The following is a 57,671-nucleotide window of genomic DNA, read 5'->3' on the forward strand; positions in this document are numbered from 1 at the left end:
ACTGCCAATATCCCTTTAAATCCAATGTATCCGTGCCGGCAATCAGGCAATAGGGTTTATCAGGAACAAATCCGCCCTTTCCAAAAAAATTCTGCACCTTGATCACAAAAAGATTTTTGCCTGCCCTGAGTAAGTCTCTGGGAACGGCATACCTTCTTTGTGGATATTCATAAGTGGTACTGCCTACTTTTTGTCCGTTAATATATAATTCATCTGCGTTCACGATTCTGCCTAAAAAGACCTTTGCTTCTTTTTCGGTCATTCGCCCAGGTACATCAATGATTTTTCTGTACCAGACCACGCCATTCAAATCCTTCACGCCCTGATCCTCCCAGTAACCGGGAATGCCAATTTGCCGCCAGCCTTTCGGTGTGTATGCCGTTGAATACCATGGCTGGGAGCCATCCACCCCTTTATCCATTACAGCTGTTTTTTTAAAGCCAGATGTTTTGTTTTTTATACCGTCTAAAAAGCCCGGGGCTTTGTGGTCTTGTATCTGACTTTCGATTGCGGGAAATCCCTTGAAGCCATCATCGCTTATCCATGCTTCAATGGGGGTACCGCCTACACTGGCATTTATAATACCAATGGGAACATGATATTTTTCGTAAATAGCTTTAGCAAAAAAATAGGCCACAGCAGAAAAACTACCCACGAATGCCGGGGTCGCAGGCTTCCAGGCACCGCCATTCAAACTGTCAGCCGGTCCTTTTAAAACAGGTATATTAGGCACCCAAAACTGCCGTATTTCCGGATAATGAGCGTTTTTGATTGCATTTGGGTAATATACAGAATGTAGGAAAAGCTGGTGAACCATATTTGACTGACCCGAACAGAGCCAGACATCTCCGATCAGAATATCCTTTAACTTAATTGTATTTTTGCCTTTTATGGTCATGGTATAAGGGCCTCCGGCCGGCATAGCTGGCAGCTGTACCGACCATTTGAGGTCATTACCGGCTTTGGCGGCGAATTCCCGGCCGTTAAATCTCACTTTTATTTTCTCACCTTTGGAGGCCCAGCCCCAAATCTTGATTGAATGACCTCTTTGTAATACCATACTATCCTTAACCAGGCTTGGTAATTTCACCTGGGCTGCGGCCGGAATAGTCGTCGTTACAACTATCAAAACGCATATTAACCACAAGACTAGCTTTTTTTGCATCACTTCCGTTTTTTTTATAAAAATCATCTCGCTTAGGTATAATGGTTTCTTAAACATCATTTTAAAAATGATCGCCACATCAAATTATGACCGGCGCAGGATAATTATTTACTCGTGGTAAACCGCAAAACCCACTAGCCGCCTTTGCGGACAGTAATTTCTACCACTATTGCAATTTGTAGGCATCATCGCTTCCTTTATACTCAAACCAATTATAGGCAGCACCAAGATGGCTGTCTTCTCCCAGGGAGGTTGCGTACAAAGCATATAAACAGCCCACAAATCCGCCGGCATCCTTTGTGCTCAGCAATTTGCCGTCTACACCAGATTTTAAAGTAACCCACTGATTCGGCTTTTGAGCATACTGAAATCCGTAATGGGCACCATTGGCTACTATTCTCAATTGTAAAGACCGGCTTTTAGATAACGGTGCCTGCGCCAACAAAGCCATATCCTGGTCCGAAACTGATCCCGCTTTATACAGCGAGACTACCGGTTTTCCATCTTTGACGGATTTACAGAGATAATAGAATGCGTGTTCACTTTGAAAAATCATGATGCCTGCTTTTTCATTTTCTTTATTGGCGGAGAAATCCATACTCACCGTTGCGGTGCCTTTTAAATGAGCTTGCCGGAATCCTATAAAAGCCGGGTTACCGTCGCCTGAAGCAGTTATCTTTTTCAAAGGCAGATGCAATTGACCGTCCTTAATTGTATATAGTCCCGCAGTCGGATTTCTCAACATCAAAAACCGGTTATCTAAAACAGCCTTATCAAAATCATCCCTGAAAGTGTAGTTACCGCTGAAGGGGTTATACACCTTTTTTATTGTATCTGAAGGCACCGGGAACGTATAGGGCAGGGCAAGATCAGAATCCAGGATAACCGGCCAGCCTTCTTTCCACTTAACAGGTGCGAGAAAAGTCTCTCTACCTGTATTGTAATAATCGCTCTCATACGGACGGCACCCCAAAAATACCGCATACCACTTACCGTCCGGAGTCTCCACCAGATCTGCATGACCGGTGGAGGTGACCGGGTCTTTTCTGTTTTTATCCAATGTAAGCTGTGACAAAATCGGGTTCCCTTTATAGGAAAGATATGGACCATCAACCTTTTTACTCCTAAAGATAACTTCGGTATGATTAAATCCTGTACCGCCTTGTGCACACATCAAGTAATACCAGCCATTTATTTTATATAAATGTGGCCCTTCTATCCAAATCGGCTTTTCGTCAAGATTCGTCCCTCCATTAACCAGTATCTTATTCGTCCCTATTGCTTTCATTTGCCGGATATCATATTCAATCAATCGAATTGTCCGATGACCATCATAGAGCGGCTTATTATCCGGCGCTTCGCTGTTGTAGGTGATGTACACTTTGCCATCGTCATCAAAAAATAAAGATGGATCAATCCCGCTGGCATCCGGTGTAAATATAGGGTCGCTCCAAGGCCCGGCCGGATTTTTGGCAGTAATAATAAAATTACCCCCCTGTGACACATTTGTGCACATGATATAATACACCCCATTATGATAACGTAGTGTAGGTGCGAATAGACCTCTGGAAACCCCTCCGTTCCCGAGTTGTAACTGGCTATTGCGGTCCATCGCATTGCCAATCTGACGCCAATTTACCAGATCCCTGCTATGAAATATCGGCAGTCCGGGAAAATATGAAAAGCTGGAATTCACCAGATAATAATCATCTCCCACCCTGCAAATACTGGGATCGGGGTAAAATCCGGCAAGTACCGGATTGGTATACCTTAACTGACTATATGCCTGAGAACAGACGAGCAACAAAATTAAAATAATTCGGGTTTTACGGTACATTATCATTTCTTTTAATAATTAATTTTTAAATTGTCTACGCCGCTACCTTATTTTGAAGGTACATTCTGGTTGTAACTGGAAGCCACAACAAAAAAAAATTACTTTATCCTTACCCGGAACTCATTCGCCTGAATGGTACGCAGGGACTCAGCGGGCTTTTCAACATCCGAAGGAAGCGCCATTTGGCTATAAGTCTGGAAATACTGAATGCAGGCATCCTTCCAAAGCCTGGCTCCCTGGTATTGTTTTTCCAGCTTCTTTTTGACAGCAATAAATCTGTCGCGGTCCACAAAACCACGCGCTCTACTCCAGATCTGCTGAAATTCACGAACTTGCTTAACACCTTTATCATAATGACGACAAAGGCCTTCCCAAAGGGTTTGCCCATCCTTCAACTTATAGGTCCAGGGAACATGATGGAACCATAATAATAAATTTTCGGGACAGGTGGCCAGGTTATTATAAATTGAGTCCAACGGTGTATGGTATTGCGTCACAGCATCACTGCCCGTTTTTGTTCGATCAAAGCCGATGCCCGTTTTTGATGCCTGATGATAATAAGGCGGTGTCCAGTCCGGCCGCACCCCTTTGGGGGCCCACCAAGGTCCGGGACCATAATGTCCATTGGCAGACATAATATGGTGCAATCCTAAAGGTGTCATGGTGTTGACGGTGGTTTCCCTGCTCTGTAACATGAGCCGCCGCACCGGCACAAGGAATTGGTTTTCCCAGGTCCTGGCAAAGGAAGCGCCTTTGCTACGCATGCTATCCGTCAAAAATGTCTGTATCAACCATTCATTGGCAATCTTCCGACTGCTTAACCGGTTGTTCCAGGACAGGCGACCGAACGCATACCAATTGGCCTGCGCAAAAATATGACCACACCAGTTGGTATCCAGGCCAATATTGGCTACCCCTGCAATGGCTGTATGCGGTCGATCTGATAATGTTCCGTCTGTACACCTCGCAACGGTGCTTCCTTTTCCGTATTGATACGTATCGCTATTGAGTACCTCTTCCCAGAGCGTGGAAAGAAAAACCAGATAATTAGAATGCCCCAAATACTCCTGCGTTATCTGAAATTCAGGCATCACTGAGCTATGCTTCATTGCACCAAATAAAGGGCTGAACGGCTCTCTGGGCTGGAAGTCAACCGGACCATTTTTGACCTGAATAATTACATTGTCCCTGAATTTGCCATCAAACGGTAAGAATTCAGTATAAGCTTGTTTGGCCCGGTCTGTTTCATTAGCGCTATAAACAAAAGCCCGCCACATAATAATCCCTCCATGAGGCTTTATTGCGTCTGCCAACATGTTGGCTCCGTCGACGTGTGTTCGCCCAAAATCCTGTGGCCCAGGCTGCCCCTCACTGCTTGCCTTCACCAAAAATCCTCCAAAGTCAGGTACATACCGATAAATTTCATCTATTTTTTGGGTCCACCATGCAATTACTTCTTTATTTAACGGATCGGCACTCTGCAAATGCCCTAGCAACTCCGGCGAGGCAAAATTCACCGACAAGTATACCTTTATTCCATATGGACGTAAAATATCTGCGATTGACTTTACTCTTCGCAGGTACCTGCCGGTCAGTATTTCAGCAGAGGCATTGACATTGTTAAGCACGCTGCCGTTAATACCGACTGAAGCATTTGCCCTGCCATACTGCTTCCAAGTCTTTATATCTCTTTTTGTTACCGTGAAAGGTTCCTCCTTCTTCCAGAATATTGAATTGCCCGCATAACCCCGCTCAACGGACCCATCTAAATTATCCCAGTGGTTCAATATTCTTCTCTCATAAGAAGGATTACTGCGTTTCATTTCAACCCTCGAACCTGTCCTTTGTAATCTCAAAAGAGCAAAGACGCCATACAGAACACCAATATCTGAATTCGCTGACACCGTATCACCGTCAAGCTTAAAGCCATTATTTTTTAATAAGCTATCCCTTGCCACCTGTAAATACACGGTTTTACCACCATTGCCCAACCAGGCACTTTCTAATTCCGCGGTTGCAAGATCGATGGTGGCAGAATGTACGTTGCTGACTACTGAAACTTTTCGGGGCGCCTCTGAATTTAACCATAATTGACGAGCCAACTGCCCCCGGGCCAGTTGAAGGACGAAAAAAAAGACTGCAATTATTGTTAAACGCTTCATCTCTTGGTATTTTTTATAAGGATAAATAGAAATGTTCTATGGATGGGTAAGCCATCCATAGAACATTTCACAATTGAGCAATTCCTTTTTGGGTGCAGGTCAAATATTCAATCCTAATTTACATAACCAGGGTTCTGATATTGATCTTTTAGCTCATCACTAACCTGCATCGCATCCAACTGTCCTTGCGGGATGGGCCTTAAATATAAATAAGGCTGAATATTTCTGACGGTTTTTACAGGGGTATGGTCTCCGTAGCCACTTCCACATATTTCATAAGAGGAAGCAAGTTTTGCCCACTGCTGCGTGCGGATCAGGTCATACCACCGGTACCCTTCTCCAAAATATTCTCTGGAACGCTCTGCCAAAATATAATCTATCGTGATGACAGATGGGGTTGCCGCAACCATCTCTGCACTATTGTCTTCAACTTTGGCTACGTTACCACTATTACTCCATTGCCATTTTCCGGCCCTTGCACGGATAATATTTATTAAACCTCTGGCTGATCCGTCATTAGCATAGGTGCCGGAAACCGCCTTGGTCGCAGCACCTTCAACTGCCGCTTCGGCCGCTATGAAAAACAATTCGGAGAATTTGGTGATATTGTAAGGCCTTGTGCTGCCCGCATTGGGATTCCCCAGTCCTGAGCCATTATCAGTACGGTAGGGCCCAAGCTTCCAGAGGCCGGGGTATACCACTCTGCTGATGCCGGACGGGCTGATGACAAAATCTGCACGCCCCGGCAAGACACCGGCACCAATACCACTGTTGTATACACTGTTCGAATAGTCTATGGCCTGACCAGGATCTTCAGGTAAAAAGGTCAGAACAGCACTGTTCTGGTAAATCGGAAGACCATTTGCATTGTATAATTTGTCATAGTTAGCGCTCAATCCCGATTCATCCATATTACATCTGTAAACAGTAGTAAATGTACCATCGTACCTTGAATCATTCGTTTTATCTGCAAACGTATTGGTAAAAACATTAATTGTGGGCGCCATCCGCACCCAAGGGCGTCCAAGAGGCTGTACAGATGCCCGCTGTACGGCATTAACCGGGGTCCAGGAAGTTGCAGACGAACTACTTGTCATTGCCGGATAGTTCCAGGTCATCATCCAGCCTGCAAAATTGTCCGGCGCGCCGCCACTACCATAGCTTAAGCTGCCTCCGTTATATTGTTGGCTGGTTTCTGTATGATCCGCATACAGCATTATTTCTTTATTGCGATCATTGCTGGCCACATTTACATCATAAAACGTAGGCTGAAGCGCATAAGGTCCGGGATTCTCAATGGCGGTTACAGAAATATTATAGGCTTGTTGAAAATACCAGGCAGCGTCATGGCCATCAGGATCCGTCCTTGTTGTTTCAGGAAAGGTCGGAATATTATTCGGGTTTTTTAGCCACCAGGCATAGGTCAGATAGGCTTTTGATAAATAGAGCTGCGCCAGGGCTTTTGTAGCAGCTCCTGTTAACCGGGGGTTGTCCGGTAAATTATCCACCGCATATTTTAAGTCTGGGAATATACATTTTGTATATACTTCGGGAACCGTATTACGAACAGAAGCCGCGATAGGGTTGGTATTAAATTTCAAATCTCCGGCGCCCAGATCCAGTGGCACACCACCAAAGGTTTGTGTCAGCAGAAAATAATCAAAAGCTCTGAAGAAATTAGCCTCCGCCAGCAAACCCGCATCAACGCCAGCATCTTGGCCATACTCTATTACTCCATTTGCAGTGTTGATATTGGTGAAGCAGGTTCCCCAAATGACATCGGCTCTACTGGTGCTGGAGGTAATATCCCCCTGACCGGAAAGATCCATGACCTTAAAATTCTGATCTGCGCTCTGACCATAGGTCATCTCATCAGTACCTGTTTCACAGGTGTTATAATAATAAGCCTGACCATAAATATTTCTCAAATGCGCATACATCTCTGTCAGACCGCCCTGCACCCCTTTTTCGGTTTTAAAATATTCGGGAGTAAAGATGCTCCTGGGCTCTTCTTTCAGGAATTTTGAGCATCCGCCGACAAGAATCATTATCAATAACGTTCCTGATATGCGTTTTATATACTTCGTATTCATTATTAATAATTTTAGAATGTTAAATTAAGTCCCAGTAAAAAATTTCTGGTGGAGGGGGTGTTAGTCCCCTGTGTCAATAAACGGTGGGCAAAAGAAGAAACTGCAGCGTTCTGATCTCCGTAGGAGTTGGTCTCTGGATCCAAACCCGTGTCACTATGATAAGGAGAAAACATTACAAATGGGTTCTGTACACTGAAATAAACGCGCATCTGGCTTATACTGGATGATTTAAGCCATCTGCTCTTTGCAAAATTATACCCTAATGTAATCGTTCTGATTTTCAAATATGAGGCGTCAAAATAACCCAATGTTGATCCATAAATAGGATTATCTCCGCTCATCTGCCCACCTGGTTTGGGATATCTTGCCTGTGTATTGGTCGGCGTCCAATAATCAATATCGACATTATTGGACCGGCCGGTCATCAGGTTAAGATATCCGCTTGAACCATACAACGTGCTTATCAGGACGCCTCCGTGCTGGAAAACGCCAACCACACCCAAATCGAATCCTTTATAAGCAACACTTGTATTGAAGCCCCCTGTAAATGAAGGATCTGTATTGATGATTTGTCTGTCATCATCGCCAATCGGCCTTTTTGCCGTACCATCTTCATTAAAGCCCCCGGTGTATTTTACACGTATGCCGCCCACATTTCCACCAGGCTGCAACTGCTTCAACAATCCACTCGCGCTGTCAGCTGCGGTCCAAAGGCCGATACGTTCGTAATCATAGATCACATTGATCGGATGGCCGACAAACCAGCTGTTTCCAACATCTGCCATTACACCTGAGGCAAGGTGCGTAATTTTATTCCTGTTAAAGGACAGGTTCACACCAGCGTTCCAGGTCCAGCCATTATTATCCTGTAAAATGGTTCCGTTCAAAGATAGTTCTAAGCCTTTGTTCTCAGTGTTTCCTACGTTAGCGGTATAACTGCCTACCCCTGAAGTGGCCGGCAGGCCCACACTCTGTAAAAGCCCGTTTGTTTTTGTTATATAATATTCAATCGTACCGGATAAACGGTCATTAAATAATCCGAAATCTAATCCGTAGTTCCATGTTTTTGAATACTCCCACCCTAAGTTGGGATTAGGCAGCGTTGAAACATAATATCCCGTGGCATAGGTATCGCCAAAATTATAATAATTAGTGCCAAGGCGCCCCATTGTCGAATAAGGGCTTACCGCCTGATTAGAGGTTTGGCCGACACCGACTCTTAATTTAAGTTCATTTATAAAGGAAAGGTTCTTCATAAATGACTCTCTTGAAATATTCCAGCCCACTGAAACCGCAGGGTAGGTATGCCACTGATGGCCGGGGGCCAATACTGACGCACCATCTGAACGCAGGGTAGCAGAAATCATATATTTATTATCATAAGCATACATTACACGGCCCATCCAGGAAACCAGGCCTCTTTCCCAATAGTTCTGGTTCTCAGGCAAAACGTCAATTTCATCACTGGCCGTCCCGATATTAAAATATTGCAATTGATCTTCTGGTATCCCGATACCCGAGATATATGTACTGTGATATCTATTCTGTTCAGAAGAAAATAAACCTACGGCATTGATCCGATGTTTATTAAAAGTCCTGTCGTAAGTTAACAGGTTTTCAAGGGTCCAGTCAGTTCCTACGGAATTACCAATGGAAGCAGTCGATGGATCTAACGGATTTGTACTATTAATGCCTTCCCCTTTATAACTGCCACTGTTGCCATAGTTAATATTTAAGCCTACATTTACACGGTAGGCCAATCCCTGTATCCAGGGTATCTTAACCTCTGCATATAATGAGTTATAAGAAGCAAAATTATTGTTATTGCTGGCCCATTTATCCTTTAAGCTGTCTATCACCTCTTTTGTATAGACCCAGCTTGCACTTAATGGCATCTGAAAAGAGTATTTTATGGAACCATCTGGGTTATAGGGGTCGGCAAGTGGTGAGTTACTCAGTGCGCCGTAAATACCCACTTGTGAACCATGGGTAATATTGTAATTGTTATTGGTGGTAAAGCCAATTCTCACATATTTCCCGATATTCTGGTCAATGGATCCGTGAATTGCATACCGCTGGTAATTCTGCGTTGGTATCACTGCCTGATTACGATAATAAGAAGCACCAAAATTATAACTGCCATTCTTAGTCCCTGCTGATACATTGACATTCTCGTTAGTGACATTTCCTGTCTGATACAGTAAGTCCTGCCAGTTCGTATTGACACTATCGCTTTCTCCTGCACCCAACTGTACACTTCCATCCTGATTTACGAACTGTCCGGCAGCTTTACGCAATGCCAGTAATTTAGGCCCATCCATCATCGGAAACTGAGCAAATACTTTGCTCAAACCATAATAGCTGCTGGCTGTTACCCGCGCATCCTGCCCTTTCTTTCCTTTAAAAGTTGTAATGAGGATGACGCCATTGGCACCCCTTGAGCCATAAATGGCCGTAGCGGAAGCGTCTTTCAGGATATCGACACTCTTTACGGAGTTCATATCAATATCCCCGATACTTCCAGGGAACGGTATGCCGTCCAGAACAATTAAAGGATCATTATTCGCTGTCAATGATCTGGTACCCCTTATACGGATTTGCATCGTTGCACCAGGTTTTGAAGAAGTCTGGGAAATAGCAACACCAGGCAAACGCCCTTGCATGGCATCCGAGATATTTGCCGCCGGTACTTCCTTTAAACTTTCACCTGAAATAGAGGCAACGGAACCTGTAACCGCTTCTTTCATTTGTGTACCATAACCAATGACTACAACATCCCCCAAATTAGCGTCTGAGGCTACCAGGGTCACACTAATGTTCTTTTGGCCAGAATACACAATTACCTTTTTTAGATAACCGATAAAAGTAACCTGCAACGAATCATTAGGCGACACATTAATTGAGAAACCACCGTCCTGGCCCGAAGTTACCCCTTTATTACTGTTGAGGTTTAGAATGGAGGCGCCTGCAATTGGCTTTCCCGTGGCGTCCGTCACCTGCCCGGGAACAGAATTGCCTGCCTGAGCATACAAATCTGTCCCGGCAAACAAGCCAAGACCAACCATTAATAGTAAGGAAACAAATATGTTCCGTTTTACGAAGTTTTGCATAAACTGAATAAATTTAAAAACTTTAAAAAGTAAAATATCACTAATTGCAATCGATGGCAATTTTAGAGTCGATCAAATTCAATTTCTTTTTTTTCCCCAATGCCACTAGATTTATGGATTTATATTATTAATTACTTTAATGCCACTTTTGAAACAGAATGCTAAAGTATATAAAAATTTAAACATGACAATCGATTGCAATTCAAATACTGTTAATTAAAACAAAATATTTAGGTCATAGAAAACTAACAAACCGCACAATTTCATACAAGTTGTTAATAAACAATTCATCTAAATGGCTGGGAAAATAACAGAACCGCTATGGGCAGCATCAATTTGGATTTGGCACAAAACACATTGGAATTTTCACTCATAACAGGTTCCCGGCAATTATTTGAATAGCTTACCGGTAGCCGTCAGCAACCCAGAAATATGACTATCCAGTAATCTAAATGATGAAAGGTACGCTAGTGAATAAATCAAGGTCACCTGGTTGCTTACAGGAATTCAAATATTGAATTTGTAATAGGTTCTCACGCATGAGTTGAACGTCGCCTCCTTAAAAATTAACAGCTACAGTCATTGATCCCTCACTATTAGGGCGGATAACAACTGTAGCTGTTTCAAGTATTGCAATCTGAGTAACAATCATGTCAGCCGTCTACTTAAAGGATACAACTCCCTATTAAAATTGCAACAACATCAATACATTCATAAATCAGGCTTATGAACACTTTAAAATTTATAACAATTAATATCTTGGTAATTAACCTAATGAAAAACGGCTGTAAAGCCATCATTGCCATGTAAGGTCACCTCTACCATCCCGTTTGCAGGAATATTCAACACCTTTTGCTTGAAACTATTAGGTTCATTATTATCCGGCGTATATATCATCTCAGCTTTCTTGCCTTTTAAAAAAGACAGATCCAGATGCAAAACAGTATCTTCTTTACCCGCATTCAGACCAGCGACATACCATGAATTGCCTTTTTTCCTTGCGACTACATAAGACTTACCTGGATATCCACTGATAAACTTTACATCATCCCAATAGCCAGGTAATTTGCGCAAGAAGTCTTTGACAAATGAAGGTACATGGGTCATTCCTTCCGGGCTTTCGGCATAGTGTTGTATACCAGATAAGAAAACAACGGCTGTGGCTAGTTCGAAAGCAGAAGTCGTTGCCCGCTTAATATTCGGAATCTTATATAAATTCATCGGTGTGAAATCCATCGGATCAAAAGCATTCCGAGCAAAAGCACTCATAATCATATGCGAAGGAGCTACATCCGCATTATACTGACTGAAAGTAATCATTTCATACCCCAGTACCGCTTCTGCAGTTATAAAATTTGGGTAGGTTCTCTGGAGTCCTCTGGGAAGTGTCGCTCCATGGAAATTTACTAATAAATGCCATTTGGCCGCGTCAATCAGAATGTCTTGATAATAAGCGATCATCGATTGGCCATCTCCACCAAAAAAATCAACCTTAATACCCTTGATACCCATTTTTGAAATGCGAGCGAATTCCGCCATCCTGCTTTCATGAGTAAGTAATTTGTCCCTGGGTGTAAACTTGACCGTATTCCAGTTACCTGCAGAATTATACCATAAAAGAATACCCACATTTTTTTCCCTGGCATAATCCGCTAAAATCTTAACCGAATCATAGCCAATACTTTTATCCCAGCCTGCATCAATCAGACAGTAATTCCAATTCATATTAGCCGCATAATCAATATACTGCTTTTGAACAGGGAATACAGTGCCATTATCCTTTTCCAATATCCAACTCCAGGATGCCTTCCCTGGTTGAACAAATTTCGAATCATTTAATACAGAAGGGGCTGCCAGGTCAGTACCTAATGTAGACTCAGCTATCTCTTTCAGACTCCCAATAGCAATTATTCTCCAGGGCGTTTTCCAGGGCAATTCAGATTCAGGAAATAACGCACCTCCAGGAATCTTTTCAGCCGCTTCGGGAAAATTTATATTGAAATCATTTTTTGTGTCCCCTTGTTGAAGGGAAGTGCCGCAATAAGTTCTGCCTAAATCTGCTTCAGTAATTAACATCCACGTGCCCTTCACCTTAAACATAGCCGGATACACCCATCCATTCTTGTTGTACCGGATTGAATCTAATGGCTTATCCATTATATAATGCGCTTCATAAGAAGGATTAGTATGTTCAAACCCAGTTTGCGATTCTGCTTTGGGTTGAAGCCAGACGTGGGTGTCTGGATAAAAATGAAAAGAGGTAGCTTCAGAAGTTATGTAATGAATTTTGTCTGAACGTTCTGGGAATTCGTATCGAAATCCCACACCATCATTAGACAGCTGAAACACTATATTCATTTTTTTACCCTCATCCGTCTCTGTCTCAATGACCGTCTTTAATGCTTTGTATACAATATGATGCTTCTTCGCATTTTTCATATTATAAGCATCATTAACAAAAACGGCGGGACGAACTTTAATAACTTTCAGATTCCTGGAAAAGTCGGCGTCAGATCGGATGACACCTAATTTTGACAAACCAAGTACAGGCTGACGATGAGACCTTACTTCAAAGGAAACTTTTTCCGGATAATAAATGGCTTCAATTGCCTTGTCCGGACTCGTCATAACCACCTTCTTTTGTCCAAAAACCGGATATGAAACTATAAATAACCCAATGACAACGAAAAATGATCTCATAATTTATATTTCTCTATTTAAACAATATTGGTAAGAATTTGTATAAATCCATTCTCCATACCGGCCAGGTGTGGCCGCCCGGATACTCAAAATAAGTATGTTTTATGTGTAATTCATCCAATTTTCTCAACATAGCCTGGCAATTTTTATAGGCGATATCTTCTTTGCTGCCATCAGAAATCCAAAAAGCCTTCAAATCCTTGTTGACTTTATCCGCATTCTTTTCTAAAAAAGAATACTGTGCACCTGCAAAAGGTTGTAACATCGGCAATATCCATCCTGAGCTGAACACACCTAAGTAAGAAAATTTATGATCCTTCTGAAGGCCAGTATAAAGCGTATGTAACCCGCCAAATGACAATCCAGCAAGCGCTCTGTTATCAGGACCCTTCAGTGCTTTGTAATTATTTTCAATAAATGGAATAACAGCATCTGTCATCTCCGCCTGAAACATTTTTAAAGCCGTTCCAACTGACTTCTCATTAAATCCTCCTGCCCCTAAATTAGCATCGGGCATAACAATCAACATCGGCTTTGCCTGCTGCTCTGCAATCAGATTATCTAAAATCAAGCTGGCTTTTCCTTGCGCCGCCCAACCAGTTTCATCTTCTCCACCACCGTGTAACAAATACAATACTGGGAATTTAGCCGCACTGGCTTCATATCCAGGTGGTGTATAAATATACATTTGCCTCCAGGAATGTGTTACGGAAGAAAAGTATTTTTGTATGCGAATAACGCCGTGTGGCACTTCTTTCAACTCGTAATATCTATCCCCATCAAATGGGATCTCAATTCCGCTCGCCATCCGGCCCATTCCGTAAAAAGTCTGGCTAGAAGGATCAGCGACCGCCACCCCGTCAATCAACAACGAATAATAATGAAATCCTTCACTGATTGAATCCGTAGTCACCGTCCATACGCCATCATCCTTTTTCACCATATCATATTTTCTACCCAGGTCTATTTGAACCGATGAAGCCTCAGGCGCCCTAACCTGAAATATTACACGGCTATCAGGCAGTATCTGCGGATACTTTGCACCACGAATATTCGTACTTGCCGGCAAACCGACCACACTATATTTATCAAAAGTAGACTGGTCAACAGGTTTAAACAATAGTTGAGAAAATAAATAAAGGGACGTTTTCCATACATGAAAATCATGCACACCATGCATTAAATAAAAAATATGGGGTACATTCTTTGCCGTAAGGTATTTATGGGTCCGTTCACTAAAACTTAATAAGCCATCATTATCTCCCACTGAAATCCATAACAACTTCAATTCATTATTGGCTTTTTGAGGATCTGGCACCAAGACTTGTGGTAATTTAGTATTGGGTGCGGCCGAGAAAGCGCCCACCCATGCAAATTTGTCCATATTGCCTAATCCAAAATTTAAAGACTGACCGCCCCCCATAGACAAACCAGCAATTGCGCGATGATTTGCATCTTTCAAAACGGGAAAATGCTTTTCCACATACGGAATAAGGTCATTTAAAAGATCCTGTTCAAAATTGGCAAACGCCTCAACTTTATCTTTAGCCATTATATTGCCTGTCGGCCTGTCATCTTTCATCGCCCGGCCATTTGGCAACACAACGATCATGGGAGTCAGCTTTCCCTTGGCATACAAATTGTCCAATATAACTTCCGGATGGCCCCCATGCAACCACTCAAATTCATCCCCACCAATTCCATGTAATAAATAAAGTACCGGATATTTCGTCTTCTTCGAATAGCCAGGCGGTGTATATACCAGTGCTTTTCGTAAATTACCAACAGTCTTCGATTGGTAACTGATCGTATCAATATTTCCGTGAAGGATACCTTGCTGCGGAACATCATATCCTTTAGGAGCCGCATTTACGACTTGCTGGCCATTCGTGCCCAATACAAATAAAAATGCACTCACCAAAAGTGCCAATAAATGTTTTTTCCACATGATAAATATGATTAAAAATTATTAATTAAACGCAATGAGACCGATTTGGGAATCCAGAAAATTGGGCCAATTATACACTCAATGAATTCTTTCAAATAAATTACCGGTATAGCATCATTTAAATTCATTGTATATTATCGATGTAATATCAAATAATTACAATCGATTGCATACAAGCAGCCATAAATCAACTTTCAGGCATCAAACTTAATATTTAATTGTTATTTCAACAAATATTTTTAAACCTCGAGCATCTTTATCTACAGACAAATCCCAAAGACCAATTCAGATTTTTATATAACAATTGCTACTATTCAGGAATTTAATGATTCCAGGATAGTAGCAATTGACACTTGGCATTCTCCAGGGACACCTCTTTTACATCTAATAGTGTCCCGTTAATCTGATAACAATATTTTTATATTCGACTCATTTCCCCAAATTTTCTTTAACTGCATTAGCAACATATTCATATGCCAACTTACGAACATAGGCTTCTGACCAAATGCCAATGGGTTCCCCAGCACGCCAACCAGAATTAGCCGGACTGTCTAATGGGCTCCAAATCGTAATGCCGTATCGCTGCTTTGCCGGTATGTTTTTAAAGTATTGATCGATGACAAACTTATACATGGCGGCCTGCTTCAGATATTGATCCGGAGTCGCATCCGCCGTTTGGGTGCTATTGCCAAGACCTATGTCTAATTCTGAGACTTTAATCAATTTCCCGGTAGCGGCCAATAATTGAAACATCTGAACAATTTTACCAGAATCGGCATTTATGTCGATATGCATCTGAGTCCCAATACCGTCAACTTTGACACCCTTGCTTTCAACGTAACTGACATATTGAATCAACCCCTTACACTTATTTAGATCGTACTCTAAATTGTAATCATTAATAAATAACTTATCATTCGCATTGCCATATTTTCTTTCCAGTTTTATAGCAGTTACTGCATAGTCCTTGCCGAGGTAATCCTGCCAATAAAACTCATCGGATTTAAGGGTTTTCCCAATACCTGATTTTAGATTATACGGATTCCCATCATCCATAGGTTCATTTACTATATCCCACGAAGTAACGTAGCTCTTACTATTTGTGACCATGCCTGATATCCATTTATCCAGCGCCGTCGTAATAATCGCTTTTTTCTCTTCTGACGTTTTCTCAATAAGTCGAGTACCCAAATCAGGATTTTCTCTTTGAAGGCTAATATTATCAATAAGCAGGGTGCCTGCATAATTACCAAAACTAAAAAGGAATCTGGTTCTGTCTCCAGCTGATACAGTTGCTTCAAGCTCTATCTTCTTCCATTCAGTAGTAACGTTAAATGATGGAAAATTATCACTCGCATAGCTAGTCGTCTCTTGCAATGATGCAGACATACTCCCTTCGACCGAACCTTTTACATAAAAACTCAATTTATAGGTTGATCCATCTTGAAACGGAGTCGTGAAATCATAGGCAGTTTGGGCTTCCCATGAATTGACAACAGATGGATTAACCATTTTTAATCCATAACTGCCATTATAACCTTGTGCAGCAACTACTCCACGGGTTGAATTATTGCCCCAGCCATTCCATCCGGATAATATACCAGATTCAAAATCTTCATTCGCAAATAAATTTGCGTCAAGACCCGCACTGACGTCTTTATCTTCGACTGACAAGCTTGATAAATCAATGTAATAGCTGACTCCAGAAAGATACCCTAAATCAAAATTAAAGCTAAAAGTACTGGCTGAACCATTAAATCCACTGACTAAAAATTTAACCTGCTTCCAGTCGCCATTTGTTTCAAAATATTCAGATGCAGTTCCAGTCCCCATCCAATCCATCCATGGGTACTGATTGCTCAGATCCCCGCTAAATGAAATCCGGCCCCTACCCGCTTTATCAGATTTAATATAAAAACTCACAACATACTGCTGACCTTGATCAATTGAAATCAATGGCGTCTTCATACTCAGGTCCCAGGCATTTTTAGCTGAAGAAGAAGAAACCAGCTTAATCGCCTTACCCCCATTCTGCCCCATCGCCTCTTCAACTGACTTGGATGACGCCCCATTAACTGTCCAATTATCAAAAGAACCGTCCTTTAAACCAGTTAGGTCTAATAAATTATTATTAGATTCCACGACCTCAGGAGCAATAAGACTATTAAGATATGCCGCATTCTGGTTTGCATGCCAGCATAAGGTATGTCCATAAACCGTAATACCCGCCTCCTCAGCATTTTTAAGTAGTAAATTTACATTATCCAGGTTCAAGCTGCCATCACTTTGAACCACGGCACCATGCTTCATTTCATAACCAACTGCAATCTCCTGGAAATTTCTATTAATCAGCCGGTATAAGACTCCTTTCTTATTATACTCAGATAAGGAGACTGCCGCCCCTAACCTAAATGAGCCATATTTAGTACTATCAATAAGAGACTTAAGTGCCGGATAAGAATCAATATCTTCTTGTGCTGCTACTTCTTCCGGCTTATTAAATGAAAAATCAAGCGGTTTATACTTATAACATGCTGAAAAAATCAGTATTCCAATTAAAACCATTGGAAGCCCAGCATAATATTTGAAGCTCTTCATAATAAAATAATTTTAAATATTGGAACAGTTTAGAAGGTTTCCATTTTCACACCTCTGTTTCTCATAACCAGTGTATCTTTTGTGACTATATGCATATCAGGAAAATCTATCTCGTATTCCAGATACAATCCGTCCCGGTCCACATTTCCCCAACTGTTCTTTTCCCCCCTCTTTACGAACTTTCCAGTTCCGGTAGCGGTGACACCCTGTGTACCAGAACGAACGGTACAATTATGCTGATCATCAAAATCAAGCAACAAACTGCAATTTATATTAGTTCCATCTTTATCTTTGAATACTAAAGGAAAAGTAATGGTATGTAATGCCTTTGTAGTCAATAACTCAATATCATCCTTTTCAACATATTGCTGATGGCGGATATTAGTCGAATTCAATGCCGTATTGCCGTTTTTCCCGGTTATGTTATCAACTCCTCTACGCAGGTAATATCCATGCCACGGATTTATATACTTTACTGCATAAAGAATATAATTCTTATCACTGATAATTGAATCCGCATTAGTCACATCTGTCAGTTTCAGTGGAATCACATATGTATTCTTAATTGCATCCGGATCTTTAAAAAAGTCATCGGTTAATTGAACATCTACGCCACCAGAGAGGCTATCTTTATGAATCACTATTGTATTAGCGCCTAATGTGTAATAGCTTGATGGCATCGCCTTAACTGCGGATCCATCTTTAAAGGTAACACCCGAAATGAGACTATTATCTACGCTGAAATTCACACTGACATTCTTTCTATTGACATAAACACCTCCTAAAGTTGCATAGATCATACATCTATGTGCATTATCAAGGTCAGTATTTACAATATCCTCTCCCAGAGTAATCGTCCTCACGGGATGTTGGTAAGAAAAGTAAACCGTTTGATATTCATAATCTGGGAATATTTGCTCCTTATTATGACAGCTGGTAAATAAAATTACCGCCAATATTATCAATAATCTTCTGTTGTTCATTTTTATACAATTTTACAATTTTCTATCCTGACCGATTTCAATAACTACCATCCTTTATTTTGTAATAGATTACTAAACTTCAATGTTTCACCATATGGAATAGGCCCATACTCCATATAACTTTTATATAAACGGTTCTCAACACTAATTACAGAAAACTTATTATTCTTTATATTAATGCCCTTTGCAGTTTCAGTTAAATTCTCATGCCACCTTCGTAAGTCCCAAAAACGAAATCCTTCAAAACACAATTCAATTCTACGGGCATTTCGGATCAATTGACGCATTTTCTCTTTATCACTCCTAATGGATTCAAGATAAGCGTCTCCATTCGTGGCACCTATTCCTGCCCTGTTTCTTATGGCCTTAATAACATCATAAGCAGAAAAGCCAAAAGCGCCCTTGCCTTGAGGCCCCCAGGCTTCATTAGCCGCCTCAGCATATATTAAATAAATTTCCGTATATCTTATTAAAGGTTTGTAATGACGTTGAGTTGTCGTCGAACTACTGCTTAAATTAACATCCTGACGAAGCAGTTTCTTTAAATAATAGCCAGTTCTTGTAGACGTTTCGGTAATATTTATTCCATCATTTGTACCTCCATCCTCTGAAGTATGAATAATTGAATTACTTACACCGGCAGAGGACCCATCAAAAATAATAAATGAATTGAGGCGTTTATCTCTGCCTGAATACGGGTTCCCGCTATCGTACCCACTTGATGACAATGAAATTGGATATCCATTTGCCATTGGAAAAGCATCTACCAGATTCTGCGTTGGGTTCACACGGCCCCTGCCATTTAGAGTAGGAGGAAAATTGTCAGCTTCAAGATTATTGCTCTCTCCGTAATTAGAACGCCATAGAATTTCCGGGGGGTTCTGACCTTCCGCCAAGCCGGCAATTTCACTGGCATTAGCATACCAAGTCAATCCATTTGCAGCAAGCCCTCCTACACCACCATTTATTTTAATGATGTCACCTGCATCATTAGCGGCATCAGCCCATGTATTGGCTGCCGCAGCGCTGAAGGCTGGACTGGCAGCCAATAAGGCAGTCTTTGCTTTTATCGCCATAGCAATTCGACCAGATAGCAATCCACTCATATCCTTTCCCATCGCCCTGTTAAACTGTTCTTTAGTTATACCCCCATATTTTGCAGGTACCTGAGAATTATCTATTAAATCCTTATAATCAACAGGAAGCAAATCAATTGCCTGCTTTAAATCTATGTTAATCTGATCCACACATTCTTTAAAAGTAGCACGAGGCAAATTAAAATCGTCTCCCACTGCCTGAGAATGTAAGATAATGGGTACCCCTAATAATTCACCATTCTCTCCAATACCTGCATGCGCCTGAAGCAAATAAAAGTAAAACAAAGCTCTTAAACCATAAGCCTCTCCTTTGACACGCATGGAGAATAACTTTGCAACGGCAGAGTCTTCTGTCCACGTGATCTTATCAATCTGTTCTAATATCAAATTCATATACTGAATAGCCGAATAGCACCTGGACCATTCATCGACAGGATTATTGTTAGCCGCCCATTGGCCGGTTGCCATTTTCAGGTAACCGCTATTCTTATCATTGGTCACTGCATCGTCAGTCGCAACATCGTTAAAGGACCATGAGTTTACCGGAATTCGGTCATATCCATTCAATATAAGACCATAGGGAAATTTGGCATCGCTTGCATTATAAGAATCCTCAAGTTGTCTGTTATTTTCAATTTGAGGAACAATTAAATCTTTACAACTTATCATTCCTATAGTGACAGCGACCGCAAAAATCAATAATTTACTTTTCATACCATTAATTTTTTACTAATTAAAATTGTGCAGTCACACCAATATTATAAAATCTTGTTTGCGGTTCAGACCCGACACTCAACTCAAGGACCTCACGCTCTTTCGAAACTTTCAGCAGGTTTGCCCCACTTATATAAACATTTAAAGCCTTCACAAACTTTTTTGCCTTCAACAGATCACTCATATCATAGCTGAGTTGAACCTTTGCAAGATCAAACCTATCCGTCTTATACATCCAAAAGTCGGATGTTCTAAAATTATTATCACTGCTATTTGTTGTAAGCCTTGGATAAGTAGCCGTCGTTTTTGTAGCTTCTGTCCACCTATTACGGACAATCTCAGAATACTTGCCGTCTCCGGACACCCAGTAATAACTATTATTTTTTAATCCGTATGCTCCATAGCGACCAATTCCGTACAAGAATAAGGTTAATTTTTTCCATTTTGCCGTAAGATTGATTCCAAACGTAAATGGTGAGCCGCTCCAACCGGCCTTGCCTAAAAACACCTCATCTTGTGCATTAATTTCTCCGTCACCATTTTGATCTTTATATTTAATATCCCCAGGATGTACTTCTCCAAAAGACTGGACTGGAGATTTTGCAATGTCATCCAGGCTTTCGAAAAATCCAACACTTTGTAGTCCCCAAATTCCATCGATCGGCGTCCCCTGGCGATATTGATAACCATCAGCATAAACCTCAGCCCTCTTAGCAGCCACGGTTTTATAGTAAGTTCCATTAACGCCCAAATTCAAATTTAGCTGGCCAACCGTCTCTTTTAAGCTAACGCCAAAGTCAAATCCGACTCTTTTGTCATCCTCATAGTTAACATATGGAATAAAGGACGATACCGGATAACCTGTAGTAAAATAAGAAGGGAAAAGCACAGAGGCCTGAATAAGGTTTCCTTCAATTTTATTGACAAAAAAGTGTGCATTCACATCTAAGATTCTTTTAAAAAAGGTGCCATTAAACCCTAAATTGATTTCTTTTCTCTTTGGGAATCTCATTTCTGGGTTACCTCCCCGTCTTGATTCCGTTGCCTGGAAACCTGAACCATCTTTCCAGCCGAACCAGGAACCACTGACTGTATAATACCCCTGATACATATAATAATCGGAGATATCAAGATCCGTATTCAATATACCGGCAGATGCGGTTAACTTCAGGTCATTCACTACCTCAGAATTTTTATTCATAAAATCTTCCTTGGAAATTCTCCATCCCAGTGAGACCGTAGGAGAAATAGCTTCCCGATGATTTTCTGGCAGTTTGGCAGAATGGATATAAGCCCCGTCAAAATCGACATAATATTTCTCCTCAAAATTGTACCCTAAATGCAGCCCCAAATTTGCATTACTCGTCCTATGGTAGATCTCAGATTCCGATTGCTGATAACCGTTGGCCAGCAACTCAGCTGAAATATTATTCTTTGCCGCAAACGTCCGATCATAGCTGAATAGTCCATAAAATGCAATCGTCTGTCTATACCAGCTATTACTTACATTCTGCCTTCCGGAAGTGGCATCATTTCCATACTTGGTTAAATTACTGATCAGGTCCTTTCCCGAATAACGATTCCAGGTAGGTTCATAAATGGCATAATCATAATTATAGGATAAGGAATAAGCAGTTGCATAATCAACAGCAAACTTCGATTTAAACTTTAAACCAGGCAATATATCTTTCAAATCAGCATCTATACCAGAGCTGAACTGAAATTGCCGGGAAATATATTTATTATAACCTCCTGCGTAAATACTGGCAATCGTATTGGTTTGGTCTAATTGGGTTCCTCCAAGAATATACTGTCCATCAATGAGGTGATTGCTATTCTGAACATACAAAAGCGAAGCCTGATCCTCCTGTTCAATCATGCTTATCGGTATTAATGGAGTAAAACGATTTGGGCGCATTGTTGCTGCAGCAGACCAAAAATCAGCATTCACACCTCTTCCATTATAAAAAGTTGCTGATGCGTCAATCTTACCAGTGATAAAATCATTAATCTTAATGTCAACATTACCTCTTAAATTAAAACGACTTGTGGCATTTTCCTTCGCCAACCCAAAATCGAGAAGAGATCCGACCGTATAAAAACCCATATTGGTATAATAACGAGCTTTATCATTCCCCCCCGAAATCTCGGTAGTTACATCATATCTATTATAAGAATTCTTTAAATAGTCAGAAGAGTAATAGTCAACATTTGGGTACCTGTAAGGGTTTTTCCCGGAAGCATAATTATATATAGTCGAAGCAGTGTACAGATCAGACAATCCATCATTATTTCTCGCTTCATTATATAAAGTCATATATTCCGCTGAACCTAAGTATTTTGGATAGACAATGGGCACGTAAGCACCCATGTTTGCACGAACATCAATTTTTCTGTTAAATACCTGACCTCTTTTGGTAGTAATGTTAATAACTCCCTTAGCCCCTCTGCTGCCATATAAAGCAATCGCCCCGACACCCTTTAAAAAAGAAATTTGGTCGATTTCAGTTGGCAATACATTATTAGCATCACGAGGAATTCCATCTACAAGCATCAAATAACTACCCATGCCCCAAATACTGTTCCCATTATAGCCCGGTACAAATGCCTCCATTCCATCCAGACTGTAAGTAATATAGTTCTTCTTCAATAACGCTTTCATATCCACAACAGAAACATCATCGTACAAATCATTTACATTTCCGTTCTTAAATGGGGATATAACCACAACAGTATCCTCAATCAATAAATGTAAATCTATCAATTTCAGTTCTTTAGAAACTTCCAAAAACTTGGAACTGTATCCTTCCGCGGATACTTCAATGCGTTCACCTGGCAACATATCTAAAGAGAAATACCCATCCTTATCTGTTGTCGTCTGAACATTACTCCGTTCTTTGCTTTCAACAAGCGCACGGTCAATTGGATTTTGATTAGCATCACACACTTTTGCATGAACTTTTATCAGTATCTGGGCTTGTCCAAATACGACTCCAAGTGAGCATATATATAATAAAGAAAAGAAAACTAATATTCTAAAATATTTCATCGTTAGTAAAGTTTATATTTCTATCAATTAATGTAAATTTTATAAGACATTACCAACCAGGATTCTGATTAAATGCCGCATAAAGTGTCACATCACTTGTTTTTAATGGGAACCAATAATGCTTCTCAGAAAAATTCCGCTCTAAAATGATTTTCTCGTTAAGGTTTTTAACCATATTCAGCGAAGGATCAGTAGTATTAAATGTTCCCGCGCGATCAAAATATACAGCCTTCTTCAATGTATATGGTCTTTTAATCAGGAGTAGCCACCTTCTTAAATCATTGAAACGATGCCCTTCGAAAGACAGCTCAACTGCCCTTTCACGTCTTAATTCCGGCATAAAGGCGGCTAAAGATCCGGTAAACTGCGGAGCCACAAATCCGACTCCAGCTCTTTCCCTAATTTTATTGACGGCATCCACTGCTGTCTTTCCATAGGAGGAAACAGATGCGGTAGGTGACCCATAGCCTTCAGCTACGGCCTCCGCATACATAAGATAAACACCGGCAAGTCTCATATAAGGAATATGGATATTAAGACTATGAGAATAACCATATCCATCATCATACTTATTACATGTTATCGGAATAAATTTTCTTAGCAAATAGCCGGTCCTGCTTCCCGTACTCGGATCACGATAGCTTCCCCTATCACTAATATTGCCATCCCCATATAGGTTTGCATAGCGATTGGCCTCATCAGTGGTAGAACCCTGAATGAATTTTACACCATCAAAAACAATATCATTATAAAATCTGGGATCTCTGCCTTTCCAAGGATGCTCAGGATCATAACCTGATAAAGCATCAGGTTTTGTAATATCTGGTATAGGCAATCCATTTGCCATCCCATAATAATCTACATAATTGGCAGTAGGTGCAAAACAAATATCACCTTCAGAAATCACTAGTGGCGTGTATTGCTTACTTGTTCCCCAGTTGGATGAATTCCCGTTATAATAAGGTGACCTAAAGATGGCCTCTGTTCCTCCAGGTATCAGCCAGTTTTGCCCGGTAGTGTAAAAGTTATCGGAATACTTATCAAACGGCAGCAGGCTATATGGAGCTTTTCCAGATTCACATAAGCTCAGTAATTCTGCAAATGCATCTGCAGCTTTTCTACAATACTCTTTATTATAATCAGTTGATCCGGTGGATACTTTATTCATCAATGGACTACCCGCCCAGAGGTAATTCTTTCCTAAATAGGCCAAAGCCATTATTTTATTAATACGCAACGTATTTTTGCCAAGCGTATTCTTACCAATCGTTGTATTATCCCAGTTAATTGGTAACAGGTCGGCAGCGGCTCTAAAATCTGCTGCAGCCTTATCTGCGCACTCGCTGTAACTCAACCTGGGTAGAGTCAATTTTTGATCACTCGGCAATAACGTATCAATATAAGGTAATCCTCCAAAATATTGAATCAATTGAAAATGGAACCAGCCTCTAAAAAAGAGCAATTGCCCTTTAATTAAATTCCTCTCTTCAGTTGTCGCATCTGTCAATTTATCGAGGTTTGCAAGTCCCAGATTGGCTTTGTTTATACCATACCAGCTAAGTGGCCAAAGTGATTTATGAAACCTATCATTATCTGTAGAATTGGACGACCGGTCCATCCAACCGGCCTGCCATCCGTCAAATTCAGACTGCCACCCCCAGAAATTCCCCAAATCAATTTTATTCACCATATGGAAGTCATGGGAACTCGACATAATTTCATCCTCACCCCAATTCCAGGAGTTCGTCCAATACCCATTAGAAAAGTCAGGTATGCAATGATATAACTCTTCAGTAAATCCCTGAAAATTGGTAAAATTCTTGTAGGCATCATCCTCCTTAATTGTAGAATCAGCACTTTTATCCAAATACTTTTCACATGAAAACATCCCCATCAAGCCTAATGAGATCAACGTGAAAAATGTCAAAACTCTAAAATATCTTTTCATGATTATCAATTAAAATGTGATATTAAAGCCCAGATTATACCTTTTTGCCGTAGGGTAAGCACCCTGACTTGCCCAACCAGTTCCCGCAAAATTTGATTCGCGGTCATCAGGCATCTTGGTCCATAACAAAAGATTATCTCCATTTAAATAAACTCTGATATTCTCAAGGCGCGCTTTGCGTATAAAACCCCAACTTTTCCCAAAAGTATAGGCGATCTCAGCATTCTTTAATCTCAAATAGGATCCATCATACATATACTGATTTGCTCTATAGTAGTCTGGAGGCGTTGATAGCCACCTGGGGTAAGGAATGGTATTTGCAGTCTGATTTTTACTCCAATAATCTCCCTCTCCATAAGCGATGTCCACCTGACCGCTAAATGTTGTAAATACAACCTGTCTGGTAACATTTGTTACTCCATAAAACTGAACGAATGCACTAAACCCTTTCCAATTAAATCCGACGGTAGCATTAAATGTATTTTGTGGCCACCCCGAATATCCATATGGAATATTATCATTTTGGTCAATAATTCCATCTCCGTTGAAATCTACAATATTGACATTACCTGGAAGTTTATTATTATCATTTGTACTATACATTGTGCTCCCATAAAGCTGATCCCAGGTGTTATAATATCCTGCACCATAATAGGAATAAGCCTGTCCTACTGACTTACCGGCATTCTTTTGATATTCAGGCATCAACTCCCCATCATCCTGTTCAATGACCGTATTTTGAGTGTGTGTCATGTTAAAATCAGCAAATAAGGAAAAAGACTCGCTTAAAGATTTATTCAGATGCAATTCAAACTCATAACCTTTGGCTTTGACTTTTCCCAGATTGGCAGCAGGTGCAGAAAAGCCAAAATAAGAAGGAACCGACCTGGCAGGACCAGCGATAAATATCTTTGTTCTGTCATCCTGAAAATAATCGAACTTGCCTTTAATCACACCTCTAAAAAGCTCAAAATCAACACCCAAATTCGATTTAAATGATTCTTCCCATTGTATTTTCGGGTTTCCCAAGGAAGATAAAGTATACCAGGTATAAGTACTTGACTCAGCATCCACCCCAGTAGTACCTAACAGTGCTCTTCCGGAATGAGACCATTGATTCATATATAACCATCTTAACCCATTGATATTATCATTACCTGTTTGTCCAACAGAAGCCCTGATCTTAAACATATCTATAAAATCAAGCGATTTCATGAAATCCTCTTTACTCACAACCCAGTTAACGCCACCAGAAGAGAAGTAGGCAAATCTATTTCCTGCCGCAAATTGTTCCGATCCATTGTAGGCACCGTTATACTCAATCGTGTACTTATTCTTATAACTATAGGTTGTTCTGAATACCCAGTCCTCTCTGAAATGAGGCACTTCGCTACCGGTTGCATACTGATTGCGGTTTAAAAGTGCCATTGCCGTTACAAAATGATCCTTAGCAATCGTAGTAGAATAGTTAAGCTGTAATTGATAAAAGAGCCTCCTATAATTAGCCCCGATCTGACCTGCGCTGGTCGTCCAATTTATCCCTTCCTGGAAATCAAGACCAGTGACATCATCATAAGCATTCTTATATTTTATTGCTCCTGTTTCCGGGTCAACATACTTTTGCTGGACATCATGATATAAATCATTGACACCACGGTTGCCTTCCATGAAGGTGTTATCCAGAGAGAGCGTTCCAGAAATCTTTAATCCATTAATGAGCATTCCCAGGTTCTGCTCCAATATAAAATCTGTGGTCATTCTGGCAGTTGTCTTATGTTGTAACCCTCCAATTGCCAGCCCCAATGCAGAATTCGCCAAGTTAGTATTAATCAGACTATACCCCCATGAACCATCCGGATATTGTGGCAAAAAGGCATCTGAAGGAGTTGAATAGGCAGACAACCAAAGAGTCGCTCCCGTAATGTAGTCACTCTGAGAAAAATTCCATGGAGTTTTCTGAACCCCATATGAACCACTCAAATTCGTTTTAAAGAGCGTGGTAGGTGTAAGTTGAAAATCCAGATTACTTCTTACATTAATTCTATTAAATCCAAACCCAGAATTATATCCTCTTTTATTGTCATATACCCTGAACAGATCACCTTCATGCAAAAAGTCCACATTAGTAAAGTATTTAACAAACTTCGTTCCTCCGCTAATATTTACGCTTGCGTTATGAGACATCGTGTGATTTTTAAACAAAACCTTATCCCAATCAACATTTGGGTACCTGGCCGCCTCTGTCTGGTCAGCCGGATTTCTGTATTTATCCAGAATTTCTTCCGGTAAATATTTATTCCAACTATCAGGAGACTGATTTAATTCATATTCAATGACTTGATTTCTCAATTTTAAGGTATTATAAGAGTCATACTTCTCCGGCAGTTTAGAATTGCGTTTCATAACAGTATTGACCCGAGCACTAATAGCAGCCCTTCCTGCCTTACCTCTTTTTGTGGTAATTATTATAACTCCGTTCGCACCTCTCGAACCAAATACTGCTGTAGCCGATGCATCTTTCAGGACAGTCACAGTAGCTACAGAACCGATGTCTACACTTGTCATTGGTCGTTCAACACCATCCACCAATATTAATGGTGCAGAATTATTCCAGGAATTATTGCCTCGGATCACAATTTGTGGATCTTCCTCTCCTGGTAGCCCTGTACTCGCAGATGTTATTAACCCCGGTACATTACCTGTTAAGGCGGCACCAATACTAGAGACACCGCCAGCGCGTTCTAATACCTCTCCTGTTGTCTGAGAGATAGAAGCAACAACGCTCTCCTTTTTCTGATGACCATAACCCACAACTACGACATCCGTTAACAGACTTGTTTTCGAAAAAAGTTTTACGATCAGATCAGTATGATTCTTAAGTAAAGAGATTTTTACAGTGTCAAACCCAATGCTTGTAATCAACAGGTCATTGTCCAATGTATTCACTTTCAGTGAAAAACTACCATCATTCTTGCTGATAGTTGCATTTTGTTGGCCTATGACCTGAATAGTAGCATTTGGCAAAGCCTTATTATTTTGATTCATGACCTTACCGGTTACCGTATAAGACGTCTGCGATTGAGCACTACCTGGAATTAAACTAACCACAAATATCAACAATAAACATGCTACCCATTTGAAAACTTCACCTTTCAAAAAGCAGAAAAATTCAACTAGTTTTAATTTTATTCTTTTCATATCTTTTAAATAAGCGCAAAAAATATTTTATGCATATAAATTGCATTCAAACAATAAAAAATTAATTGATCCAATAGCTAATCACAAAGACCTCAGTTCACAAAAAAAGAAATACGTACCTACGAATGCAATTAGATGTATATGCCTCATAGCAATTATTGCATATACCTATTCTATATAAAGACAATAAAATGATAATAATGTACTAAAAGAATGTAAAAAATATTTTTGCAAGATTTCTCGACCCATCAAAGCAGCAGCTATAATTGTCATCTTTTCACTTAATAATCAACCGATCAACCAGGTTAAGAGTAAGCAATTTAAAATCATTCAGTTAGTGGTAAATATTACAATCAAAAACTTGTTTTCTGATCTCAGAAGACAAAATTCTGCTAAAGAGGAAAAATCAAACATTCTTATGACATAACTTCATTAAAGTGAACATGAATAAATCAGGCAGGATAATATACATAAACCAGTTTAAATAACAGATCCTAAGGCCAACAACAGTTCTCATATATTCAATCAAATAACATCGTTCATGCCAGCGTTTCACCGGATGAAATTGAAGGATAGCACGATATACGCCCGCCAATTGGAGAACAAGCTACCGACTATATTTGGTCCATAATTAAACAGAAAAAAACTATATATAAATAAAGAAAACAGACGAATAAAGCACAGTAGCGCAATCTAACGCATTATTTTTTACTCAAGAGTTCCTGATTCACCCTGATCATTATACAATCAGCACACGCATGCTCATTAATAAAGAAAAGCATCTCACTTTCTAATAATCATATTTTATCGTAGTGATGGGCAATATCCGTCTGCACAGTATGTATAAGCAAATCACCCATTAAACTTCCACCAGTCAAATTCGAAAAGATCATTGCTGCCTTTAAAAACAAAATACACATCATGAATACCTTTGACGTTTTTAACCTTTTGCGTTATCGTTTTCCAGATATCCCCTTCTGCAGAAGTCTTTATATTAACCACGCCCAATAAAGGGCCGGTTTTCCCGTCAATATGGATCTCCATTCTTCCTCCATTCAAAGCAGCCACATTTACCTCAACTGAAGACACCCCTTTTGATAGGTCTACGCCTCGTACTTCTAAATAGTCACCATTATTTATTGAGGTAACGTATAGTCTCGTCGCAATTTTCTCACCCTTATCCCAGGAGATGTTCCTTTCCCATTCAGTCGCCTTAGCCGTCTTAAGACCTTTGCTATTGGCCATCGTCTCAGCCTCTACCTTATTATAAGGATTTAGCCTGCCGACCTGCTCTAAATGGGTCAGCGTCCAATATGGCAATTTTTGAATGGTCCCATCTCCATTATATGTAATCTCGGCCGCAGACACAGACCTCCTTTCATAATGTTTGGACATGGATTTCTTTAATAAGTCATAATTCAATCCAAATACATAAGATTTCCCTTTGTAATCAATGATTCCAGGATGATTTCCATTTGATTTGGGAGTCCCATCCATTATCATACCTTTGAATTCCCACGGCCCAACCGGACTATTGCTCATGGCATACCCTATACCCTCCGGGCAACAGGTAGCCGCATATGCCATATAGTAATGTCCTTTTCGCTTGTATGCCCAAGGGCCTTCCTGATAATGGAACCGGTCAGGCTGGCCTTTTACTTTAGCAATAGAAGCATCCTTTATAATTTCACCAGAATAGGAGATCATGTCATCATTAAGCTTAACATAATAAAGGTTTGGATTTCCCCAATACAGGTAAGCCTGGCCATCGTCGTCGATTAAAACGGTGGGGTCAATATCTTCCGGTCCGTTTTTAATCAGCGGTTTACCAATAGGATCTTTAAAGGGACCATAAGGGCTGTCCGCCACTAATACACCAATGCCAACCCCGTTGGGCATCGGGCAATACAAATAAAATTTACCCCCACGCTCCACGCATTGTGCAGCCCATGCGCCATTATCATAAGGAACCCATTTGAAGTTCTTAAGGGAAGCCACGATACCATGATCAGTCCAATTTACCATGTCAGTGGATGTATAAAGTAACCAATCCTGCATTTTAAAGCCAAAAGCATCATCTTCATCATGCGTTGTGTAAAGAAATACGGTATCATGGTATACCAGCGGTGCCGGATCTGCTGTATATTTCGTTTGAACAATTGGGTCCTGTGCTTTAGCTTCAAAAACACCAAATGTCCAAATAAAGAATAAGATCAAAACGCATTTATAACTTTTCATGATAATTTTTAAAATATTTCCAAAACATACAACTGCGGATCCGCTAACGTATAAGAATGACAACTACTTAACTGCCTCAACCCCTTGTTTAGTTTGAATCACTTTTTGTATAGTACCATCCGCATTATAATGCAAATAATCAACACAGATAGACCTACGGTAGCTACCACCTGTAGGCAGGGCTCCATTATGGTAAAAAAAGTAAGATTTGCCCTTGAAGTCAATTATACCAGGATGCGTAGTGAAACTATTGAATACGTTTCCTTGAATAATACCACGGTACACCCAGGGCCCTTCGATATTCTTTGCAGTGCAATATTCTATCATTTCTGGTTTTGTACCTGCACCTGCATATACTAGGTAGTAGAGCCCATTTCTTTTATAAACCCATGGACCTTCAATGTAATGCTCTGGTTTGAATGTAGTAATTGGGCTGGCCGCTTCAATCATATTATCCTTTAATTTGATCCATTTGCAACTTCCATTTCCCCAAAAAAGATAGGCCTGCCCATCATCATCAATAAAAACTGTTGGATCAATGTCATCCCAGCCGTACTTCATGTCAGTAGTCATCTCATTGGTAATAAGAGCCTTGCCTATTGCATCCTTAAAAGGCCCGGTAGGATGGTCGGAAACGGCCACACCTATTGCCGCCCCGCCATTGCTGACGCTGTCTTTTTTATGAAAGGTCGCCACATACCAATAAAATTTCCCATTTCTTTCGATACATTGTGCAGCGTAGGCATCACCTGTAGCCCACGAAAATGTGTGTGGGGACAATACAGCGCCATAATCCTTCCAGTTCACCATATCAGTGGAGGTGTATACGTGCCAGTCGGGCATTTTATAATTAGTGGCCGTAACCGATGCCGTATCATGACCAGTGTACAAAAATACAGTGTCATGGTACACCATAGGAGCGGGGTCAGTTGCGAAAATGTCTTTGATGATTGGGTTTTGCGCTTCCAGATTCATTGCTAAAAGCATAAATACGAAGGAGAACAAAACATTTCTTTTAAGCTGCATAAAAATTATTTAATCATATTTTAAATTATAGTCTATTATCAATAAGGATCTAGCCCTAGTTTTTGGCTTTGGCCAAAGTTGTCTCTCCTCTTTCATTTTTTGTAACAATTTTGTCATCACTTACCAGTACACCAGTAAAATTGATTGAAGTTTGATTGAAACTAATACTGTAGCTGAATGATTTCCCATTAACTTTTCCGTTTTCTAAAGCAAGTTCCCCAAATTTAGTATTGACAACACCCATTAAAGAATCTTTGACTACTTTAAAGGTATAATTTACCTCAAATGCTCCATTCGGCGATTCAGTAGTGCCTTTCCAATTACCATCAATTTTGTTTTGTGCATTTGTAGCAACAAAGTCAAAAAGTAATAACGCCGTCAATAAGTACTTCATAAAATAATTTTAAATTAAACACTTAATTGCCTTAGGACTTAATAATAATTCTATTCAACAGAGTCAATTTCAAATATATTTACAGAATAAGGGTCAAGAGTTCTTGAAAATTTGGGTTCAATTCCCTTAATAGATTCCGTAACCGGAACAATATTCCTGGGATGGGTAATACTATTAGTGGCATCTGGGGAACTGCCTTTAATCATGAACAATTTTGCTTCTGATGATATTTTGGCAGCGCCGTCCAAATTAATTTTTATTTTTTGGGGCTTAGAAATTGTATTTACAATCTTCAGATATAGTTTTCCTGTGGCATCATTAACTGTAGCCGAATAAAACAAGGTCGGAACCGTACTAGGCTTTTTACCCATTGCACTGTCTCTTTTATTGAGTGGCACTTTTTGAACTGGGATGTTCTCGGATACAATTGGTACAATCTTATTTCCCAAATAGTTACTAAACAACATCTGGACATAATAAGAAGGTGACCCGTAACTATTAAGTGCATCATATCCAATCAAATCAGAATCCCACTGCCAAGCCTTTGACCCGGTAATACTATCTTTACTGACGTTTACAAATAATGGTGCATAACAAGACATTATAACTAAATCAGAGTTACGTTCCATACCCGTCATCCAAGCTGCATCTCCAAGAGCTGCATTTAAATTAGTAGTAGGAACACCTTCTCTGGTAGCCCACTCCCCAACAAAAATTTTAGGTCCGTTACGGTCATATGAATCATATTGCGTAGCATTCTCCCACATATCCCATGCATTTCTATAATAATGTTCATCTATAACTTCGGGCAGCTTACCTGCTGCATTATCGGGCCGGTTAAATTCCTTCGCTTCCATCGTTGAAATACATATAAGCTGTGGATATTTCTCTTTAATGGCTTTTCTGAACTGGTTAAACCGGCCTACGTAACTTTTTGACCTGTCAAAGAAATCTTCATTTCCAATTTCAATATATTTCAATTTAAATGGTTCGGGGTGTCCATCGGCTGCACGTTTTGCACCCCAATAAGTCGTAGTATCACCAATTACATATTCTATCTCATCCAAAGCGTCATCTACATATGGCTTTAACAGAGGGCCGGCATCAACATGATCTCCATCTAATGAATACCCCGCATATACACCCAAAAGAGGTTCTGCATTCATATTTTGTGCCCACATCAAAAACTCTAAAAGACCCATACCATCAGAGGGACGATATCCCCATGAACCATTGTGACCGGGCCTCCCCTCTAGTGGGCCAAGCGTTTCTTTCCACGGAAAAGCATCAGTTATTTTAGGCCCTTCCAAAAAATTCCCTCCGGGAAAACGTAAAAATTTTGGTTTCATGTCTATCAGCATATTCATCAGGTCCACACGGAATCCATTAGGTTGATTTTCATATGTTGGGGGGAATAAAGAAACAAGATTAAAATAATAAAGTCCCGTACGGTTTGTAGATATTACAAAACGGGCGTCTTTTGTGGGCTTCATGCCCGAAGAGGTCGTAAGGTTCAATTCATATTTTTTCCAGTAAATACTTTTCTCCAAATTGACAACTCCTGTTGCATATATAATTTTACCATCTTTACTTTCAAGTGAAACTGTTATTGGACCTGGTGTGTTGTTAGCAATATCCGGTGGACTCGGTTTGGTTGGTTTGGGCTCCCAGGCCCAACGAGGAGGGTCTTTTCGAGCCGTTCCTTTCAAATAAAAGGATGCTTTATAAGTAGTGGATGGGCGAATAGGAATTCCCCAATAGCCTTCATTAGCAATCCCTACACGTCCTTCAGCTTTCTCAACGGTCAATCTTAAACAAACAGAAAGAGCTCCATTTATGGCATGGCCTCGCTCGTCACGCGGCACATGATCTTCTGCCCCAATTAATTTTATACTGGATTTTGAGGAGCCGCTCGTCACCAAACTCCAGGCCTCTGGTACTTTCTTATTGTCTTTAAATATTCTGTTACGTATTAATTCACCATATAAACCTCCGTCATAGGAATGATTAATTTCTTCTGTCATTAATCCATATAACATGGGGCTAACTTCAGTTTTGGCATTTGCCAAATCTAAGGATAATACGGGAGTCTGGGCCTTCGTCATATTAATCCCAAAACAAGTTGCAAACAGCAACAATAAACCTGATATTCTATCTACTTTTTGTTTCATAATATGCTTATATATTAATAAATTCGTGACGACTTTACTACTTCTTTATCCACCCGTTTAGTTCCATCCATTCAAATAATGGGCTCATCCAGCCTGGGTGCCTGAATACAAATCCATGATTCCCTTTCTGATAGATATGCATCTCCACAGGAATCCCTACATGTCTAAGCTTCTCAAAATAGACAATACTGTTGTCTACATCCACCACTTTATCATCCGCTGCCTGTGTAATATAAGCGGGCGGTGTCCCCTCATCAACCTGTAATTCATTGGAGTAGAGATCAACTACCCCACTAAGTGGTTCTGTACCTAATAGTTTTCTTCTGGAATCGACATGTGTCAGGTTATCCTGCATACTAATGACCGGGTACACCAATATCTGAAAATCCGGTCGCAGATTCGTATGGGATTGATTATCAATCAGAGCCTGACGATAATGGGTCGCCTCCGTAGATGCCAGATGCCCTCCAGCAGAAAAGCCCATAATACCTACTTTTTTTGAATCGATACCCCATACAGATGCACTGTCACGAACTAATTTAATTGCCTGCTGTGCATCCTGCAACGGTGCAATCGTTTTATTTACCTGGAAAGAATCATTGGGCAAACGATATTGTAATACAAAGGCAGCAACCCCCTTTTCCACAAAATCTTTGGCCGTCATTATACCTTCTCCTTTATAAACAATTACGCTATAACCGCCACCCGGACAAATCACTACGGCTGCACCGCTTGCCTTATCCTTTTTGGGCAAGAACAATTGCAGCGTAGGAGTAACAACCCGGCGAATCATACCTGCTGAAGGGCTTTCAGGAACATTTCCTAACGAAGTCTCTTTTGAATTCGGGATGCTGCGGGGATAAAGCTTTATCAGGCGTTGCGCATGAATAGCCAACGGAGACAGACACAGCCCTATCAAAAGAATCTTTAATATACTCATCAGCTTTTAATTCTTGCTTCCTATCAATTGTTCCTTAAAAAAGTCAACCATCACTTTGTAATATTTCTCAACCATTACACCAGGCCCATGTTTACCATCTGCTACTATAACAAACTGAGAGGCTACTTTAGCCTTACTTAATGCAGTATTCAATAATTCACTCTGGCAAATAGGCACTAACGGATCTTTATCCCCATGTAAAATAAGAAATGGCGGGTCATTCGCGTCAACATATGTGATAGGGTTCACCAAGACGCATTTATCAAAATTATCCTTTATCGGCCCACCGATTAAAATCGCCTCAGGAGAATGCGGCGTAATATGCCCGGCACCTCTTCGGTAGGAATCAATCACCCGCACATCAGTCGGACCAAACCAATCAACCACCGCATCGACACTGCTGCTGAATTTACAATAGGAGCCAACATGGCCTTCAATATGCTGTCTTACTTGTCCAGCCGTATAGTCCTTTACGCCTCCAGAAGTTCCTGCAAGTGCAGCTAAATGGCCGCCAGAAGAAAATCCAGTAATTCCAATAAATCCCGTATCAAAATGAAACTTGGCAGCATTCGCCCTGACGAACCTGATAGCCGCTTTTATATCATTTATCTGAGCGGGAAAAACAGAATCTTTGGAGGAACGGTGATTTGGAGTCACCACAGCAAAGCCAGCCTCCAATAAAGGTTTTCCTAATGTTTGCATTGCCATTTCCTTAAAGCTATTTCCAAACCAGGCACTCCCGTATATCACCATTATCACCGGGTAATCGGATTGCGCATGAGGTGGCAGATAAATATCCAGGTTGTGGTAAACCATCGTGTCGCCGCCATAGTTTACGTCTTTCCAGCTTCTTTCGTTTTGCTGAGAAAAGCAATTCATGGTTAAGAATAATAGAATAAAAAGTGAAAAGAATTTCATCTCTATTTATTATTTAAATATTAGTTGGGCGAATTTCTCCAAATCTCTTCTCCAGGTAAGCCATTCGTGCGCTGTTCCTGGTGATTGGTAAAACACGTATTTGATACCTTGTTTATCTAACATATTCTTAAAAGCCCCCACCGAGCCTGGAAACGGATTGGGCTCCTTCGTTCCTAAACCAAGGAACAAGACCTTAAATTTTTTGTTGATGGCTGCACCATCTTTAAACTTTCCATTCAGGAAGGTAGCCGTATTAATTACGTCCGTGCCGGGATAATTAGACGTACCACTAAAGGCCCCAAGAGAAGAAAATTTGTCAAGGTTATTCATTATTATACGCATGGTTTGATTAGCGCCCATAGAAAGTCCTGCAATCGCCCTGTGTTCACGATCTGCAATAGTTCTGAACTTTCCGTCAATCATTGGGATAATTTCATCCACCATTACCTGTTCAAAAATGGATTCTGGACGCACGTCATTACTATTCGCTCCGGCATTCGGTTTAAATGCATAACCATTATCCATAACAATAATCATTGGAGCAGCCTTTCCAGAAGCAATGAGATTATCCAGAATCCGGTTTGCATAGCCCTGGCGGGACCACCCGGTTTCGTCCTCAAAGCTTCCATGCTGTAAATACAAAACCGGGTAGCGCCTTTTAAGGTTTTTTTGATAATCAGGGGGTGTATAAACAAAACAACGTCTCCACGAATCAGTAAGTTTGGAAAAATATACGTTTTCGCCAACCAGACCATGTGGAACCTTTCTAAGTGCAAAAAATTCACCGTCTGTAGCCGGGATTTCAATTCCACTCCCCCAACGACCAGCTCCATAATAATAAAGAGTTCCCGGATCAGGGACAGAAACACCATCTACATTTAGCTGGTAATAATGAAACCCCACATCCTGAGCAAGAGACTCCCCTGTCCAGACGCCTTTGGCATCCTTTACCATATCATATTTTTTACCCCCTATATCAAGCTGTACCTTATTCGCATCAGGTGCCGTAAAACGTGAACGAACCCTGCCATCCACATTCACTTGTGGATATTGCCTTCCGGGTGCATTGGTCGTGGAAGGTTTAAACCCATCTGCCTGAGCAAAGCATGAGGAGCCCAAAAAGAATAATACAGCAAAAGAAATGAAACCTCTATAATTCATAATAAGGTTATTTAGTGAATATTTTACGGTCATTATTTTCTGAACAACAACGGAGCAAGTTCATGCAGGCTTCGACGCCAGGTCAGGAATTCATGTGCCGTATTCTGGGAAACATAAGATACCGCATTATAACCTGCGCTTTTTAATTCGTTTACTGCTTTCTTTACACCATCTGGCCTCTCCCTACTGCCACAACTAATAAAGATCAAATCTGGTTTTGTTTTCCCTTCCAGTTCAGCTGGCTTGTAAATACCCCCGCTCAACAGGGCAAAAGAAGAAAATATATCTGGCTTATTCAGCGTGATCGTATGTGTCTCCATTCCCCCCATTGACAGACCCGCCATTGCCCGATGCTTTCTATCTGCTATCGTGCGAAAATGAGCATCAACATAAGGAATTAATTCATCGACCAAAACAGTTTGGAAGGGGTCTATTTTAAAATCTTTCACATGCCCCCATTTTAATTCATTGGTCATACCATAAGTCATTACGATGATGAAGGGCTTTGTTTTTCCATCGGCAATCAAATTATCCATGATAAGGTTAGCATGTCCTTGGTTACTCCAGGCTGTTTCATCCTCACCCCAACCATGCTGTAAATACAAAACGGGATATTTAGTTGATGTATTCTTTTCATAACCAGGTGGAGTATAAACAAAGGCACGACGTTCAGAACTGGTACTCTTTGAATGAAACAGAATTTGTTGAACGTTGCCATGTGGGACATTCTTTAAGGCATAAAATAACTGATCATGTGCAGGAATCTCGATGCCACTTTCCCACCTCGTCGAGCCATAAAAATTTAAAGCCCCCGGATCATTAAATGTTCCTCCATCAATTGTAAGGTGATAATAATGGAATCCCTCATCCATAGGCCCTTCTGTCGTACCCGTAAAATAACCATCAGCACCTTTAGTAAGTAATGTGCCACCCCTACCTCCTAAACCAAGACTAACACGAACACTATCTGCCTGAGGCGCTTTAATTTTAAATCTTGCATACCCCTGCGAATTAACCTGAGGATATTGTTGGAATGGCTGATTTAAGGTCGAAGGTTTGAAGTCATTAGAAATCGCAGTCTGGCCAAAACAGAATTGGCCAGCCAATAAGGCGAAGGATAGAATACCCGCTTGTTTTAATTTCATAATTTAGATTTTTAATATAATATCTATAGAAAATAATCCAGTTCAAAGCATTGGCTTTCAAAATTATTTTTGCTCACTTTTTAAAACCGGCTTAACTCACTGCTCATCTATAATAAAACAATTGCAATCGATTGCAAATTACCATAAAAAAAAGAGACACCTACAGCTGTTTTACTAAACATCGACACTTCTCCTTTCGTAAGAATAAAATTATATAATAATTTCCTAACTGACAAATATTATTGTTCGTTTGACAAATATTATTTTCAACAAAGCTGTACCCTTCCAAACAACCTATCGCAGGAATTCAGGATTGAAATTCAGCCCATTGCGATTGCCAAAGGATCTATGGTAGCCAGGAAACTATTTAAAACGTTTAAAGTTGCAAACTCTTGCAGCCACCAATCTTGATCAAGTAATTCATTATATAACCTGTCATATCACGCTACTCAGTCTCATTTGACTTCAAGGTTACTCAAGTCATGAAGAGATGACGGCCAATTTTAATGTGTTGCAAATCCGTCAATCTTACTTGATACTTATTTGAAGGCGCTTCAAATCTTTAGCTGCAGAGCTATTCCCATACATTAAGGTGTAAACACCTGGAGTCACCTCCATCCGACCAGTATTTCCATTATAAAATTCAAATGCGGTATAAGGCATTTCTATCATTTCATTTACCGTCTTTTTCGCTGGAATTTCAATTCTTTTAAAAGATCGGAGCGTCTTTAATGGGCCATTCTTATCATCCATTTTCTTTACGTAGATTTGTAATATTTCTGCACCATCTCTTTTACCAACATTTGAAACAGGAATCGTTAATGATAATGATTCATTCTTGCCAAGATTAGTCTTATTTTGCTTTGCGTTGCCAATTATAAACTTTGTATAGCTTAGACCAAATCCAAATTGAAAGAGTGGATCCGCCATATGTCTATAAGTACGACCAGCCATCGAATAATCTTCTACATCCCCTAACTGACTATCATCCTTATAAAAGGTGACGGGTAATTTTCCGGCAGGATTATAATCACCAAACAATACATCTGCCACGGCCTGTCCGCCAGATTCGCCACCATACCACGCCTGAAGTATCGCATCACAGCTTTTGGTTTCAGGCTCAAGGGCTATGGCTGACCCAGAACAGTTGACAAAGACCACCTTCTTACCTGCGGCCCTAAGTGCTTTTAAACAATTACGCTGGACCATAGGTAATTCTATATTTGTCCGGTCCCCACCTTTAAACCCTGGATAAGAGACAGGCATCTCTTCGCCTTCCAATAATGTGGAAAGGCCACCCACAAATATGACCGTTTCCACTCCTTTCAATTTATCAATAATATTATTATAGCTGATACTGCGCTCACTACCAAAATCGAACTCCAGATTTGCCTGCCAATTATTTAATTGTGCATAATCAATTTCAATGGTATACTTCTTTCCTTCTTCAACTTTGTAAGGGATTTTAGAAGGAACAGTTCTCCAGTTATTATAAGCAACCAGTGAATCTCCATTGACACTCAGTTTGAAAAACCCAGTTGCACCGCAGTTAAATACAATATCTTCAGTTTTCTCCGCGACAAATTCGGTCGTATATTTAGCAGAAAACCCTTCGAGCCCCACACCAGGTGCAAATTGATGCTGCCCTGCCGTTGTTAATTTCAGGGGGACCTTTATCTGAACATCTGCAACCGGATCGCCTTTAAAGTCCTTATTGTTCCAGTAAACAGCTTTCATACCTCGCTTCCCGCCAAAGGCGATATCACCAAAATAGCTATTGGTTATTTTATCTTCCACCAAATCACAAGCTTTGTCATAAATTACATTCTCTTTACCTACCTTAGATTGTATTCCCTCTAGTATTGAAATAGTCCGGATGGGAGTCCCGTTATAGTTTCCCCATAGCATGGGCTCATTATCCGCATTTGGGCCAATAACAGCAATTTTTCCCTGGTGTTTTTTAAGAGGTAGTGTATTGCCATTGTTCTGCAGCAAAGTCATCGATTCACGGGCCATATTAAGGGCTAGTTTTCTATGAGCATTGTTATTAATAACAGATACGGGGATTTGAGCCCACGGAACCAGGCTGTCGTTATCCATTTCCCCCAGGTCAAATCTTCCGATAAGCACTCGCATTAGACTTTTATTAATATCCGATTCATTCAATAAGCCTCTTTTGGCCGCCTCTGGAAGTTTTGCAAACGTATAATTCTGCCAGACACACTCAACATCCGTACCCGACAAAACGGCCTTGGATGCGGCATGCACCGCATCGGAGGAAACGTGATGAGAGGTATAAAAATCTGTCACCGCCCCACAGTCTGAGACCACTAAATATTTATATCCCCAGCGATTGCGCAGTATTCGTTGTAACAGATTCGAATTACCGCAGCAAGGTTCATCATCCAGGCGCTGGTATGCACACATTACTTCACGTACATCAGCCTCCTGCACAAGTGCTTTGAATGCAGGTAAATATGTCTCCCATAAGTCCCTGGGGTTAATATTCTTCAGATTCAAGGTATGCCGACTCCATTCAGGACCTGAATGAACTGCAAAATGTTTAGCGCATGCCAACAGCTTCTTGTAACGACTATTTATTGGACCCTGTAGCCCTTTGACAACGGCTACCCCCATGCGTGAAGTCAGATATGGATCTTCCCCGTAAGTTTCCTGTCCTCTTCCCCACCGGGGATCCCGGAATATATTAACATTTGGTGTCCAAACTGACAGGCTTAAAAAACGGCTGTTTTCCTTTCCATTACGAAGCGCCTGATGGTATTTCGCTCTAACCTCATCAGATGTGGCATCAAAAACCTGGTAGACCATTGAATCATTAAACGATGCAGCCATTCCTATGGGTTCAGGAAACACGGTAACACTGTCATTATTGGCAAAACCATGCAAGGCTTCACTCCACCAGTTAAACTTCTTAATGCCTAATCTGGGAATTGCAGGTGATTGGTCAAACATGAGTGAAGCTTTCTCAACTAGTGTCAACCTACTAATCAAATCTTTTGCTCTTGCTTCAGAACTTAATTTCGGATTTTGAAAAGGCAGCATTTGTGCCTGGGTCAATAATGTGGAGCCTACAAAAACAATAATTACCAAACATGCTTTATTCATTCCAGTTCTCTTTTTCATATATTCTTTTATTTCTATCCATTCAAGGCTGGGGGCTTTTCCTTTAATTCCTAAATTAAAAACCTGGCGGTTAATCGGGTCTGACTAAATTGAATTAATAGTCAGACTTACGTACAGCTTTCAACTATTCACTCACCAAGCCTGAAATAATCGATATCAACATATCCACCAGTCGATATTGTTGAATAATTGAAAATCGCAAAACGAGTTCCCATAAATAGCCTTCTATAATCAAACTGCATTTTAAAAGGAGTCCCTAATTTTTTCCAGTTAAGGTTATCCAGGCTATAGTAAAAATTTGCAGTATCTTTTCCCACCCCGAAGTCCCCGGATATTCTCAGATAGACGATATCATTATTCAATTTAACCCTGCCCCTTTCAATTTCGTCTACTTTTAGGACCGCCTTAGTATCATTAGACAGATCAACAACCTGATCAGACATAGTCAGCCATCTCTGACCATTCATCATTTTAACACTCATTACACCTGAATTCCCATTAAATGCAGCAAACCCGCTCACATCACCTTCTTTCATGTGACTTATATCGATCTTAATGGTGGCGGTAGACTGAGGGCCGAACATTCTTTGGGAGATCGTATTTGGCGCCAAATAAAGGTTTTTAACTATTCTCGCAGTTTTCAATCGCAAGAATCCAGGTCGTTCTTTTAATGACCAGGCGCTATTAATTGGATTGTGATTCCATTGCCAGTTCAGTTTCAGCTTTTTCCCGGAAAAATCGTCGCTCACAAATATTTTATGCTTTGGGATGCTTGGAGGTAATGGAATAATTCCCTTTGCTGGCACATGACCACTGGCGGTTCCCAGCATCGGCCAACCGTCGGTCCAATGTACAGGCATAAGCATGGGCACTCTTCCGACAGCACCACGATCCTGAAATATTAACCCATACCAGTTCCCATTGACATCATCAATTATACTCCCCTGTCCTACATAAGGGAACCCGGCGAATGTCGTTTCCAAAATGACCTTCTTTTCGTAAGGCCCGGTAATTTTATCCGCTCTGTAACACACCTGTCTGCGCTTTCCGCCACGTGGCCAGGACAACATTAATAAATAATATTTACCCTTATATTTAATCGCCTGGCTCCCTTCCAGAAGTCCAGTCTCACTGGAGTCCCGGTCAAATATCTTCATGTCAATACCACCTTCTTTCACACCGGACAAATCTGGGTTTAATTCACGCAACTGTCCTGTACCATAAAAAACATACACCTTCCCATCATCGTCGAAAAAAAGTGAATTATCATGAAAATGTTGCATCCTGGTTACCAGCTTCCACTTTTTTGTGGGATCCTTTGTCTGATAAAGGTAGGATCTGAAAGGCTGGTCATTAGGGGAAAACAATACATAGTATTTGCCATTGTGATACCTGATAGAGGAAGCCCACTGCCCTCGTCCATAAACTGTCCCGCCGATCAAATCATACTTAGAATTGTCACTGAGGCTATCAAATACATAACTGACCAACTCCCAATGTACCAGGTCCCTGGATTTCATTACCGGCGCACCAGGCATCATATGCATCGTTGTACTGATCAAATAATAATCCTTGCCATGGCGTACCACGGAAAGATCGGGAAAATCTCCCCAAATCATCGGGTTACTATATGGAGTCCCCTTTAATGAACTTTGCGCATTAGCGGGCGCACCCATACCTAACATCGAAAAGAAGATCAATAAAACTGCCCAACCTTTAAATTGCTCATATCTATTTGCCATATATCTATTTTAAAATTCGAGGCCTGGCCCCAAAGTTTTACAATTAATTTACACACTTGATTAACCAACGCTCATCCATCCATTTCACGTCCCTTATCAATGGGCCGGGGCTATGGACGGCTATCGCCGTAAAGGCGGTAAACCCCTCCTTTGCGTGTCTGAATATCACATTCAAACGTTGGCTTAAGACTTTTCACAACATCCGTTGCTTTCGGAGAAATGACCGGCTTGGGCGTCCCTACATTCTGATAAAACGGATTAGGGTTTTCTCCAACTGCTTTTCTTATGCGGACATCTCCTTCCGCTTTTAAGTTGTTAGGCGATCTCAATCTAAGGTTTCCACCCAAAGTAGATTTAACAACGACCTCTGTCACTCGCCCTTCTTTCCACTTGAGATCCATAATCTCAAAACCACCAATTGCTTGTAGTCCTGAGATACGACCCTTGGTCCACCGGTCTGGCAATGCAGGAATCAGGTTAACAGTTCCATCCTGACTCTGCATAAGCATTTCTGTGATACCTGAAACGCAACCAAAATTACCATCAATCTGAAACGGCGGGTGCGCATCAAATAAATTATTATAAGATCCGCCACCTCCTGCATTCGTACCTACAGGGGATAATTGATTTTGAATAAGCATATACGCATGATTGCCGTCCAGCATTCGTGCCCACCAATTAATTTTCCAGGCCATACTCCAGCCAGTTGATATATCACCTCTTTGAATCAAGGTCCTCTTTGCGGCATCGAATAAGCGTGGGGTACGATATGGGGAAATTTGATTGGAAGGAAACAACCCGTACAGATGAGAGATGTGCCGGTGATGATCTGTCGGATTATCCAGATCCTCCAGCCACTCCTGCAATTGCCCATACTGCCCAATATGCATTGGAGGCAGCCTCCGTCTTAAATTTTCAAGGGTATCAATAAACTTCCTATCTCTATTCAAAAGTCTTGCAGCCTTGATTGTCTGACTGAAAATATCAAATACAATCTGATTACTCATCGTAGAGCCCGCAGTTATAGAGGCTCCTTCATGATCCTTTGGGGCATTTTCCGGGGACATATCCGGGCATAATACCAGCCAGTGATTTACAGGGTCCTCCACCAATACATCTGCATAGAACAATGCGGCCCCCTTCATCAAGGGATAGTTCATTTCCAAAAAAGCTTTGTCTCCTGTATATAAATAATGTTCCCATAAATGTCTGCTTAGCCAGCCGCCACCATTACTCCACAAGCCCCAGAAGGCCCCGTCAACAGCACCTGTACTGCGCCAAATATCTGTATTGTGATGTGCCATCCAACCTCTTACACCATACATTTGCTTCGCTGTTTGCGCCCCCATTACTGAGAGATCTTTTATCATGGCAAATAGCGGTTGCCCCATTTCTGAAAGATTGGCTTTTTCAGCTGGCCAGTAATTCATTTCAGTATTAATATTAATAGTATACTTACTATCCCAAGGTGGAAACAATTTATTATTCCAAAGGCCCTGTAATGTAGCCGGCTGACCTCCAGGTTGCGAAGCAGAAATAAGCAAATACCTTCCAAATTGATAATATAACGCTACCAATTGAGGGTCATTTCCAGTGGCAAAACTTTTAAGGCGCTGATCTGTAGGTAAATGCGCAGCAGCAGTAGTGCCTAAATTGATATGAACTCGATTAAAATATTTTTGATAATAGGCAACATGAGCCTTTAACAAGGAACTGTACGTTTTCGCAAAGGCATTATCCATATACGCTGCAACCCTTTTTTCTGGGTTTCCGCTTAAATCATGGTAATTATTAAAATTAGTCGCAATAGAAACAAAAATCGTTACTTCATTCGCCTTTTTAACAACAAAGCTCGAGTCTGCGGCGTAACTATCACCACCATCTACCTTAAATCGTACGTTGCTATTAAATGTTACGGCGCCCTCCACGCCCTCATGGTCGATCGATTTCCCATGTATCATCAACCCTTCTTTATAGGCTTTTACATCGATTTGTGGTTCTACAGAAGTAAAAAAGGAGGTAAATGACAATTTGCCGGGTCGACTGGCGGTTAGATGAATCACCACTACCTGATCCGTGAAAGAGGTGAAAACTTCTCTTTTAAATTGGACGTCATTTTGTACATAAGTTGTGGTCGACAAGGCACTATCCAGATCCAGGGTTCGCTTATACTCATTATAAGCGGTGCCTCCATCAAAAGCGATTTTAAGATCTCCTACCGGTTCAAACATTTGACCCTGGGACTTCTTACTAATGATGGCCTCATTTGCCAGGTTTTCTGCTTTTTTATACTGTCCTTCAAAAATCAATTTTCTAATTTCTGGAAGTGCGGATAATGCCTTAAGATTATTATTTTGATTTGGAGATCCACTCCATAGGGTTGCTTCGTTCAGCGCAATGCGTTCGGTATCTACATTTCCATATACCATTGCACCCAGCCTTCCATTGCCCAAGGGTAATGCATTCTCCCAAACCTCCCCCGATGGGTGATCGTACCATAATTGCATCCGTGTACTTTGCTGTGCATAACCAGTAACGTTGCAGAGCATTATCAGGAGCAAAACATACAAGTTCTTTTTATTCATTTCCAGCTTTTTATTGATATTTGAGTAATAATGCCACATAGGTATTCCAATTTTAGACTATCTCTATTTTATTAGGCGGACATCAAAAATACGAACCGGATGGTTATCGTCCGTTCCCTTAAATTTGACTTCCACTGCTGGCTTCAACCTCAAGGCTTCGCTGATTGGATAATCAACCCAATATAAATCATCCTTCTTTTCCCTGATTGGTTTAGCCGCTTCCAAATTTGTACCGTTGATGGATATCATTGCTTTGATTGCCTGATTCGTCCCATAAAAGGTAATTCTTAAAAAACGTACCGTAGGATCCATCTTCAATTGATAACTAAAGAATCCACTGCCAGGTGTACGCCAGTGTCGTTCCTTGAAAAGACCTGTTTCCGCATTTTCACTTTGCATCAAATGGTCTTTTTCAGGCTGTTGCTCACCTGGAGTAACCTGATCTACGGTCCTCTTTTCCAGTGGAAGCGATTTTGCGTCCTCACTTTCGAGCTGCGCAATACGTTTAGCAACCTGACCGGGCTGCGCCACGGGCCAATAGATCATGTAACGGGCATTATTCAACTTAAAAAACGGGATCAATTTTAAATGTTTATACTTTGGTTGAGCAATGAGCGGAGCTGCATCAAAAGTCATTGTCGACTTATCTATAGCCTTCACCATGCTGTTTACCCGGTCATGCAAGGAATTGCTATCAACCACCAATAAGGGAGCCTTGCTTAATTCGTATAAAGGGCCTCCGGCAATATGATCGAACCTTCCCCCATCACCTTCTAAGCCAGACATATTTGAAGTGTCTGTCACCGCTGCAAGTACAACCGGCCCATGCATAAAGCAGGACCAGTCAGACTTATCGGGCAGAGCAACCAATCTGGTATTCATGGGCAGAGTAAGCTCAATTTCATCGCCATCCTTCCAGTTTCTATTAAGGGCTATATAGCCCGGAACCTTATTCTCCAAATCCGTAGCGATCTCAGCACTTTCTCCATTTACCTTCACAGCAAACCCGGATTGCACCCATTGAGGTTTTCTAAGATAAACTGAAAAGCGTCCAGGCTTGGCCAAAGATAGTTTCAGCGAGGTCTTTTCATTAAAAGGAAATTTCGTTGTTTGAGTTACCCGTATGCCTTTTCCCTTCCACCGTAAGGAGGAGGAAATAAACAGATTTACAAACAGATCATATTCATTATGACTATAAATCATTTCACCATATTTGCCATGATTTTCCATCCCGGTACCGACGCAGCACCAAAAATCTTTTTGTGGACTCGAGTAGACACGGTAATCACGTGGCCTGAGAGAAGTAAAATATACAAAGCCACCTTTACCCCCTCTCTGGGTGGCAAGCATCTGATTATACAATGTTCTTTCATAATAATCCATATATCCTCCTTTTGGGTGTGACAAGAACAGTAATTCAGTAAGTTTCAACATGTTGTAACTATTACATGTCTCAGGCCCTTCTACAGATTCCATAAGTCCGGAAAAGTCATTAATAGGATTAAAATGCTCATGGACACTATTACCACCTGTGGCCAGTGACCTGTGGTATACGACTGTGTTCCAGAAGAAACTGGCGGCCCGCCCGAATTGTACACTCGCCGGATCTGCCTGAGCCACTTTCTCAAATCCGATAACTTTCGGGATCTGCGTATTGGCATGCAACCCCGTTAGGTTATCCTTATGGGAAGCCAGATCCTGAACAAATTCAGGTTGACTGAATAGTTTGGCCAGCTTCAAATATTTTAGATCGCCAGTAATTTCATAAATATCGGCCGAGACTGCATTCATACCTCCGTACTCTGTTCTCAACATTTTGGATATCTGCTCAGCGCTCATTGCATTAAGTAGATTATATGCCCAGTCTGCAAGTTTAATCAAAACAGTTTTGGCCTGCTGATTATGCGCAATTAGGTAGGCGTCCCGCAAGCCTGAAAATAATTTATGCAGATTATACCAGGGTACCCATTTCTTACCAAAAAGATCAAAATTGCCCTTTCGTAGTTCCGACCACATTTGTTTTCCTCCGGGTACACCGCCAACATATCCAATCGCACTTGCCTGCTGACACCTGGCCAGCTCGCCAATCATATAGGTTAATCGGTCCTGGCACTCTTTACTCCCCGTGGCCGCGTACATCTGTGCAAGTGCTGTCAGGTAGTGGCCCGCAGTATGACCATCCAATCCCATACTTTCCCAATTACCATAGGATTTCGCCTTGGGTGACAGACCGGCTTCCCTTAAATAAGGTGCCAGCAACCTGTCTGGCTCCAATTTCAAAATATAGTCTAAATCAATTTGCTGAGCCTCATAAAAGGGCCCATTTAATAAGCGCACATCTTCCAGCGCAAAGCGTTCCAAGGCCTGATGTGCAGGCATTTTTTCAGCAACCATCTGTGATTGTGCACTGACAGAGCTTCCCAACCCAATAAAAATGCCTAATACCCAGGACCATCTATTTTTTATAATCATCATTACCTTATAACTTTTTATATTCTATTGCTAATCATTACGCAAAATGGGCCGATCATTCTTGTTGCAGACTGAAGACAGCATATTATTATAAAACTTATGCATTCAAATCATAATCAACTCTTTCAAATTTCAATTTAACTTAATTGATATACGCTGCCCTGTATAAGTCACACTTTTATTAAATTTCTTTGATAATGAAACCCCAGTCCCACTCCCTGCCTCATCTACCAATACGATTTTAAAACTGCGATGCTTTAGCATCCCGGGGAAACTCCCATTCCTTTTTGAAATCGTTAAGGTATTACGCTTGTCGTTCCAGTCCAGCTGAATTTCCGAATAAGCGCCCTTCTCATAATCGTAGTTGTCGTTTTCATCCTCGTAGAGTACAAATTGCCCATCTGCACCTGGGTAAATCCGGATTTCCAGATCATCCCATTTCTTTTCGTTGGCGTATTGAACATCTGGCCCCCATGGAATGATGGCACCGGCTTTGACAAATAAAGGCATAATATCAATAGGTACAGTTTTTTGAATCCAGCGGCCACCATTTAGCTGCTCACCTGTCCAGAAATCAATCCAGGAAGTTCCTGCAGGCAAATAAACCTTTTGCTTTTTGACTCCACTGTGCGTTACAGGAGTAACCAGAAAGGAGGATCCGAAAAGATATTCGCTTCCAATTTTTGAAACAGCTGAATCTGCTTTAAAATCCGCCTCAAGTGGGCGCATGAATGAACCGCCCTTTGAAGTTACGTTCCAGGCTGTCGCATAGATATAAGGCAGAAGATGATACCGCAATTTGATAAACTTCTCTAAAGCATCAAAAATCTGATCACCTTTATTGCCAAACTGATAAATCTCTCTGGGAATATTCGTTCCATGAGAGCGCATCATTGGCATGAAAGTGCCAAACTGTAACCACCTGGTATAAAGCTCTTGGAAAGCAGGGTTTTTAGCACCGCCACCTTTCTCAAATTTGCCCGCAAAAAACCCGCCTATATCTGTATTCCAGTAAGGAAGCCCCGTCAATGAAAAGTTGATACCCGCAGGAACTTGTCTAGTGAAAGTTTCCCAATTAGAACTGACATCTCCGCTCCAGGTATTGGCTCCATAACGCTGTTGGCCAGCAAAGGCGGACCTGGTCAGGATAACGACCCTTTTTTTGTCGGTTATCTCTCTTTGGTGATCATAAATACCACTTACATGTTCTAATGGAAAGGCATTTCTTACACTCCGATACGTACCCAGATAAGTTTGCTCATCAAAATCAGCGTCTTTTTCGTTTAAATGATCTGGTTCGGAAGAATCCAGCCACCAGGCATCAACTCCTAATGAAAAGACGCCCTTATTTAGATAAGACCAATACAAGTCCCGCGCGCTAGGATCATATACATCGTAGACTTTAACGCCCGCATCAGGTGGCCAAGTATCGAATTGCAGCAACATATTTTTTGTCTTAAAATCCTTATACTGTCTTGTCTCAGGCCCAAATCCCGGCCAGGCAACCACAAATAAATGAGCATTCAAATGGTGCACGCTATCTACCATGGCCTGGGGCCTGGGATAGGTAGCGGGATCAAAACTCATTGCATTCCAATGTGCATTATCTCCCCAATATTGCCAATCTTGTATGATCCCATCCAACGGCACTTTTAAACTTCGGTATTTCTTTACGACAGCCAACAGTTCGAACTGGGTTTTATATCGTTCTTTAGACTGGCTATAACCATACACCCATAACGGCAACATCGGTGCTCTACCTGTCAAGAAACGCATCTGCCCCACCACCTTATCAGTCGTACAACCTTTCATAAAATAATAATCTATCCCCTTGGCCACTTCCGATTTAAATAAAGTCAAACCAATTGTATCTTTAAATAAAGTTGGTGAATAGTTATCCCAAAAAAGGCCATAGCCTCCTGTTGACTGAAAAAATGGGATGGACACTTTCGTATTACCCTGGACGAGCATATTCTTTTGGTCTCTTTGATTTAATCGCCCATTTTGTTGTTGACCAAGTCCATAAATAACCTCATCCGGCTTTAAAGAAAAGGACTGACTAACTTCATAACTCCCTATATCCACACCCTGATTTTTCTTAAATGAAGTGCTGCCGGACAATTCTGCGAGTAGTTGATGTTCGTCTTGATCCAGGAACCGCAGCGATCCATCTTTTAAGCTCAATACAGCCCGCAATGAATCTGTCTTCAAAGTAACCAGGTCATCTTTTCTAATTACATCAAAGTCACTATTTGTTCCGGGCTTTCTTATAACGGATAGGCTTTTCTTATGAAAAACTTCTCCAGTCTTTACTTTAATTACCCGGATAACACTTGGGCTAAACAATTGTAATTCCACCTCCATATCACCGACACGGGCTTTTAGCCCATTCGAGGTTTGGGTATAATTCTGAGCAATAGCGTCACAAGCCGTACAGACTATTACACTCAAACAAATTAACTTTAAAACAATATTTTTCATATTTTTTTTTTTAATTAAACCGGGAATGAAGATAACTTAATCATTTCCCAGGTTACTTATCATATTTGACTATGAAATCCTTGTTACTAATTCATAAATAAGATACAATAGGTTGGATCATATGAGCCTGTCAATAGCTCCACCATTCATGCTCAACTATCCACAGTGTTTAACACACGTCCCCCCCCCCCCCCCCCCCATAAACTTTCAAATACCTTAATAAAGCAAAATAAGGGTGGACAGATATATCAACCGCCCAATCCCTATACTGTATCTTCCGGAATAATTTTACTCAAATAAAAGCCAATCAATAGCCAGCTTTGCTGGCTTGGTCCCTTCTTCGGATAAAATCAAATGCTTTATGCCTTTTATGTTTTGAAGCAGATTAGCTTCCACAATCACAAAACCATCACTTTTCTTAACAGGTATGCTGCAAAGAATTTCACTACTGGCTGCTGCCTGCTTTAAAATTAATTGACCATCACCTTCAGCTTTGATGCGGAGTTTCATTTTTTTAAAACCTCCCTCGCTAAAATCGACCCGGTTATACTGCACCCAGGCACCTGGCTCAAACAAATTTAACGCCCATCCTTTAAACCTGTCCGTGGTATCTAAAAAAGAAATGGAAGCCCCTTTTTTACTAATTGCACTATACCTGTCAATTTGAACAGTATCTTTTCCGCTTGCAATACCAACACCCCTGAATGTAGGAATCACTTTTTGTATCGTTCCATCCTCATTAAAGAACAAACTATCAATACGTGCTGATCTCGCTTTGTCAAAATTCGGGGAGTAATCATTAGAATGGTAAAATAAATACCACTGTCCTTTAATCTGGATAATAGATTGATGATTTGTCCAGCAGTGGGCAGAAGCGTCCATTATAACTCCTGATTGAACGAACGGCCCTAATGGGTTGTCACTAATAGCATATTCCAGGCGCTCAGTTTTATCAGCCACATGAGGATAAGTCAGATAGTATTTACCCTCTCTTTTAAATAAAAACGGGCCTTCTTTTAACCCTTTAACCGGCAAATCTTTCAGAATATGTACATCAGAGGCCAACTCCAACATATTATCTTTTAATTTGGCACCCATAATATTTCCCTGGGCCCAATACAAATACGGCTGTCCATCATCATCAATAAAAACATTAGGATCTATACCACTAACCCCTTCAATGGGATTCTCCTCAGGAACAAATGGCCCAGTAGGACTGGCACTGATTGCCACACCAATCGCAAAGGAGGGTCGCCCTTCCTGACTCAGTTTCTGACTTGGAAAATAAAAATAATATTTACCCTTTCTTTCTATACAATCAGGTGCCCACATACTATAAGAGGCTGGATTTACCCAAGGAACGTTATATTGACTTACCACCATGCCTGCATCCCGCCAATGAACCAAATCGGCGGTCGCAAAAACATGATAATCTTCCATATTAAACCAGCCTGCCTTTCCTTTACCGGCTTCAGGTATGATATCATGAGAGGGGTAAAGATAAATGCTGTCGCCAAATAAACGGGCGGTAGGATCGGCTGTAAACTGATTATGGATAATAGGGTTTTGGGCGCGGCTTTTATCAGTAACGGCCCCAATAATAACCAAAAAGCAACTAACTAAAACAACACAATAATTTTTATTCATGAAATAAATTTTATTTATACACTGTGCAAGTCAAATAACCTTTCAATTTAAAAGTAATAAAAGACACTTTTATACGCAACATCAATATGAATCATAATATCAGCAATAAATATATAGTTCAATATTCAAGTAGTTTTGCTGTCCAATTCGCTCACTGGTAAATACAAGACCTGCTCTTTATTGCCTTCTTAAATATTCCTTTTCATCACTTACTTAAAAAACTGACATTTCCTAATAACATGCTAATATTCTGGATAGTCTTCTGGACGCAATTACAATTTGATTCCTTACTGTAAATTTGCTGATATTCAGCGCAGTTGCAACTTCCTTATAATGCAAATCCTTGAATTTTACCATTTTAAATATCTCTCGGCACTGTGGAGGCAGTTCTTGAATTGCCTTATGTACCAACGCATTAATTTCATTTGAAATATAGATTTGCTCCGGGCTGACCGTCGCCTCACTGTCAACATAATAAGAATCATCCACTTCCTCATATTGCACAAATCTGTTCTTCGGTGTTTTTGTCAAAAAATTGAGGCAGTGATTCTTAGTCGCTCTAAATAGATAACATTTCAGATTTTCAACCTGATCTAGATCATCCTTCATTTTCCAAAGTTTCACAAACACATCAGAAACGGCATCTTCCGCAGCTTCCCTGTTTTTAAGAATCGAAAAGGCATACCTAAATAAATCCTCAAATAACAACGCATATGACTGTTCATAGGTCATCATATTACCATCATCTTTCTTTGCTTTAGCACAATCAGTAGACTCTCTCATAATGTCACTATTTTCAAGCTATAAAATAAATTAAAGCAACTATCTATATGTTTTTAAGTTTGCGAAATCTAGTCCTTAGCGAAACACGTCTTTAAAATTCCGGACAATTACATTTTATCTAAAAACTGCACGTTCTAAGTCATTTACCTGGATATATATCCGCTTGTCAGACCAGGCGCATTATTTTAAAATTCACCAACTTTAATACACACTGGTCTATACAATCGGAATTGTCATCTTTAATGATTCATCGCATTACCTTCAAGCGATTTGTTATTATCCAACTCAACTTGTGGAAAAGGATAATACATGGCTTTTTCAGTCCATCCAATTGCCTTCAATGGAGCTAACCAAGCCGCATCTGCCATACCCCAACGTAAAAGATCAAAATAACGGTCATATTCACCGCACAACTCTACATATCTCTCATGTTGAATGATATTTTTAATACTATTCATTTTTATACCATTAATTGTAATATTCTCTGCTAATAATCCATCCACGTCTGGAATAGTGCCTTTAGCATGTTGGTACCATAACTGTGGTTGTTCCGTCGGAACTATATTATTAGCTCTGTTCCTTACCATGTTAATGTACTTTTTTGCTTCCTCTGGCTTTCCATTTTCATTCAGACACTCAGCATACAATAACAGAACACCAGAATACCGCATCAACCTGTCATTAATACCATCATCAAAATCAGCGACCTGCACATCAGGACAATATTTACGCATTCCATATAGATCTTTATTCGTAGCTAAATGCGCCATCCAATATGCATAATCGGTAACAGTGCCGTCAACTTGCGTATACTTTGCACCTCCATCACACCAAAGCGTCATGAACTTCCGGGGATCCCCATTTTCAAACTCATCATAGGTTTTCTTGTTTGGAGCGAGATTCCACCATGCACCACCTGTACCGTCAAACATACCAATTTCCTGCCAGCGCCAGGAGTCAGACATATCATCACCTAACCAACCGGGACCATTATGTAATTGTACCTCAAAGACTGATTCCGCGTTATTTTCGTGCGCCTCGTCAAAATTGTCCCTGAAATAGGGCATCAAGGAATATTCCTTGCTATCAATTACCTTTTTCAGCTCAATTTCGGCTTTATCAAACTGAGCTTTCTGCCCTACTTCCAAAATGGGTCTATACATATAGGCTTTAGCCAAATAGGCCTCAGCAGCCCCTTTAGTTGCCCTGCCCATATGTGCTGCGTCCGCATTCATTACACTTTTGACCGGCAAAAGTTCAGTAGCCTTTTGAAAATCACTAATGATTAATGCATAGATTTCACCTTTCTTGGCATTTGTCGGGTAATAATCATCTTGGGAAAGTGTCGGATGGTCTATCAACGGAACAGTTTCACCAAATAATTCACAAAGATGCATGTATAACAATCCCCTTAAGAAATAAGACTCTCCCAATAGACGGCTTTTTTGCGCTTCAGGTATTTCTCCGGTATATCCGGTAATAGCGGCAATAGCGGTATTCGCCGCAAATACTCCGTTCCACATGTCTTTCCAGGAACCCGATATCAACCCATCACTAGACGGCGTATTATAAGTATCCTGATACATAGGTTCCCACTTAAAAGTGTGATTGAAATCATCTCCCGGTGCCAGTAAATTATAATAGAAGGATCTGGCATACCCACCTTGGACTTTACCAATTAATGCCTGGTATGCAGGGATGACGGCCGCTTCAAGGTCTGCAGGGGTTTTATAATATGTATTTTTTGAGAGTTCCTGCGGATTAATAAGATCAAGATTAGGTTTACAACCAGGTATTGCTATTACTAACAGTGCAAATGCACCTATTAAAAATCGATTCTTTTTCATTTGAATTCTTTTAATTATTAAAACTAAAATGTTATTTGAGCACCAATGAACACCTCTTTGTTATTGGGGAATGTAAGCCCCCAAGGAGTCAATTCATCAATGCCTCTATACAAATTGTACTTCGCATTGTCGGCACCTACTTCTGGATCATAACCCGTATAATTTGTAAATGTCAGCAGGTTCTTACCACCAATATAGAACCGCAAGCTTTTAATCTTCATTCTTTGTGTTAATTCTGAAGGAAGCCTGTATCCAATTGTCAGTGATTTTAATCTTAAATAAGAACCATCTTCAATAAACCTGTCTGAGGCACGAAGGTTATGATTAGGGTCTCCAAGTATCGCTCTCGGTATATTTGTATTTACATTTTTCGGGTAAACCGTTGTAACATTAGAAACGGGATTAACAAAAGTAATTTCTTCTGCACGGTAACGATTCAGGACGGTAGCATAATCATTATAATAATGATACATTCCTTCACCCCAAGACTTACCATTATTATAGATTTCATTACCTTGTGTTCCCTGCCACATTGTGGAAAGATCAAATGAGCCAAAATTAGTTTTATAAGCCAGACTCAGGTTAAAACCATAGCTGAAAGAAGGTATGGGGCTACCAATAAATGCTTTATCTTGTTCATTTAACGCTCCATCATGATTTAGGTCTTTAAAGCGTATATCACCTAAGGAAGCGCTTGGTGCGAAAGCCTTGTCAGCAGTAAGCTGTTCTGAAGATTTATACAGACCATCTGTTACATAGCCCCAGAATTCTCCAATGGAAGATCCAACCGCGGTCCTGGTGACATTTTCTCCACCTGGGTTAACCGTTCCTGCCAAAATTTCATTATTGTTTCCCAGTGCCAGCACCTCATTTTTAACAGTAGAAAGGTTAGCAGAAATGGAGTAATTAAATCTACCTTCTGTCTTTCTATAAGTTGCCAATAATTCAAACCCTTTATTTCTGATACTACCAGAGTTTAATGTGGGAAAATTATCAATATAGCCCGCTGTATAAGAGATGGGCACGTTAACCAGCATATCTTCTGTCCGCTTATTGTAATAATCTACATTCAATTCGAACCTGTTATTAAACATCGACAGATCTAGACCAAGATCCGTTGAATATTGTGATTCCCATTTCACATCTGGATTTGAAGGATTTGTTGGAAGTGCACCAGTAACCTTCACGTCATTTAGATAATACCATACGTGATCAAAAGTAACCGTATTCTGATATTGATATTGAGGAATGTCAGAATTTCCCAGCACCCCATAGCTACCTCTAATTTTTAAATCACTTATAAATGGAAACTGTTTCATAAACTTTTCCTGACCAATCCTCCAACCTGCGGAAACGGAAGGAAAATTACCATACCGGTTATTTTCACTAAAATTGCCAGAACCATCACGTCTGAAATTAAGTGTTAATAAATACTTACTGTCATAATTATAGTTGACTCTGCCCAACATGGAGTACATTGCAAATTGACCCACGGAAGAACCAACTACTTTTGAATTAGCATCTTGTGTCAAACCCAGGATTAACAAATCAGAACTTGGTAAGGCTCTAGCGCCACCATTAAGACCTTTAGAATTTGACTCCTCAGAAGTTATACCAACGACGGCACTGATGTCGTGTTTTCCAAATCTGCGATCATAAGACAAAGTATGTTCATAAAGCACCCGGTTGCTCTGGTTGGTAGAGATATTGAGCTCATCAGGATCATGGTTTTGGTATTGGCCGACAGAATACTTAGAAATATATCCCTGATTTCTGCCACGATAAACGTCAACACCCAAATTAAATTTGTACTTCAGCCCAGGTATAAACTCATAGGTCAACCAAAGATTACCATTAGCACTGAATCCTTCAGACTGGTTCGAATTTAAATAAGCGTTCGCTAAGGCGCTTTCCACATCTGTACCATTTCCTGCACCGGCGAATCCAGTAGGATTACTGGGATCGTATAACGGAAGTGTTGAAGACCATTTTTGTGCATCAATAAGATTCTTATCACTCCAGTTTCTGGAATTATAACTTAACTTAACATTTTCTCCAATTTGTAAATTACCCAAAGTAAAGTCAGAAAGAAATTGCAAGCTATAGTCTTTTGACCTGTCTTTTATAATGACGGGCTTATCAGTACCATACGTACCATTCAATCTAAAATGAGCAGTCTGAGATCCACCACTGACAGATAATGCATGTTTTTGATAACTACCAGTATGCAATAATGCATCCTGCATATTATAACCTTTGCCTATAGCAGGCGGATTTGAAAGCGCTTCCAGATAATCAGTTCTTGTAGGATCTTGATTATACATTTCTTCATTAATCAATTCAGCTAATTGCTGGCCATTTAACATATCAATATT

30 protein-coding genes (2 of these 30 only partly in view) are annotated in these 57,671 nt (G+C 40.6%); all 30 read right to left on the reverse strand.

What is annotated here, in order from left to right; genetic code table 11:
* Positions 1-1,165, reverse strand: the 5' portion of a protein-coding gene (locus tag K9M52_RS08475; protein ID WP_224071624.1) for a sialate O-acetylesterase. 770 nt of this gene lie to the left of the window's left edge; 1,165 of the gene's 1,935 nt are visible here — the first part of the coding sequence; it begins with the start codon at positions 1,163-1,165; its stop codon lies beyond the left edge, outside the window.
* 166 nt (positions 1,166-1,331) lie between these two features.
* On the reverse strand, positions 1,332-3,002 hold the full coding sequence (locus K9M52_RS08480; RefSeq protein WP_224071625.1) for a glycoside hydrolase family 43 protein: 1,671 nt from the start codon (positions 3,000-3,002) through the stop codon (positions 1,332-1,334).
* Between the two features lie 98 nt (positions 3,003-3,100).
* Positions 3,101-5,164, reverse strand: a complete 2,064-nt coding sequence (locus K9M52_RS08485; protein WP_224071626.1) for an alpha-glucuronidase — start codon at positions 5,162-5,164, stop codon at positions 3,101-3,103.
* A gap of 113 nt (positions 5,165-5,277) precedes the next feature.
* Entirely contained in the window at positions 5,278-7,257 is a 1,980-nt protein-coding gene (locus K9M52_RS08490) for a RagB/SusD family nutrient uptake outer membrane protein (RefSeq protein ID WP_224071627.1), read from the reverse strand.
* A gap of 11 nt (positions 7,258-7,268) precedes the next feature.
* Complete coding sequence (locus K9M52_RS08495) at positions 7,269-10,367, reverse strand: SusC/RagA family TonB-linked outer membrane protein (protein ID WP_224071628.1); 3,099 nt, start codon at positions 10,365-10,367, stop codon at positions 7,269-7,271.
* Between the two features lie 771 nt (positions 10,368-11,138).
* A complete protein-coding gene (locus K9M52_RS08500) occupies positions 11,139-13,067 on the reverse strand; it encodes a glycoside hydrolase family 97 protein (protein ID WP_224071629.1) in 1,929 nt (642 codons plus the stop codon).
* Positions 13,068-13,080: 13 nt separating this feature from the next.
* Positions 13,081-15,015 (reverse strand): alpha/beta hydrolase-fold protein, encoded by a 1,935-nt coding sequence (locus tag K9M52_RS08505; protein ID WP_224071630.1) that lies wholly within the window; start codon positions 15,013-15,015, stop codon positions 13,081-13,083.
* 429 nt (positions 15,016-15,444) lie between these two features.
* Entirely contained in the window at positions 15,445-17,613 is a 2,169-nt protein-coding gene (locus K9M52_RS08510; RefSeq protein WP_224071631.1) for an endo-1,4-beta-xylanase, read from the reverse strand.
* Between the two features lie 29 nt (positions 17,614-17,642).
* On the reverse strand, positions 17,643-18,596 hold the full coding sequence (locus K9M52_RS08515; protein WP_224071632.1) for a DUF5627 domain-containing protein: 954 nt from the start codon (positions 18,594-18,596) through the stop codon (positions 17,643-17,645).
* Positions 18,597-18,640: 44 nt separating this feature from the next.
* Entirely contained in the window at positions 18,641-20,407 is a 1,767-nt protein-coding gene (locus tag K9M52_RS08520) for a RagB/SusD family nutrient uptake outer membrane protein (RefSeq protein ID WP_224071633.1), read from the reverse strand.
* Between the two features lie 19 nt (positions 20,408-20,426).
* On the reverse strand, positions 20,427-23,456 hold the full coding sequence (locus K9M52_RS08525; RefSeq protein WP_224071634.1) for a SusC/RagA family TonB-linked outer membrane protein: 3,030 nt from the start codon (positions 23,454-23,456) through the stop codon (positions 20,427-20,429).
* A gap of 49 nt (positions 23,457-23,505) precedes the next feature.
* Positions 23,506-25,404, reverse strand: a complete 1,899-nt coding sequence (locus K9M52_RS08530; RefSeq protein ID WP_224071635.1) for a RagB/SusD family nutrient uptake outer membrane protein — start codon at positions 25,402-25,404, stop codon at positions 23,506-23,508.
* Between the two features lie 9 nt (positions 25,405-25,413).
* A complete protein-coding gene (locus tag K9M52_RS08535) occupies positions 25,414-28,602 on the reverse strand; it encodes a SusC/RagA family TonB-linked outer membrane protein (RefSeq protein WP_224071636.1) in 3,189 nt (1,062 codons plus the stop codon).
* Between the two features lie 852 nt (positions 28,603-29,454).
* Entirely contained in the window at positions 29,455-30,840 is a 1,386-nt protein-coding gene (locus tag K9M52_RS08540) for a glycoside hydrolase family 43 protein (protein ID WP_224071637.1), read from the reverse strand.
* 63 nt (positions 30,841-30,903) lie between these two features.
* Positions 30,904-31,866, reverse strand: coding sequence for a glycoside hydrolase family 43 protein (locus tag K9M52_RS08545; RefSeq protein WP_224071638.1), 963 nt, complete (start codon positions 31,864-31,866; stop codon positions 30,904-30,906).
* A gap of 55 nt (positions 31,867-31,921) precedes the next feature.
* Complete coding sequence (locus K9M52_RS08550; RefSeq protein ID WP_224071639.1) at positions 31,922-32,260, reverse strand: hypothetical protein; 339 nt, start codon at positions 32,258-32,260, stop codon at positions 31,922-31,924.
* 50 nt (positions 32,261-32,310) lie between these two features.
* A complete protein-coding gene (locus tag K9M52_RS08555; protein WP_224071640.1) occupies positions 32,311-34,431 on the reverse strand; it encodes an alpha-L-arabinofuranosidase C-terminal domain-containing protein in 2,121 nt (706 codons plus the stop codon).
* Positions 34,432-34,468: 37 nt separating this feature from the next.
* A complete protein-coding gene (locus K9M52_RS08560; RefSeq protein ID WP_224071641.1) occupies positions 34,469-35,371 on the reverse strand; it encodes an alpha/beta hydrolase in 903 nt (300 codons plus the stop codon).
* 6 nt (positions 35,372-35,377) lie between these two features.
* Positions 35,378-36,289 carry an alpha/beta hydrolase gene (locus K9M52_RS08565; protein ID WP_224071642.1) on the reverse strand — a complete coding sequence of 304 codons (912 nt, stop codon included), beginning with the start codon at positions 36,287-36,289 and terminating at the stop codon, positions 35,378-35,380.
* 9 nt (positions 36,290-36,298) lie between these two features.
* Positions 36,299-37,450, reverse strand: a complete 1,152-nt coding sequence (locus K9M52_RS08570; protein ID WP_224071643.1) for an alpha/beta hydrolase-fold protein — start codon at positions 37,448-37,450, stop codon at positions 36,299-36,301.
* 32 nt (positions 37,451-37,482) lie between these two features.
* A complete protein-coding gene (locus tag K9M52_RS08575) occupies positions 37,483-38,595 on the reverse strand; it encodes an alpha/beta hydrolase-fold protein (RefSeq protein WP_224071644.1) in 1,113 nt (370 codons plus the stop codon).
* A 528-nt stretch (positions 38,596-39,123) separates the two neighbouring features.
* Positions 39,124-41,739: a xylan 1,4-beta-xylosidase gene (xyl3A, locus tag K9M52_RS08580; RefSeq protein ID WP_224071645.1), complete on the reverse strand. Its 2,616-nt coding sequence runs from the start codon at positions 41,737-41,739 to the stop codon at positions 39,124-39,126.
* A 128-nt stretch (positions 41,740-41,867) separates the two neighbouring features.
* Entirely contained in the window at positions 41,868-43,481 is a 1,614-nt protein-coding gene (locus tag K9M52_RS08585) for a glycoside hydrolase family 43 protein (protein ID WP_224071646.1), read from the reverse strand.
* A 110-nt stretch (positions 43,482-43,591) separates the two neighbouring features.
* On the reverse strand, positions 43,592-46,066 hold the full coding sequence (locus tag K9M52_RS08590) for a glycoside hydrolase family 95 protein (protein ID WP_224071647.1): 2,475 nt from the start codon (positions 46,064-46,066) through the stop codon (positions 43,592-43,594).
* Positions 46,067-46,129: 63 nt separating this feature from the next.
* Positions 46,130-48,541: a glycoside hydrolase family 127 protein gene (locus K9M52_RS08595; RefSeq protein ID WP_224071648.1), complete on the reverse strand. Its 2,412-nt coding sequence runs from the start codon at positions 48,539-48,541 to the stop codon at positions 46,130-46,132.
* A 129-nt stretch (positions 48,542-48,670) separates the two neighbouring features.
* On the reverse strand, positions 48,671-51,019 hold the full coding sequence (locus tag K9M52_RS08600) for a glycoside hydrolase family 31 protein (protein ID WP_224071649.1): 2,349 nt from the start codon (positions 51,017-51,019) through the stop codon (positions 48,671-48,673).
* A 288-nt stretch (positions 51,020-51,307) separates the two neighbouring features.
* A complete protein-coding gene (locus tag K9M52_RS08605) occupies positions 51,308-52,666 on the reverse strand; it encodes a family 43 glycosylhydrolase (RefSeq protein WP_224071650.1) in 1,359 nt (452 codons plus the stop codon).
* A gap of 231 nt (positions 52,667-52,897) precedes the next feature.
* A complete protein-coding gene (locus K9M52_RS08610; RefSeq protein ID WP_224071651.1) occupies positions 52,898-53,449 on the reverse strand; it encodes an RNA polymerase sigma-70 factor in 552 nt (183 codons plus the stop codon).
* Positions 53,450-53,688: 239 nt separating this feature from the next.
* Complete coding sequence (locus tag K9M52_RS08615) at positions 53,689-55,296, reverse strand: RagB/SusD family nutrient uptake outer membrane protein (RefSeq protein WP_224071652.1); 1,608 nt, start codon at positions 55,294-55,296, stop codon at positions 53,689-53,691.
* A 23-nt stretch (positions 55,297-55,319) separates the two neighbouring features.
* Positions 55,320-57,671, reverse strand: partial view of a SusC/RagA family TonB-linked outer membrane protein gene (locus K9M52_RS08620; RefSeq protein WP_224071653.1) — the 3' portion only. 750 nt of this gene lie beyond the right edge of the window; only the last 2,352 of its 3,102 coding nucleotides appear in the window; its start codon lies off the right edge, out of view; its stop codon occupies positions 55,320-55,322.

Source organism: Arachidicoccus terrestris (assembly GCF_020042345.1).
Taxonomy (GTDB): Bacteria; Bacteroidota; Bacteroidia; order Chitinophagales; family Chitinophagaceae; genus Arachidicoccus; species Arachidicoccus terrestris.

Excerpts from the sequence above, each read along its gene's own strand:
- K9M52_RS08480 (WP_224071625.1), bottom strand. The coding sequence starts at position 3,002 with ATGTACCGTAAAACCCGAATTATTTTAATTTTGTTGCTCGTCTGTTCT.
- xyl3A (WP_224071645.1), bottom strand. The coding sequence starts at position 41,739 with ATGAAAAAGAGAACTGGAATGAATAAAGCATGTTTGGTAATTATTGTT.
- K9M52_RS08600 (WP_224071649.1), bottom strand. The coding sequence starts at position 51,019 with ATGAAAAATATTGTTTTAAAGTTAATTTGTTTGAGTGTAATAGTCTGT.
- K9M52_RS08615 (WP_224071652.1), bottom strand. The coding sequence starts at position 55,296 with ATGAAAAAGAATCGATTTTTAATAGGTGCATTTGCACTGTTAGTAATA.
- K9M52_RS08540 (WP_224071637.1), bottom strand. The coding sequence starts at position 30,840 with ATGAAAAGTTATAAATGCGTTTTGATCTTATTCTTTATTTGGACATTT.
- K9M52_RS08490 (WP_224071627.1), bottom strand. The coding sequence starts at position 7,257 with ATGAATACGAAGTATATAAAACGCATATCAGGAACGTTATTGATAATG.
- K9M52_RS08525 (WP_224071634.1), bottom strand. The coding sequence starts at position 23,456 with ATGAAATATTTTAGAATATTAGTTTTCTTTTCTTTATTATATATATGC.
- K9M52_RS08575 (WP_224071644.1), bottom strand. The coding sequence starts at position 38,595 with ATGAAATTAAAACAAGCGGGTATTCTATCCTTCGCCTTATTGGCTGGC.
- K9M52_RS08500 (WP_224071629.1), bottom strand. The coding sequence starts at position 13,067 with ATGAGATCATTTTTCGTTGTCATTGGGTTATTTATAGTTTCATATCCG.
- K9M52_RS08590 (WP_224071647.1), bottom strand. The coding sequence starts at position 46,066 with ATGAATAAAAAGAACTTGTATGTTTTGCTCCTGATAATGCTCTGCAAC.
- K9M52_RS08560 (WP_224071641.1), bottom strand. The coding sequence starts at position 35,371 with ATGAGTATATTAAAGATTCTTTTGATAGGGCTGTGTCTGTCTCCGTTG.
- K9M52_RS08505 (WP_224071630.1), bottom strand. The coding sequence starts at position 15,015 with ATGTGGAAAAAACATTTATTGGCACTTTTGGTGAGTGCATTTTTATTT.
- K9M52_RS08610 (WP_224071651.1), bottom strand. The coding sequence starts at position 53,449 with ATGAGAGAGTCTACTGATTGTGCTAAAGCAAAGAAAGATGATGGTAAT.
- K9M52_RS08605 (WP_224071650.1), bottom strand. The coding sequence starts at position 52,666 with ATGAATAAAAATTATTGTGTTGTTTTAGTTAGTTGCTTTTTGGTTATT.
- K9M52_RS08535 (WP_224071636.1), bottom strand. The coding sequence starts at position 28,602 with ATGAAAAGAATAAAATTAAAACTAGTTGAATTTTTCTGCTTTTTGAAA.
- K9M52_RS08570 (WP_224071643.1), bottom strand. The coding sequence starts at position 37,450 with ATGAATTATAGAGGTTTCATTTCTTTTGCTGTATTATTCTTTTTGGGC.
- K9M52_RS08565 (WP_224071642.1), bottom strand. The coding sequence starts at position 36,289 with ATGAAATTCTTTTCACTTTTTATTCTATTATTCTTAACCATGAATTGC.
- K9M52_RS08530 (WP_224071635.1), bottom strand. The coding sequence starts at position 25,404 with ATGAAAAGATATTTTAGAGTTTTGACATTTTTCACGTTGATCTCATTA.
- K9M52_RS08555 (WP_224071640.1), bottom strand. The coding sequence starts at position 34,431 with ATGAAACAAAAAGTAGATAGAATATCAGGTTTATTGTTGCTGTTTGCA.
- K9M52_RS08520 (WP_224071633.1), bottom strand. The coding sequence starts at position 20,407 with ATGAAAAGTAAATTATTGATTTTTGCGGTCGCTGTCACTATAGGAATG.
- K9M52_RS08515 (WP_224071632.1), bottom strand. The coding sequence starts at position 18,596 with ATGAACAACAGAAGATTATTGATAATATTGGCGGTAATTTTATTTACC.
- K9M52_RS08585 (WP_224071646.1), bottom strand. The coding sequence starts at position 43,481 with ATGGCAAATAGATATGAGCAATTTAAAGGTTGGGCAGTTTTATTGATC.
- K9M52_RS08595 (WP_224071648.1), bottom strand. The coding sequence starts at position 48,541 with ATGATGATTATAAAAAATAGATGGTCCTGGGTATTAGGCATTTTTATT.
- K9M52_RS08510 (WP_224071631.1), bottom strand. The coding sequence starts at position 17,613 with ATGAAGAGCTTCAAATATTATGCTGGGCTTCCAATGGTTTTAATTGGA.
- K9M52_RS08550 (WP_224071639.1), bottom strand. The coding sequence starts at position 32,260 with ATGAAGTACTTATTGACGGCGTTATTACTTTTTGACTTTGTTGCTACA.
- K9M52_RS08495 (WP_224071628.1), bottom strand. The coding sequence starts at position 10,367 with ATGCAAAACTTCGTAAAACGGAACATATTTGTTTCCTTACTATTAATG.
- K9M52_RS08545 (WP_224071638.1), bottom strand. The coding sequence starts at position 31,866 with ATGCAGCTTAAAAGAAATGTTTTGTTCTCCTTCGTATTTATGCTTTTA.
- K9M52_RS08485 (WP_224071626.1), bottom strand. The coding sequence starts at position 5,164 with ATGAAGCGTTTAACAATAATTGCAGTCTTTTTTTTCGTCCTTCAACTG.